47 protein-coding genes (1 of these 47 running past the window's edge) are annotated in these 57,671 nt (G+C 39.5%); 9 read left to right on the plus strand and 38 right to left on the minus strand.

The genetic code is table 11. The features are described from left to right. Positions 1-7,675 (minus strand): invasin domain 3-containing protein (locus ACYSN2_RS09735; protein ID WP_461750067.1); only part of this gene is annotated, 7,675 nt, incomplete at its 3' end. Positions 7,676-8,542: 867 nt separating this feature from the next. On the opposite strand from ACYSN2_RS09735, the gene ACYSN2_RS09740 reads away from it, so the two are divergent. Continuing rightward, a complete protein-coding gene (locus ACYSN2_RS09740) occupies positions 8,543-8,986 on the plus strand; it encodes an RDD family protein (protein ID WP_461750068.1) in 444 nt (147 codons plus the stop codon). Between the two features lie 5 nt (positions 8,987-8,991). Beyond that, positions 8,992-12,354: a transcription-repair coupling factor gene (gene mfd, locus ACYSN2_RS09745; protein ID WP_461750069.1), complete on the plus strand. Its 3,363-nt coding sequence runs from the start codon at positions 8,992-8,994 to the stop codon at positions 12,352-12,354. A 585-nt stretch (positions 12,355-12,939) separates the two neighbouring features. Here mfd and ACYSN2_RS09750 read toward each other — a convergent pair. From ACYSN2_RS09750 to ACYSN2_RS09775, 6 genes are all read right to left on the minus strand, one after another. After that, positions 12,940-13,935 (minus strand): 5-oxoprolinase subunit C family protein, encoded by a 996-nt coding sequence (locus ACYSN2_RS09750; RefSeq protein WP_461750070.1) that lies wholly within the window; start codon positions 13,933-13,935, stop codon positions 12,940-12,942. A gap of 3 nt (positions 13,936-13,938) precedes the next feature. Then, entirely contained in the window at positions 13,939-14,805 is an 867-nt protein-coding gene (locus tag ACYSN2_RS09755) for a 5-oxoprolinase subunit B family protein (RefSeq protein WP_461750071.1), read from the minus strand. A gap of 83 nt (positions 14,806-14,888) precedes the next feature. After that, positions 14,889-16,238 (minus strand): acetyl-CoA carboxylase biotin carboxylase subunit, encoded by a 1,350-nt coding sequence (locus ACYSN2_RS09760; protein WP_461750072.1) that lies wholly within the window; start codon positions 16,236-16,238, stop codon positions 14,889-14,891. Between the two features lie 9 nt (positions 16,239-16,247). Then, positions 16,248-16,478 (minus strand): acetyl-CoA carboxylase, encoded by a 231-nt coding sequence (locus ACYSN2_RS09765; RefSeq protein ID WP_461750073.1) that lies wholly within the window; start codon positions 16,476-16,478, stop codon positions 16,248-16,250. Between the two features lie 189 nt (positions 16,479-16,667). After that, positions 16,668-16,898, minus strand: a complete 231-nt coding sequence (locus ACYSN2_RS09770) for an acetyl-CoA carboxylase (RefSeq protein ID WP_461750074.1) — start codon at positions 16,896-16,898, stop codon at positions 16,668-16,670. A 181-nt stretch (positions 16,899-17,079) separates the two neighbouring features. Then, a complete protein-coding gene (locus ACYSN2_RS09775; RefSeq protein ID WP_461750075.1) occupies positions 17,080-17,847 on the minus strand; it encodes a 5-oxoprolinase subunit PxpA in 768 nt (255 codons plus the stop codon). Positions 17,848-18,216: 369 nt separating this feature from the next. Here ACYSN2_RS09775 and ACYSN2_RS09780 point away from each other — a divergent pair, with 369 nt between their 5' ends. From ACYSN2_RS09780 to ACYSN2_RS09790, 3 genes are all read left to right on the plus strand, one after another. Then, positions 18,217-19,146 carry a LysR family transcriptional regulator gene (locus tag ACYSN2_RS09780; RefSeq protein WP_461750076.1) on the plus strand — a complete coding sequence of 310 codons (930 nt, stop codon included), beginning with the start codon at positions 18,217-18,219 and terminating at the stop codon, positions 19,144-19,146. Positions 19,147-19,353: 207 nt separating this feature from the next. After that, positions 19,354-20,724, plus strand: a complete 1,371-nt coding sequence (glmU, locus tag ACYSN2_RS09785; RefSeq protein ID WP_461750077.1) for a bifunctional UDP-N-acetylglucosamine diphosphorylase/glucosamine-1-phosphate N-acetyltransferase GlmU — start codon at positions 19,354-19,356, stop codon at positions 20,722-20,724. 266 nt (positions 20,725-20,990) lie between these two features. Beyond that, on the plus strand, positions 20,991-21,305 hold the full coding sequence (locus ACYSN2_RS09790; RefSeq protein WP_461750078.1) for a c-type cytochrome: 315 nt from the start codon (positions 20,991-20,993) through the stop codon (positions 21,303-21,305). Positions 21,306-21,476: 171 nt separating this feature from the next. On the opposite strand, the gene ACYSN2_RS09795 is transcribed toward ACYSN2_RS09790, so the two are convergent. The 4 genes from ACYSN2_RS09795 to ACYSN2_RS09810 all read right to left on the minus strand — a co-directional run bounded on the left by ACYSN2_RS09795 (position 21,477) and on the right by ACYSN2_RS09810 (position 25,466). After that, positions 21,477-22,118 (minus strand): LOG family protein, encoded by a 642-nt coding sequence (locus ACYSN2_RS09795; protein ID WP_461750079.1) that lies wholly within the window; start codon positions 22,116-22,118, stop codon positions 21,477-21,479. Positions 22,119-22,279: 161 nt separating this feature from the next. Next, positions 22,280-23,074 carry a class I SAM-dependent methyltransferase gene (locus ACYSN2_RS09800; RefSeq protein WP_461750080.1) on the minus strand — a complete coding sequence of 265 codons (795 nt, stop codon included), beginning with the start codon at positions 23,072-23,074 and terminating at the stop codon, positions 22,280-22,282. Then, the gene (locus ACYSN2_RS09805) at positions 23,075-23,641 is read right to left on the minus strand and encodes a DNA-3-methyladenine glycosylase I (protein ID WP_461750081.1); all 567 of its coding nucleotides are present in this window, start codon (positions 23,639-23,641) and stop codon (positions 23,075-23,077) included. 313 nt (positions 23,642-23,954) lie between these two features. Then, positions 23,955-25,466: a YifB family Mg chelatase-like AAA ATPase gene (locus ACYSN2_RS09810; protein ID WP_461750082.1), complete on the minus strand. Its 1,512-nt coding sequence runs from the start codon at positions 25,464-25,466 to the stop codon at positions 23,955-23,957. A gap of 337 nt (positions 25,467-25,803) precedes the next feature. Between ACYSN2_RS09810 and ACYSN2_RS09815 the strand changes: the two genes are divergently transcribed. Beyond that, positions 25,804-26,583 (plus strand): enoyl-ACP reductase FabI, encoded by a 780-nt coding sequence (locus tag ACYSN2_RS09815; RefSeq protein ID WP_461750083.1) that lies wholly within the window; start codon positions 25,804-25,806, stop codon positions 26,581-26,583. A gap of 803 nt (positions 26,584-27,386) precedes the next feature. On the opposite strand, the gene ACYSN2_RS09820 is transcribed toward ACYSN2_RS09815, so the two are convergent. From ACYSN2_RS09820 to uvrC, 24 genes are all read right to left on the minus strand, one after another. Beyond that, entirely contained in the window at positions 27,387-29,582 is a 2,196-nt protein-coding gene (locus tag ACYSN2_RS09820) for a primosomal protein N' (protein ID WP_461750084.1), read from the minus strand. A 519-nt stretch (positions 29,583-30,101) separates the two neighbouring features. Then, positions 30,102-31,232 (minus strand): protease SohB, encoded by a 1,131-nt coding sequence (gene sohB / locus ACYSN2_RS09825; protein ID WP_461750085.1) that lies wholly within the window; start codon positions 31,230-31,232, stop codon positions 30,102-30,104. A gap of 120 nt (positions 31,233-31,352) precedes the next feature. Then, entirely contained in the window at positions 31,353-32,240 is an 888-nt protein-coding gene (locus ACYSN2_RS09830) for a peptidylprolyl isomerase (RefSeq protein ID WP_461750086.1), read from the minus strand. A 23-nt stretch (positions 32,241-32,263) separates the two neighbouring features. Further along, positions 32,264-32,530, minus strand: a complete 267-nt coding sequence (locus tag ACYSN2_RS09835) for a BolA family protein (protein WP_461750087.1) — start codon at positions 32,528-32,530, stop codon at positions 32,264-32,266. Between the two features lie 173 nt (positions 32,531-32,703). After that, positions 32,704-33,324, minus strand: coding sequence for an inner membrane-spanning protein YciB (locus ACYSN2_RS09840; protein ID WP_461750088.1), 621 nt, complete (start codon positions 33,322-33,324; stop codon positions 32,704-32,706). Between the two features lie 4 nt (positions 33,325-33,328). Next, positions 33,329-34,261, minus strand: a complete 933-nt coding sequence (gene fabD / locus ACYSN2_RS09845) for an ACP S-malonyltransferase (protein ID WP_461750118.1) — start codon at positions 34,259-34,261, stop codon at positions 33,329-33,331. Between the two features lie 273 nt (positions 34,262-34,534). Next, the gene (locus ACYSN2_RS09850) at positions 34,535-35,491 is read right to left on the minus strand and encodes a beta-ketoacyl-ACP synthase III (RefSeq protein WP_461750089.1); all 957 of its coding nucleotides are present in this window, start codon (positions 35,489-35,491) and stop codon (positions 34,535-34,537) included. Between the two features lie 6 nt (positions 35,492-35,497). Then, positions 35,498-36,544 (minus strand): phosphate acyltransferase PlsX, encoded by a 1,047-nt coding sequence (gene plsX / locus ACYSN2_RS09855; RefSeq protein WP_461750090.1) that lies wholly within the window; start codon positions 36,542-36,544, stop codon positions 35,498-35,500. 116 nt (positions 36,545-36,660) lie between these two features. After that, the gene (rpmF, locus tag ACYSN2_RS09860; protein WP_461750091.1) at positions 36,661-36,855 is read right to left on the minus strand and encodes a 50S ribosomal protein L32; all 195 of its coding nucleotides are present in this window, start codon (positions 36,853-36,855) and stop codon (positions 36,661-36,663) included. Between the two features lie 66 nt (positions 36,856-36,921). Further along, a complete protein-coding gene (locus ACYSN2_RS09865; RefSeq protein WP_461750092.1) occupies positions 36,922-37,431 on the minus strand; it encodes a YceD family protein in 510 nt (169 codons plus the stop codon). Between the two features lie 72 nt (positions 37,432-37,503). Beyond that, on the minus strand, positions 37,504-37,983 hold the full coding sequence (gene moaC, locus ACYSN2_RS09870; RefSeq protein WP_461750093.1) for a cyclic pyranopterin monophosphate synthase MoaC: 480 nt from the start codon (positions 37,981-37,983) through the stop codon (positions 37,504-37,506). Between the two features lie 76 nt (positions 37,984-38,059). Next, a complete protein-coding gene (locus ACYSN2_RS09875) occupies positions 38,060-38,506 on the minus strand; it encodes a YcgN family cysteine cluster protein (protein WP_461750094.1) in 447 nt (148 codons plus the stop codon). Between the two features lie 45 nt (positions 38,507-38,551). Continuing rightward, positions 38,552-39,688, minus strand: coding sequence for a YihY/virulence factor BrkB family protein (locus ACYSN2_RS09880; RefSeq protein WP_461750095.1), 1,137 nt, complete (start codon positions 39,686-39,688; stop codon positions 38,552-38,554). Between the two features lie 39 nt (positions 39,689-39,727). Further along, positions 39,728-40,138: an HIT domain-containing protein gene (locus tag ACYSN2_RS09885; protein ID WP_461750096.1), complete on the minus strand. Its 411-nt coding sequence runs from the start codon at positions 40,136-40,138 to the stop codon at positions 39,728-39,730. Between the two features lie 191 nt (positions 40,139-40,329). Continuing rightward, on the minus strand, positions 40,330-40,611 hold the full coding sequence (locus tag ACYSN2_RS09890) for a cell division protein ZapA (protein WP_461750097.1): 282 nt from the start codon (positions 40,609-40,611) through the stop codon (positions 40,330-40,332). Positions 40,612-40,620: 9 nt separating this feature from the next. Next, entirely contained in the window at positions 40,621-40,872 is a 252-nt protein-coding gene (locus tag ACYSN2_RS09895) for a hypothetical protein (protein WP_461750098.1), read from the minus strand. 96 nt (positions 40,873-40,968) lie between these two features. Next, the gene (locus ACYSN2_RS09900) at positions 40,969-42,180 is read right to left on the minus strand and encodes a UbiH/UbiF/VisC/COQ6 family ubiquinone biosynthesis hydroxylase (RefSeq protein ID WP_461750099.1); all 1,212 of its coding nucleotides are present in this window, start codon (positions 42,178-42,180) and stop codon (positions 40,969-40,971) included. Positions 42,181-42,455: 275 nt separating this feature from the next. Beyond that, on the minus strand, positions 42,456-43,676 hold the full coding sequence (locus ACYSN2_RS09905) for an FAD-dependent monooxygenase (protein ID WP_461750100.1): 1,221 nt from the start codon (positions 43,674-43,676) through the stop codon (positions 42,456-42,458). Positions 43,677-43,799: 123 nt separating this feature from the next. Continuing rightward, positions 43,800-44,567 (minus strand): type I methionyl aminopeptidase, encoded by a 768-nt coding sequence (gene map, locus ACYSN2_RS09910; RefSeq protein WP_461750101.1) that lies wholly within the window; start codon positions 44,565-44,567, stop codon positions 43,800-43,802. A 351-nt stretch (positions 44,568-44,918) separates the two neighbouring features. Then, positions 44,919-45,485 (minus strand): dCTP deaminase, encoded by a 567-nt coding sequence (gene dcd, locus ACYSN2_RS09915; RefSeq protein ID WP_461750102.1) that lies wholly within the window; start codon positions 45,483-45,485, stop codon positions 44,919-44,921. A 221-nt stretch (positions 45,486-45,706) separates the two neighbouring features. Beyond that, positions 45,707-46,813, minus strand: coding sequence for an iron-sulfur cluster carrier protein ApbC (gene apbC / locus ACYSN2_RS09920; RefSeq protein WP_461750103.1), 1,107 nt, complete (start codon positions 46,811-46,813; stop codon positions 45,707-45,709). A 655-nt stretch (positions 46,814-47,468) separates the two neighbouring features. Next, positions 47,469-47,942, minus strand: coding sequence for a tRNA (adenosine(37)-N6)-threonylcarbamoyltransferase complex ATPase subunit type 1 TsaE (tsaE, locus tag ACYSN2_RS09925; RefSeq protein ID WP_461750104.1), 474 nt, complete (start codon positions 47,940-47,942; stop codon positions 47,469-47,471). A gap of 123 nt (positions 47,943-48,065) precedes the next feature. After that, a complete protein-coding gene (locus ACYSN2_RS09930; RefSeq protein ID WP_461750105.1) occupies positions 48,066-49,439 on the minus strand; it encodes an MATE family efflux transporter in 1,374 nt (457 codons plus the stop codon). A 515-nt stretch (positions 49,440-49,954) separates the two neighbouring features. Next, positions 49,955-51,913: an excinuclease ABC subunit UvrC gene (gene uvrC, locus ACYSN2_RS09935; RefSeq protein ID WP_461750106.1), complete on the minus strand. Its 1,959-nt coding sequence runs from the start codon at positions 51,911-51,913 to the stop codon at positions 49,955-49,957. A 180-nt stretch (positions 51,914-52,093) separates the two neighbouring features. Here uvrC and ACYSN2_RS09940 point away from each other — a divergent pair, with 180 nt between their 5' ends. Further along, positions 52,094-52,516 (plus strand): ACT domain-containing protein, encoded by a 423-nt coding sequence (locus ACYSN2_RS09940; protein WP_461750107.1) that lies wholly within the window; start codon positions 52,094-52,096, stop codon positions 52,514-52,516. Positions 52,517-52,732: 216 nt separating this feature from the next. On the opposite strand, the gene ACYSN2_RS09945 is transcribed toward ACYSN2_RS09940, so the two are convergent. The 3 genes from ACYSN2_RS09945 to ACYSN2_RS09955 all read right to left on the minus strand — a co-directional run bounded on the left by ACYSN2_RS09945 (position 52,733) and on the right by ACYSN2_RS09955 (position 55,901). After that, the gene (locus tag ACYSN2_RS09945) at positions 52,733-54,511 is read right to left on the minus strand and encodes an N-acetylglutaminylglutamine amidotransferase (protein ID WP_461750108.1); all 1,779 of its coding nucleotides are present in this window, start codon (positions 54,509-54,511) and stop codon (positions 52,733-52,735) included. Between the two features lie 154 nt (positions 54,512-54,665). After that, entirely contained in the window at positions 54,666-54,983 is a 318-nt protein-coding gene (locus ACYSN2_RS09950; protein WP_461750109.1) for a HesB/IscA family protein, read from the minus strand. 141 nt (positions 54,984-55,124) lie between these two features. Then, positions 55,125-55,901: a methyltransferase domain-containing protein gene (locus ACYSN2_RS09955; protein WP_461750110.1), complete on the minus strand. Its 777-nt coding sequence runs from the start codon at positions 55,899-55,901 to the stop codon at positions 55,125-55,127. A 347-nt stretch (positions 55,902-56,248) separates the two neighbouring features. Between ACYSN2_RS09955 and tenA the strand changes: the two genes are divergently transcribed. After that, on the plus strand, positions 56,249-56,932 hold the full coding sequence (gene tenA / locus ACYSN2_RS09960; RefSeq protein ID WP_461750111.1) for a thiaminase II: 684 nt from the start codon (positions 56,249-56,251) through the stop codon (positions 56,930-56,932). A gap of 254 nt (positions 56,933-57,186) precedes the next feature. Continuing rightward, positions 57,187-57,671, plus strand: the 5' portion of a protein-coding gene (coaD, locus tag ACYSN2_RS09965; protein WP_461750112.1) for a pantetheine-phosphate adenylyltransferase. Its footprint extends 31 nt past the window's final position; 485 of the gene's 516 nt are visible here — the first part of the coding sequence; it begins with the start codon at positions 57,187-57,189; the stop codon falls past the right edge of the window.

Raw genomic sequence — 57,671 nt, forward strand, 5'->3', positions numbered from 1 at the left:
ATTCTACTGTTAGCGTAGAGGTAATCTCTCCTGCACTCACTTCGATAGAATCAGGCATTGAACGGATAATTGATGTAGAAGCGTCTGCTTTACCTGCTGTATAAGTCACGGTTGCAGAACTACTTGCTGGACGATTATCGATTTCAAAAGTAAAGGTATCTGATCCTGCCAATGTCGATGTGACATAAGTAAAGAATTGACCATCCGTCGCAGGAATCATTGTAACGTTTTCAACATCCCCTACAAAGCTGCCGCCACCTTCAAGCTTAAGAACAACTTGATACGGCATTCCTGTCTCTGGATTATTGATATCAGATACACTATTTCCTTCCCCATCTCGGAGTTGAACAGTTACTTTAGAACGATCTACGCCGTCTGCAGTAATGGTTACTGGACTAGCTGAAATCACCGAATACTTCGTATCCGCTCCACCTGCCACATAAGAAATAGGGGCATAAATATCTGCTGGCACACGGTTACCATCTAACGTGAAGCTCACATTACTTTGACCTGCTTCTGTTGAGATAATGAATCCTTCATAACGACCATTACCCTGATAGCTAAGTTGAGGTCTGCCTACCCCTGAAGCTGTATCATTAGGAATACCCGGTCTATAATTTGTGAGAATAACTTCACCACTATCTCGTTCCACATTATTACCGTAACGGTCTTTTAATTGGATACTTACAATAGATTGATCTCGACCATTTGCTTCAATTTGAGCTGGAATTGCCGTAATTTCAGATTTAGTAAGGTCGGCATCCCCTGCTGTATACGTAATTGCATGCGTATTATTTGCAGCATTTCCATCAATCTTAAACCCAACTATTTCTGGACCAGAAATAATCGAAACTATCGTTCCGCTATAGAGCCCATTCCCTAAAGAATGCAATACATAGCCATTACTACTATCTTTTAAGGTTCCTTTCTCTAAAGGTAACAATTCAACAATTGCTGTATCCGTTAAGAGTGGGTTTTTATTTTCATCTCTTAACTGAATCGTGACAACCGCTTCTTCAATACCATCAGCTTTAATCGTTGCAGGTTCAACCTTAATCAATGATTCAACAAGGCTATAATTTCCAGCAATATAAGTTAAAAGTTTCGTATCAGATCCATCACCTAAATCCTGAATGCGATATCCGATCGTATCCACACCTGATTTAAGAGACGTAACATATCCCACATAACGACCACTTCCTTCATGTGTTAATGCTGTTGTTGGCAATGTCCCAACAGTGCCCTCTCCACCAACGAGGGTAATTATTCTTGCACCATCATCGACATCATGACCTGAACTGTCTTTTAATTGAACAGTGACGGTACTTCTATCAACGCCATCTGCCACAATCGTGTCTGGTTTAAGCGTTAACGTAGATGATACTAGACTTACCGAACCTTGCTCATACTTCACATGAACAGCTCCCGTAGTACTAAGAATACCCTCTAATTTAAAGTTAACATCATCAAAGCCCACAGCATCTGACTGAATAGCAAGCTCATAACGACCATTACCAACAGATTCAAAGTTTCCTGTAGAACCTACTACTAATCGACCTGTTGTAAGGGTTGTTTCATCTAATGTTACTGAGTACGCCTCATCTCTCTCAAGGTTATTACCAAATTGATCTCGTAATTGAACTCTTAAGATTGAACTCTCTTCTCCATTCGCCTCTATAACAGGTGGATGAGCCGTGATAATTGAATTTTCAGCTGTCGCTTCTCCGGCAATATAAGTGATTTCAACAGAAGTATTATTTGCAATTGGATCATTATTTAAACTCGCAGAAATCGTATCTTTCCCAATCTGACGAGAGATAATTTCAATTTCGTAACGACCTTCCCCTTTATACAGCGCAGGATTAGTTATTCTCTGTCCAAGATTAACTCCCGCTAGACGGATCTCTCCTTCTACTTCTTGATCTAAATTATTACCGAAAATATCTCTAAACTGAATCGTAATTACTGCTTTATCAACTTCATCTGCAGTAATAATGGGTTTATCAACAGTGATGATAGAACTTTCTAAGTTATAATTGCCGGCGGTATAACTAACCGAAGCACTTTGTGTACTCGGTGTTGTAGAAGTTCCTAATGTAAATCTTACCGCTTCATCAGAACCTGCGACTGTAGATTTAATAAATCCTCTATAAGTGCCGCTATTTTCCTGATACGTCAGCGTATTATCTTCGTTATTCAAATAACCTTTTTCAAGATCAATTATTGTTACAATTCCTAAATTTTGCTGAATTGGGTTATTGAATTTATCTCGTAATTGAACAACCACATTCGCTCTTGCAGTATCATTCGCTGCAATTGTATTTGGATTGATCGTAATACTCGATGTTGTCATATCAATATCGCCAGCGATATACGTCACAACATCAGTGTTAGATGCATTAATAAGAGAACCACCCTCAATAGCACTATAGCTAAACTTCAGTGTTTCTGATCCTGCAGTTTCAGAGTAAATGTCTAATGAATAAAGCCCTTCAGAGATATAGATAAACTGATCAGAACCCATCACTGTTTTACCAATCTCTAATTCACGAATAAAGACATTATATTCATGCTCGCTCGGTTTATTACCCTGAGCATCCATTAATTGAACATAAACTGTCGCTATTTCTCCTTCATTCGTGGAAATTTCTTTTGGCTCTACCCAAATTTCAGAACGTGTCGCACTGATTCCGCCAATTTTATAATTAATAGTAACGGTATTATCAGGACCGCCGTCTCCAATACTGACAATATTAAAGCCAAAAGTATCTTCTCCTTGAATCGTTGAGAAAACATTCGCAACATAACGACCTGAACCCGCTGGGCTCATCGCTCCTGTTGTATTATTTGGCTCAAGCGTCCCTTTCTTATCCGCTGAAAACGTTAACTGTACGTCATAAATTCGATCAGGAGCTACAACGTCATTCTCAAACTGATCTCGTAACTGTACTGTAATTTCAGATTTAGATTGACCATCTGCGTCAATCTCTAAAGGTATTGCACTAATCGTACTCGTGAGTGACGATACTGCGCCCGCAACATATTCTAAATATGCAGGTAGTGCAGCAGAAGGTCTACCATTTAATGTAAATGAAATATTATCTGCTTTATTTGCAACTTTTGAAGTCATTGTTGCTTGATATGTCGATGTTCCGGCAATATGACGCAATTCTGATGGAATCCCTACTGGTCCATTTCCTTCATTAAAATAGAGCTCAATATTACCTGTAAGTGCTTCCGCATCTTCCGCTGAAATATCATTCTCATTCGCATCTTTCAAATAAATCGTGACAGTTGCACTGTCTTGAAGATCTGCAACAATTGGTGAGCGATCTACTCGAATTAAAGATTTACCAGAATCAACCGCTCCAGCTAAGTAAGTCAAGCTAGCTGGATTATCTTTTGCACCCTCGCCAAATCCCTCTAATTCAAAATGAATATTATCGTCAACACCAGCCTTAATAGAGGTTAAATCTACTGTATAACGCCCACCTTCACCAGAGTAACTAGCCGGGATTTTATCCGTTCCTTGTGCTTGTAACGCTAATGTAACGCCTAAAATATTTACTGTACCAGGATTACTCTCTAATTCATTCCCATTGGCATCTTTTAACTGAACAATAATGACTGAACTAGCTCTACCATCGGCATCAATTCGATTAGGCTTAGCTACAATCGTAGACGTTCCGAGATCGAGCTCTCCTACAAGATAATTTACATAATCTGTACTATTCGAAGCAACTCCATTAACTTTGAAACTAAAGTCTTCACGTCCTTTTGTTGTAGAAGTAACAGAAATTGTAAATGTTCCATCTTGATTATTTTGTGCCTTACCATCTTCTACAGCAAGATTTCCAAGATTACCCTCATTAAGCATTGAATACACAACCACTTCATATTCATTGCCATCAACGTCAGATCCTGAAGTAAGTTGGTTATTATTTCTATCAAATAGTGTTACTGTGATTACCGCCGAATCCACTCCATCAGCTTTAATTTCTTTAGGTGAAATAGTAATTTGAGAGCTATTGGTGTCCGCAGCGCCTGCGCCATAAGCAACTACTACAGTACCATTGGTATTACCCGCATCAGGCTTGCTACCTTCTATTTCAAAAGTAAAGGTATCTTTTCCTGAAGCCTTAGAAACAACTGTTGCAGTAAAAACTCCATTAGCAAGATAAGTTGTTTCCGATATATCTTCTCCTACTTTATTAATGGCATCTGCATAAACAACTTTAATATTATAGGGTTCTTGAGTGCTCGGGTTGATATTAGATGTAATAATATTACCTTGCATATCATAGAGCTGAACTTGGAATGTCGATTTGTCAATACCATCCGCTAAGATAGATACTGGATTAGCAGTAATACTACTTTTTACGACAGAAGGGGCTCCCGCCATGTATGTGACATCTACGCTCTTCGGACTAACCTCCCCTCTAATCTTAAAGGTGAATTTATCTAATCCCGCCTTAACAGAACTTACCGTTGCAACAAATGAACCATCATTATTAGAATGCGTCGTAGTACTTAATACACTTTCATCTATTTTATTGTTTTCATCTACATAGACAATCTGAATATCATAAGCATTCCCATCGCTATCCGTACTAGAGGTAATCGGATTCCTATTCTCATCAAAGAGACGAACTGTTAATGTGGCTTTTTCCTCACCATTTGCTTCTATAGAGGGCTTATCCACTTCGATCGTACTATGTTCGGTTGAAGGCTCTCCAAATATATAGCTAACTGTTGCTGTATTTTGACCGATATTTCCATCAATTCGGTAACCTATTTCTTCATTTTCAGCGATGTCGCTAGATCTTACTTTTACTGAATAAGAGCCATCCCCATTATCTACAACACCCGCTGCCTCATCCACAATTTCCCCAATATGATTATTATCAATAAAGAAAATCGTAATTCTATCGGCATCTCCCCCTACAGTGACTTGATCTCCATTATCTTTATAAAGTTGCACTGTAACCGTCGAGGTTGTTTCTCCATCAGCTATAATGATTGATGGCTCAGCTGTAATTTTAGAATGTTCTGTAGAAATTTTAATAGGAGTATTCGTAATCGTACAGGTAATATCATCCCCATTCACTGGCGTGATTTCAAATGCTTGACCGATACCCGTTGGTAGAACTGTCCCACTACTTGTAGTATTATTAATACAACTGATTGCAGAATCATAGCGTTTGAGACGATCATTATCTCCATTTGCCATAATCTCCGTTAATGTAAATGTTCTCTGTTCTGCTAACGTAACTTTCCCTGTAGTTGCTGTCGTTGAGCCACCTACCGTTTCAGCAGCATGAACAACTGATGCAGAGGCATTATCTTTGATTTGAACAATAAACTGATCATCAGCATGATCACGATCCGTAATAGATTTGATTAATTCTAAACGTGGTCCTAAAGAGTTTGTCAGTACACAAGAGATTTGAGAACCCCCCACAATATACCGAGCTGGAATCGTAATACGACCTTCATCTGTAAACTCAAGGTCGTTAATTGTTTGTTGACCTACCTGACATGAAGCTTCTATTAACGTCCAATTAGTTGCAGGCGAAGTTTGTGTAATAACAACTGCGTTATTTAATAGATTAAAAACATGATGTGAAGAGTCATAATATTCTGTATCTTCTGTTAGTACATCTATAGTCGAACTTGTTGTTGATGGATAAGTAGATAAAATATTACTAAAGTTATAAGAAAAACTTCCTGTTCCACCAAGCGTTTTCGTTGCAATGGAGACTTCTCCAGGAACAAAATAAACTCTATAGTCTTCAACTTCTCCATCAATAATTCTACCAGCTGTAGATGATTCTGTCGGAGTAAGACCTTGAACACTACTTACTCTAAATCTAGCATAAGATGCTGTTGTTGTAGCAACTCCTTGTGTAGCTTGATAGCGAATTATGACATACCCGCCATTACCGCCATCAGCTAACTGCCGATCAGTCAGTAATACTGTTCCATTTTCAAAATTATTAGTTCTCGCTCCCCCGGACATCGCTAACCAAGCACTTAAGTATGCTCTTTCGGCTTCTGCACCTTCTACATTAATACGAATATCGTACATTTCACCTGTTACAAACACAAAATCCTGCAATGATCTGAAATTCGTAGATCCAGCTATTGCAACCTCAACGCCATCATGTGTAGGAATATTATCTGCAGAATCCGATGGCATATTACCTTGCGCTGTTGAAACAGTCTTACCAAGATGTACACTATTTAATTGATGATTTGTAACGGTGTTTCCAGAAACACCTAATGAAACATGAGAAGGTCCAACGCTTCCATTATTATAAGAAGCAGGAGCATCCGCATAGTTACTTGCTGCGGAGAAAGCCATCTCAATTTTTGGCACGTCTTTGTCAGTAGCAATCGTAACTTTAGTAAAAGAAGACCACTGTGACATATTAGAACTTGCACCCGCAGCTCCATCTGTTGGTCTTGATGCACAAGAGCCATTAGGTGTTGGATCCATCATTTTTGTAGCGGGATTATAACAGTAATTCGTAACACTATTACCCCCTGCTGCACTACTAGATACCCAAGTTTGAGCAGCAAACTTATCCCCAATTTTAGGTGCATAAGATCTAATATAGTATGTAGCATTAGTTGAGTCTAAAAGGAACGAGAATCCACCAATACCATTTGTCAGAACCGTAGATTGATAAACAGGAATACCACCCTCTTCTTTCCATATTTCAATATGTTGTCCCACTAAAGGTGCTGCAGAACTTGGTGTTATATTTCCAAGCCCTTGAGCATCTTGATATAACGTTCCTTCAATAACAGGCGCTACCTGACAACTCGCCAGATCTCGCGTATCATTGCGCAAGTTTCCAACCTCTCTTGTTTGTTGTTTTAAGAGATTGATTTCATAAAGAGTATGAGTAGAACTATTCACACTTGCGTATAACTTTCCATCCAAGAAAGCCATACCCCAAATACTCCCTGTAAAATCCGCTGCTCCACGTGGAAAATCTAATACTTTTGTATATCTCCAATTTGCAGAATTTGAATCTGAAATATCATATCTTAGTAAAACCTTGTCCGTACCACGTCCAGCAAGAAGATAAGCATTCCCATTCGCATCAAGTGCCATATCTGAGGCCAACCTCAAGCTCACAGCATCTGCGGGTGTTGCTGCTGGAATAGCTGATGTATTTGCAACATAGGCCCCTGTTACGGGGTTATATCGCATCAAAATCTCCCTGCGATAGTCATTATCTCTCCCCTCATACGCAGAGAAAATAATTTCACCTGTAAGCTGATTTACTTCACCACCAGACCAACCACTCCCCGTAGGAGGATCAGGGTTCAACTTATAAACCTGTGTATCTCCTTCTTGCACGGCAACAGTTGGATCCGATCTATTCCATCTCCAAGAGAACATTGTCATCTTACCATCAGCAGATCCGGCGGGTCCCAAAGCAATAGTTCCTGCATAACCACCAGTAGTGCTTCCTGCTAAAGTATAAATAGCTTGCGTAGGAATATCTCCCCCGCCTTGCCACGTATGATCTGCCGTAAAGATAGGCCTAGTACCTGAACCAGACCCATATAAGGTATTACAACTAAAGTTAGGCGCAGTACCTGATCCAGTCCAAGTAATATGAGTTCCTGTTGGAACTATTGCACCATAACTTAGATTCACTACAAAAGTAATGAACGTTATAAGCAGGAATAATACATTTCGAAAAACATTTAATTTTCTTTGCATAATATACAAAATCTCTCTAGGGGATAGGTATTTAACTAATTTCTAATAAATCTTTTATTTAGTTTTTATTTGAAAGTATTTATAAGTAATAAAATGCAATTCTTTGTTATCTAAATGTAAACAATGAAACTTGATGTACATTTTTAATTTTAAAAATAAATATCTGCATTTTTTTGTTGTTATATATAAATATTTGTAAGGATTTCACATAAAAACAGCTTTAAAATCATGTTGTTACAAACTATATCACAAAATACAACAACAAATAACCCCTAAAATATAATCTATAAATATAATTATTTATTAATAAATAATATGTAAGAATGACTATTAAGAATAAGTTAACTAAGAGGAGAGAAAACTCGATAGTGTAAATTTACCTCAGACAGATTAAGGCTCATAAAGATAAACCTAATAAGCTAGTAATCATCAAGTGTACTGTGGATTTTGAATTTATACGCTTCATCTACAAAGCTACTTTTATTCATAAAATATTTGTAAATAATAAAGAGAATATGCGTATCTTAAACAATGTTCATTTTTGACATTAGACGTTATTTTAGAAAACTCACTTTTATGATCTAGTTGGCAATCAACCAAACACGAAAACCTAATAGATAATCAAAACTTGATAATGAAAAATATAATTAACAGTTCATTAACCAATAGCATAAAAACATTAATTTACTTAATAATCAATAAGTTATAATACACTTATTCTAAAACATTCCTTCATAGCTGAAAATTCGACGTCGTGATAAAATATTGAAAATTTTATCTGTATATTAATGGATTGATATTATGAATAGCAGCTATCCCCGCGCCCTCTTACATCAAAGAATGGGCGCACTTTTATATGATGTTCTCTGTATTTTTGCGTTAGAAATGGTCGTTGCCGGCATTTTTTTACTATTTAATGATGGCGAAGCGATTACTTCCGAAAATTCTCTCTATAAACTCCAGCAAACATTTCTTGCCCTTGTGCCATTTATCTACTTCCTCTTTTTCTGGCTGAGAGATGCGCACACAACCGGCATGCGAGCTTGGCGACTTCGTATTCAGCAACTCAATGGCAATCCGATGACCGCAAGACAAGCGATCTTACGTTTGATCTTTTCCATCATCAGCTGGATTCCTTTAGGATTGGGATATTGGTGGGTTTTCGTATCTCCAACGCGCCTTGCTTGGCATGATCGTCTTTCAGGTACCGAAATTATTCAACTTCCGAAAAAAGAGAAAAAATAATTATCATGAAAAAAATTGCCCTCAAAACTCTGCCGATTCCCGCACAAAAACGTGCGGTATCTTGGGATCTTGAGAATGCCGCAAATTTTGCGCTTCATCTTGTTAACTCGGCGAAAAGTAGCGATCGAACGCTAATCGTCATCGTCAATAACATGCGTAAAGCAGAAAATCTTGTGGAAAACTGCCGATTTTTCGGGGGCAATGCCACGATTTTTCCAGATACGGAAACGCTTCCTTATGATCCGTTTTCCCCGCAAATTGATATTATCTCGCAAAGGCTTTCGGTTCTTTATCATCTGAAAGAGGGCGAGAAATCCATTGTCATTGTGACAATTCCCACATTATTACAGCGTTTACCGCCAAGATCGTTCTTTGATGCCAATGTGCTTCTTTTTAAACGAGAACAAGTGATTGATCGGGAACTCTTTCGCAGTAATCTTGAAAGTGCCGGTTATCTTGCCGTTAATAATGTGCTTTCTCCCGGCGAATTCTCGGCAAGAGGTTCGGTATTTGATCTCTTTCCAATGGGCGAAAGTGAGCCGATTCGGATTGATTTTTTTGATAATGAAATTGATACCATTCGTACATTTGAACCGGAAAGCGGTGACACGATTCAGACATTTTCATCCTTATCATTACTGCCCACTCGCGAATTTAATACCAATGAGCAAGGCTTAAAAACCTTTAAAGAGAAATATCAAAGCACCTTTAGCAATGATGAAGCGCTTCTGAAAAAATCTCATATCTATCAAGAAACCATCAAAGGCAACTTGCCTTCCGGCATTGAGAGTTATTTACCGCTCTTTTTTGAAGAAACGGCAACGTTTTTTGATTATTTGCCGAAAGAAACATCACTGCTTCTCTATCCCGATATTTTTGAAGAAGGGTTACGCTTTCATGAATTGATTGAAACGCGTTTTGAACGCTATCGTCATGATAGTGAAAAGCCGATTCTTCCACCTTCAAGGCTCTATTTAACGCCGCAGGGGTTGGAAAGTTTAATCTCACAATATCCGAAAGTTGATCTACATTTCACTACAGAATTTCAGCCAACGATTACGCTTCAAGATCTCAAAGAGCAAGCGCTTCACGGCAAAGTTCCCTACATTTTATGCGCCGAAACGTCAGGGCGACGAGAAAATCTCTTAAATCGTTTAAGCGCCGAAGAGATTACGCCGAAAGTGTTTGATTCTATCATTACGGCATTTCAAGAACCGGCGCCGCTTCAGCTGGTAATTGGTGCTTTAACGCAAGGATTTATGAATCAAAATCCCGATTTCCGGATTATTACGGAAGCGGAATTTCTTGGCGTTAAACCTCGTGAATATAAGGCAAAGAGCAAAGTTGCCGATATTGAAGCGATGCTCACCAATCTCGATACTTTAGAAATTGGCGATCCCATCATTCATATTAATCACGGCGTTGGTCGTTATGCTGGCATGGATATTATTGATGATACGGAATTAGTGGTCATTCAATATAAAGATAATGCCAAGCTCTATGTGCCGGTAACCTCATTAGATCTGCTATCGAAATATTCCGGCAGTGAAAAATCAGCAGCGCCACTTCATAAACTTGGTTCTGATCAATGGGATAAAGCACGCCGAAAAGCAGCGGAAAAAGCCAATGATACAGCAGCAGAACTGCTCGATATTTACTCTCGCCGAGAAGCCCAAGATGGCAAGAAAATGGCGATTCCTCTGGAATATGATGAGTTTGCGGCAACCTTCCCTTACAAAACAACGCCTGATCAGCAAAAAGCTATTGACCATGTTCTGATTGATTTAGAAAATGGCAAAATGGATCGTATTGTTTGTGGGGATGTGGGTTTTGGAAAGACGGAAGTTGCGATGCGCGCGGCATTTATGGCGGCAATGAATGGTTATCAAGTGGCGATTTTAGCACCGACGACCTTGCTTGCAGAACAACATGCCACCGCTTTTGAAGATCGCTTTGCGGATTGGCCCATTAAAGTTGCGGCTCTTTCTCGTTTCCGTAAAACAAAAGAAACGCGCGAGATATTACAAAATTTAGCGAATGGCGAAGTGGATATCGTCATTGGAACTCACCGTTTATTATCTGAAGATACGCTGTTCAAGAATCTAGGATTAGTGATTATTGATGAAGAACATCGTTTTGGCGTAAAACAGAAAGAACGCTTACGGGAATTACGCGCCGAAGTAAACTTTATGGCAATGACGGCAACGCCGATACCTCGAACCTTAAATATGGGATTAACCGGATTAAAAGCGCTCTCCATTATCGCAACGCCACCGGAAAACCGTATTGCCGTCAAAACATTCGTCAATGAATGGAACGATGAGCTCATTACAGAAGCGTGCATGCGAGAATTCAAACGAGGCGGACAAGTTTATTTTCTGCACAATGAAGTGAAAACTATCGAGATGGTACAAGCTCGCCTATTAGAGCTCATGCCGGATATTTCTATCGGTATTGCACACGGGCAGATGAATGAAACAGAGCTTGAGAAAGTGATGCTCGATTTCTATCATCACCGCATTAATATTCTGCTCTGTACCACCATCGTGGAATCAGGGATTGATGTGCCAAATGCCAATACCGTGATTATTAATAAAGCGGATTATCTTGGGTTAGCGCAGCTTCATCAGATTCGAGGGCGAGTGGGAAGATCGCATCATAGGGCGTTCTGTTATCTCATCGTGCCAGAATATGCGGCAATGACTTCAGATGCCAAAAAACGTATTGAAGCCATTGCGACAACAGATACCTTAGGCGCAGGATTTATGCTCGCAAATCATGACTTAGAGATTCGTGGTGCCGGAGAATTACTCGGAGATGCGCAAAGTGGCGAGATTAATGCTATTGGTTTCTCGCTCTATATGGAGCTCTTAAGCGAAGCTGCCGAAATGGTGAAGCGTGGCGAAAAACTTGATGTTGCCGATCCGTTTAATAAAGGCATGGAGATTAATATCGGCGTGCCGGCACTGATTCAAGAAGATTACATCTTTGACGTTTCTGCTCGATTATCCTTCTACAAACGCATTGCGAGCTGTAAAAATCAGCAAGATCTCGATCAGATTCAGATTGAAATGATCGACCGCTTTGGGCTATTACCGGATTCTACAAAACGTCTGTTTAAACTCACAGAACTCAAGCTGAAAGCAAAACCGCTCAATCTCAAGAAAATCGAAGCGAACCAAAATGGCGTACGAATCCTCTTCGGCGATCAACCGAGAATCAATCCGCAAAAGCTGATTTCGCTCATTCAAGATCGTCCGCAGTTCTACCAACTTCAAGGACAAGAAGCCCTACGCTACGCCCTTCCCTTAGAAACAGCCGAAGTCAGAATCAATGCCATTAGTAAATTGTTAGATCAAATTTCGTAAATTCACCTCATCGATGCTTTACGAAGTCGTCTTAGCTGCTGTTAAGAAAGGCTGATAGAGGGCGGGAGAGAACATTTGCACTCATCTTAAAATCTCGTGCCCGCACTTAAAACTATCTCAATTTTCATGAATCTATTTCACTGATAGTTTGTTTCAGCATGAAAGCCGAATATCTCTGATGCGGATGATTGCTGATGCAAGATATTGAGAAGCATCCGAACATTCGAACATTCGAACTTATCAATATGATCTCATGAATTTGCATAGAGAAATCTCTTTTAATATCTAAAAGGCGCAATATTGCTGGCGTGGGATCTGGGAAATCATGCAAGTACTCGAGCTCATCAATATGATCTCATGAATTTTCATAGTGAAGTCTATTTTAATATCTAAAAAGCGCAATATTGCTGGCGCGGGATATAGAAAAGCATGCAAGCATTCGACCCAGCTGCGCATCTGCCTATCTTATGCAATTTACGCCAAGATCGATCAAAATTAATCAAAACAAATCCATACAAAAAGGCTGTTAGAATCCACTCTAACAGCCTTTTTACTGTTTATGATTGTCATCTTTTGCAGATGAATCTACTTCGTATTTTCAACTTCGAAGAAATCAAAGAGAGATTGCACACGATCTTGATACGCTTTTCTCGCTTCCAATGCTTCATCCATGGTGACGGCTTTAAACTTCATTGCGTGATTCGGTTGTAATTGCCCAATCAAATCCATATCTGCGCTGATGACCGTTGCGATCATGGCATATCCGCCACCAGATACAGAATCTCGGTGAAGAATAATCGGCTCTTTTCCGCCGGGGATTTGAATCGAACCTACAGGATATGGTGCATCGACGATATTCGATGGGTTTGATCCTGCACCAAATGGCGCTTTACGATCGATAAATCCTAATAACTTCTCCCCTTTACAACGATAACCAATACGATCTGATTCCGAGCTCACTTTCCATGTCATTTCATAGAAATCATTTTGCCCTTCTTCTGTTAAAAGATGATCATAAAGTCCCGGCGTTACACGAATCTCAACGTTTTTTGGTAACGGCTGTTGATAGGCTTCCGGCAACTCTGTTTTCTTCGGCATAATCGTTGGTAATTCGCCAATTTTAATCACATCGCCGGCAATCAACTTACGACCTTCATGACCGCCCACAGCACCTAAAAGATAGGTGGATTTACTGCCTAAAACATCTGGAACATCGATTCCGCCGGCAATTGCGATATACGCTCTTGCACCGCTTGTCATAAATCCAAAAGAGAGAATATCGCCGGCTTTTACTTCAAAGCGCTCATTGGCACGGCGTTCTTCACCGTTCACTTTCGGCACACAGTTGCCGCCGGTAATGGCAATCACGGCATCTTCATTAAACTTCACTTCTGGCGCTAAGAACGTACACTCAATGACGGCTGCATCTTTTGGATTTCCCACTAAAAGATTTGCCGCATAGTAAGAATATTGATCCATTGCGCCTGATGGTGGAATACCTAAATGATAATATCCATTTCGACCTTCATCTTGGATCGTTGATGCTAAACCTGGTTTTAAAATTTCAATAGTACGACTCATACGTTAGCCCTCCAATAATTGACGGTTGTAAGCAACAGGATCTTTTAAGAATTCTTCAGTATCGAAATCAACTTCTTTAATATTCAGTTTGATCGTTCCCGCTTCTGCTTCTGCCACATAGCGATCATATTCTTCTTGATTGATCGGAACAAAACGAACGATATCGCCCGGATGGAAAAACACCATCTCATTGTTCATATGTGCGCCTTTCTCTTCCGGATCAAAAATCGGAATCGGCGTAATGCCAAACATCTGATAACCGCCGGCGCCTTGTACTGCATAAATACAGCTAAAGCATCCGCCCATCGCCACGGTTTGTTTCGGCGTATCGGTTCTTGGGCTTAAATATTTTGGCACTTCAATCTGTTTATCACGTTCTACCATTTGGAATAAAAATGGCAATCCCGCAACAAATCCTACCATTGAGACAAACCATGGCGATCCAACATAGGCATCAAAGAAAGCTTGAACGCTCTCATAACCATTGAGTTTCGCTGCGTATTCCATATCATTTTTAGAATCGGGTTCTTGATGGCGATCTCTAAACTTTTGCGCAACTGCCGTTGTCCACGGATCATTGAAAAATACCGGAATATCAATCAAACGTGTTTTCAATTGCATCGGCACATCTGCACTTTCTGCTTCAATTTTCTTTAAGATGCCAAGCAGATCATCGACCGTAATAATATCGGGATCGAAGCGAACCTGATAAGAAGCGTTAGCTGGACAAATTTCCAATACGCCCGGAACCTGCATATCTTCTAATTTTTTAGTAATTGCCATGCCTTTAAAAAAGGCTTCAAGCGACATATCTTCACTGAGTTCTACAAAAATAAACTCATCGCCACTTGGCACATAACGAACTGTCATACATATCCTCCTCACTATGAATAGTGATTAATTATTATTGAGAGAAAATTATTGAAAGAAATATCTCTTATCTCTCTTATTGATTACCACTCTTGTTTATCCATCCACTCTTCTAACCAGTTGGTATGCGTATTGGCAGATTGCATATCCGCATCTTTTACCAGTTTAAGATGAAGCGGCAATGTGGTTTTTAAACCTGAAATGGTGGTTTCTTTAATCGCACGTCCCATTCTTTCAAGCGCTTCTTCACGGCTTTCATCCCACACAATTAATTTTGCGAGCATCGAATCATAAAATGGCGGTACGGAATATCCTTCATACAGCATAGAATCCACACGAACGCCCGGTCCATCGCCCCAACGAAGGCTCTCAATTTTTCCGATATTGGGCATAAAATTATTCGCAGGATCTTCGGCATTAATACGGCATTCCACAGCGGCGCCTCGAATTTTAATCTCATCTTGATCATAACGAAGCGCATTGCCGGCTGCGATATGAAGCATTTCACGAATTAAATCAACGCCGGTAATCATCTCGGTAATCGGATGCTCAACTTGGATTCGCGTATTCATTTCGATAAAGAAAAACTCGCCACTTTGATCATCATAAAGATACTCAACTGTTCCAGCGCCGCGGTAATTCACGCTTTTCGCTAAAGCCACCGCAGATGCGCAGAGCTCTTCACGAACTTCATCACTTAAAACTGGAGATGGTGCTTCTTCAAAGACTTTTTGACGGCGGCGTTGCAATGAACATTCTCTATCGTAAAGATGGATCACATCTGTGCCATCGCCCAAAACTTGAACTTCAATATGTCTTGCTCTTGGAATAAAGCGCTCAAGATACATGCCATCATCACCAAATGCGCCAAGACCTTCTCTTTGTGCCACTTCAAACTCTTTCACGAATTGCGCCTCCGTTTGCACAACGCGCATTCCTTTTCCACCACCGCCGGCAGCCGCTTTAATAATTAACGGGTAACCCACTTCCTTCGCAGCTTCAAAAGCTTCTGTGACGTCTCTTAAAATTCCTTCAGTTCCCGGTACAACAGGGACATTTGCCGCAACAGCGGTTGCTCTTGCTGCCGCTTTATCGCCCATCATGACAATGGTTTCGCCTTTTGGTCCGACAAAGACAAGTCCTGTTTCTTCTACGAGTTTCGCAAAAGCAGGATTTTCTGCTAAGAAACCATATCCAGGATGAATGGCATCTGCGCCAGAACTTTTCGCAGCTTCAATGATGGCCGCTTGATTCAAGTAACTTTTCGCAACTTGCGGTGGCCCAATTTCCACACATTCATCTGCTAATCTTGCCGCTAAACTATCTTTATCGGCGCTACTATGCGCAAGCACTACCGGAATACCGAGCTCTTTAGCCGCACGAATAATTCTGACGGCGATCTCACCACGGTTTGCAACTAATAACTTTTTCATAAGTGCTCCTTATTCTAAAATAATAATTGCTTGGCCTGCTTCCACAGCATCGCCATCTTCGATCAAAATCGCGCTGACAATCCCATCAGCTTCTGCTGTAAGCTCGCTATATTGCTTCATCACTTCGATCAATCCGAGCACATCGCCCTGTTTCACGGCTTGCCCAACTTCCACATAGCAATCCGCTTCTGGTGAAGGTCTACGATAAAAGATTCCCGGCATTGGACTTAAAATTTCCATATTCTTATTTCCTCTAGTTGTTTAAATGCTGTTCGTACGGATGTTTGTATTGCATGTATTTCAAGATCAGTACGTTCATTTATTATTATTTTTCAAGGCAAAATCTGTTCTATAAACTATATGCTATTTACCTTGTTGTATTTGTAGCGCGCTATTTAGCGATATCTTTCGTGCTTGATTTTGGTGCAACTAACGAATAATTAAAATCGCTTGCCCAGCTTCCACCGCATCACCATCTTCGATGAGGATCTCTTCCACAATCCCATCAATTTCTGCTGTGAGTTCGCTATATTGCTTCATCACTTCAATTAACCCAAGCACATCACCCTGTTTCACGGTTTGACCGATTTCCACATAGCAATCCGCTTCTGGTGAAGGTCTGCGATAAAAAATTCCCGGCATTGGGCTTAATGTTTCCATGTTCTTTCCCCTTATAAAATTCACACGCATTTTGACTCAATATCCTTATTAAATTTTTAATTCTCAATTCTCAAGAGATATTGGATATTGCGGATACTATGTTAATGGTGTTTTCTTGATATTAAAATGATGATGAAAGGCATTGATAAATGCATTAATCTAAGCATTGATAAGCATTGATCTAGTCAAATTGATTAGTAACTCTGATGCCGTTGTCGGCTAATCCTTGATGAATCGCTTCCAAAAGCTCTACTACTCCCGGCGTATCACTATGAATACAGATCGATTCAAATTCGATATCGCTCCAGTTATCCGTTACTGTTTTTACTCGACCTTCAAGGCATGCTGTGACAACTTTATCCGTGATTTTCTTGGGATCTAATCTGCCCATTCCTCTTGTGAAAACAAGGCTTCCGCTATCATCATAATCACGATCTGCATAAAATTCACGAATCACTGGTTGCCCTAAATCTTTTGCAATTTGATACGTTTTTGAGATATCCATACAGAAGATATACGCTTCTGGGAAAATCTTTTTCACACTTTTCACAAAAAACTCTGATAAATCGGCATCATCAGAAATCGTCATATAGAGTGCGCCGTGCGGTTTTACATGTTGAATCGGTAGATCATATCTTCTAGAAATTGCTTCTAAAGCACCCACTTGATACACAATATCGTTAATAATCTCATCTTTTGTCGCATTGATTTTGCGGCGACCAAATCCCACTAAATCACGATATCCAGGATGTGCACCAATTCCTACATTGCCTTTTTGCGCCATGCGAACAGTTTCATCCATAATAGAGGGATCGCCGGCGTGAAAGCCTGTGGCGATATTCGCAGATGAAATTAATTGTAAAATTTGATCATCTTGACCATCTCCAGCTCTCCAAATGCCAAAGCCTTCCCCGAGATCTGAGTTTAAATCGATCTTTGTTTTTCTCATTTTAAAATCCTCCCCAACAAATCACATAGTTTAGATACCATGAAACGTGACACTTTCTATTATCTACACGATATCTATATCCAATATGGTGATTTTTTGGCTTTTTATTATTTATTTAAAAGCGTTTTTAAAAACGTTTATTTAACTGCGAATTTTCTAAACAGATTTTCTAAAAATTCACGCCTTTATGTTTGCCATGATGTTTTTATAATTTTTAATATTTAGATCAATTTCTTTATTGAATTGTTTATCTAGAAATTGATTTAAAGCATTTTTTGCTTCTGATTTCACAATAGGCTATTTTCATTAAATTAAATAATTTTATTTTTTTATACATCTATATAAAAAAAATTAATACTGGAGAGAGAAATGGCTTTTACCTTACGCCAAGTAAACTACTTTGTAGCGACTGCAGAAACAGGACAGATTTCCCTTGCATCCCAAAGATTGAGCATTACCCAATCTGCCATTACCATTGCTATTAAACAGTTAGAGGAGATTATTCATTCAGAGTTATTTATCCGTTTGCCTTCAGGAATGATCTTGACTGAAACAGGGCATCTCTTTCTAAAGCATTGCTATGAAATTTTAGATCGCGTCGATGCGGCGATGAATGTGCGAAACCTCAATCATTACAGCGGTGAAATCACGATTGCCGGCACAGGAACTATTACGAGCTATTTTTTACCGATGCATCTCAATCGTATTCAAAAACTCTATCCCAATCTCACCTTAAGATTGCACGAGCTTTCTAGAGAAAAAATCGAGCAAGGATTAGAAGATGGATCTATTGATATTGCCGTATTACTGAGCTCTAACGTGAATAATCCAAAGCTTGTCGTGAAAGATCTCTTTGATACCACGCGCCGTTTATGGCTTCCGGAAGGACATCGTTTATTGCGTCAAGAATCCATTACATTTACCGAAATTATTGATGAGCCTTACGTCATGCTCACCTTTGATGAAGCGGAAAATTGGATGATGAATTTCTGGAAAACCCAAGGGAAAACACCTAACATCATTCTCCACACAAGCTCTGTAGAAGCCGTTAGAAGCATGGTTGCCAATGGTTCTGGCTTAACCATTTTATCCGATACTGTTTATCGTCCTTGGTCTTTAGAAGGCAAAAGAATTCATAACGTCACCTTAAAACCAGCGCCGCCACCAATGACAGTGGGCGTTGCGTGGTCTAAAAATCGAAAGCTCACGGATATTCAAGAACATCTTGTGAATTACTTTATCCGAACTAGTAGTCGTCAAAGTGCAGACAATATACATGATGAATGGATTAAAAAATAATTCATTAAGAATTTAATTTATTGAAAACAACCTAATATATTAATATTATTCATTATTTCAATGGATTTAATATGCTTTTTATCGAGCAACTCCTAAAACAGACGATCTATGCGTCAATATATTGCCATTCCAACTAGAGTACATATTAAAACATGGTAAAATATTTCCAGAATTTTATTATAAAAAGTATTATCTCAAGGATGTCATATGAAAAAACTCTCTATTGTTGTACTTGCTGCGGGTCTTGGTTCAAGAATGAAATCAGCTATGCCAAAACCGCTCCATAAAATTGGTGGAAAACCAATGCTTGAGCATGTTTTAGAGAGTGCTCGTGAACTCAATCCCGATCGTTTAGTCGTTGTGTATGGACATCGCGGTGAAGAGTTACAAGCGGCGTTTGCCCATCATGATGATATTACTTGGGCGAAACAAGAAACTTTTGAAGGAACGGGAGATGCTATGAAATATGCATTGCCGTATACCTTAGAAGATTCTACGGTTCTTGTGCTTTATGGAGATACGCCTTTAATTAATGCCGAGACTTTAGAAGAGCTTGTGAAGAATGCGGAAAGAACCCGTTTAAACTGGCTCATTTCCACCTTTGATAACCCTATAGGTTATGGCCGAATTATTCGTGATCACAATGATCATATGGTTGCTATTATTGAAGAAAAAGATGCAAGCACGGCTGAAAAGCAGATCAAAGAGATCAATACCGGCATTTTTGCCGTATGCCAAAAATTTCTAGCAGAAGCACTACCACAAATTGATAATCAAAATCAGCAAGAAGAATACTATTTAACAGATATCGCAAAGCTTGCGGTTCAAAATAATATTACGATCCATACGTTTAATGAATGCCCCGAACTCATTCAAGGTGTCAATGATCGTGTTCAACTTGCTGCGCTTGAAGGTTTCTATCAAACAAAGATGGCAGAAAAACTCATGCTCAATGGGGTAACCCTTGATGATCCAACATCCTTAACAATTCGTGGTACCGTTCAAAATGATCTAGATTGCCATATCGAATCCAATGTGATCTTAGAAGGTAAAGTAATCTTAGGAAAAAATGTCACAATTCGTACAGGTTCTGTATTGAAAGATGTAGTGATTGGCGACAATACCACAATTCATCCTTACTCTGTCATTGAGAAAGCATCTATTGGTCAGCATGCTGATATTGGTCCTTTTGCAAGAATCAGAGAAAATACGAAACTCGGCGATCATACTCGTATCGGTAACTTTGTAGAAACGAAGAATAGTACCTTAGGAAATGGCTCTAAAGCAGGTCACTTAACTTACCTTGGAGATGCTGTGATCGGTGAAGAGAGTAATATTGGCGCTGGCACCATTACCTGTAATTACGATGGCGCAAATAAGTTTAAAACTGTGATCGGAGATCATGCATTTATCGGTTCTAATAGTTCACTAGTTGCACCTGTCTCTATTGGAAATTATGCGGCAACGGCTGCGGGTTCAATTGTTCCCAAAGATGTGAAAGACCATACTTTAGTTCGAAATCGACTAGAAGCTGTCGTCATGGAAAATTGGGAAAAACCAAAAAAAGAATCTAAATAAACCCTCTAAATATCTTAGATGATTTCTAAATCCTAAACCTCATTCTTGATGCATATAAAGATCAGTAGAATGAGGTTGTAAAGTAAAAACAGTGGATAGTAACGGTCAAATCCTTGACTATTCACAACGCTTTCTCTAAAAGTTAGTGTTATAATTCTCTTTAATTTAGTAAAAGAGCTGTTAAAGTGCATTGATCAATCAGCTTTATCTCAAAACAGCTTAGATTATTAAAAGTAACTTAGTACTCTTTTAAAAAGGAATATCACATGAAAAAATTACTTCTAGTTGCTGCATCTTTTGCCGCTCTAGCCGCTCCTACTTTTGCACAAGTAGATCCTGATCTTGCATCAGCATCTGGTTGTTTCGCTTGCCATCGCCAAGATCAAAAACTCATTGGTCCTAGCTATGATGAAGTATATGAAAAATATCAAAATGATGACGGTGCTGAAGTTTACCTCGTTGAAAAAGTAAAAACAGGTGGATCAGGCGTTTGGGGACCAATCCCAATGGCTCCGAACTTTCATATTCCAGAAGATAAGATTCAATTGTTAGTTCAACAAATTCTTCATAAAGCACAATAATTCACGTTTCTGTTGTTTGACACAGCAGACCTGAAGTTTTAATTTAAAATTCAAAAAGCGTTAAGAATGAATATTCTTAACGCTTTTTTTGATGTCATTTTATGACCGAATTTTGCGACAAACTCATAATCATTTGAAAGCATATAAGTACATAAAATACATAAAGTATTTTTATACTAATTTTAAAGCATTCATCACTTCTTCAATACTATCAACTACCATAAAGCGCTGACTATCATTTTCAGCAATCATTTTATGATCTAATAGCTCTGTATCAAACCAATGTAATAAAGGTTTCCAAAAATCTTTTCCCACTAAAATTACCGGTTTTTCTACCATCTTTTTAGTTTGGATTAATGTCATTGCTTCCATCACTTCATCTAAGGTTCCAAATCCGCCGGGAACGCAGATAAATGCCGAGGAATAGTCCATAAAGATTGTCTTTCTCGTTAAGAAATGCTGAAAAAAGAGAGAGAGATCTTGATAAGAATTCGGCGTTTGTTCTTTAGGCAGTTTAATGTTTAAACCAATAGATTGCCCATTTTTCCCAGCCTGACAACCTTTATTAGCAGCTTCCATAATGCCAGGTCCACCACCAGTAATAATGGAGATTCCTTTTGCAGATAATTTTTCTGCAAGCTCAAATGCCATTTGATAAAAAGGATCCGTTTCCTGTAAACGCGCAGAACCGAAGATACTCACAGCTTTTCCAAGGTTTAAAAGTTTTTCACGAGATTCCAATAACTCGGCATTCACTAACTCAATATCAAATATTGTCGGATGTAACCGCGTTTCTTTCAAAACCTCTTTCATGCTCTTTCCCTAATCCTTTCATCGAAATTATTATTCTAATCTTTAATAAGAACGACACAGAATAACCGAAGCAAACCGCTTACTCAACTAGAGCTTTAATCTTTCTGGTGTCATTCATGATGGAGATATCACCGACTCTATTCTATGTTGAAATCGGCTATTTATAGTTGTGTTAAATAAACATCAAAGCGAGTATTGGGCGACTCCACCGAATGATTCGGCACTAAATCGGCCACATACGTTGCCCCTTTGGGGCGTTTTACCACAACTCGTTGCACCTTACTTTCAAGCGCCGTTAATAATAACTGCTCGCTATCCATATCGGAGCCTACTAGATTTCGAATAATTCGAAGCTCTTTTTTGACAAGCGCCGACTTTTTACGCTCCGGATACATTGGGTCCATATAGATCGCATCAGCAATAAGCGATTCATCTTCTGATGAATCTAATAAGGAATCTGATGAAGAATCTAACGAGGTTTGTTGCTTTTTCATCTTCTGTAAAAAAACAATAGAATCTTCTTTTTCGAGCTTAATTGTAGAACTGAAATCTGCCGAAGGTAAGGCTTCTAACGCATTTTGTAACAAGATTTGTAGCACAGGATTTCGTTCAAACATCGTGACATGAAAACCGGCAAAAAAGAGCAAACAAGAATCTCGGCCTAAACCCGCTGTCATATCTAATACACGTTTTGATTCCGTACTTTTCCATCCTAATGCCCGAAGGAGTGGTTCTTGCGCCTTATTAATATGTTGCATGCGGTAACGCATTTTTTTTGAGAAGAAATCAATATCCAAATGTCCCGCTTCCAAATCATTCCAATAGAAACTTTTTCCATCCCACACAAAACGATTCTCAGTTTCCACAAAACTGAGGTCTAATTTCTCAAGAATATTGCTTGGCAATTCCGAAACATTCTCTTGCCCTTTTTTCTTAATCTCAAATGGATATTTCACTTATTTTTCTCTACTTAAATAACATTCAGCTAAATGATCATTCACAAATCCCGCTGCTTGCAAAAAGGCATATGCCGTCGTACTTCCAAAGAATTTAAAGCCAAATTTTTTAAATTCTTTGGCAATATTATCAGAAATCTCGGTAGTTGCCGGCGATAATTCATCTTTCTTGTAGCGATTCACAATGGGTTTACCGCCCACTTTCTCTAAAAAGTAGGCTTGAAAGGTGCCTTTTTCCTCCAGAAACCGTAAATAACATGTCGCATTATGAATCATTGCCGAAACTTTTAGGCGATTGCGAATAATATTGGGATTCTCTAATAATCGTTCCACATCTTCTTCCGTCATCTTACTCATTTTGATGGCGTCAAATTGATGAAATGCCTCACGATAACCTTCTCTTTTCGATAAAACCGTCCACCAAGAAAGCCCTGCATGTTGTGTTTCCAGTAGAAACAACTCGAATAATTCCTGTTCACTCTTATGAGGATTCCCCCACTCTTCATCATGATACTGCTGATAAAGCGCTTGCTTTCCACACCAACGACAACGAGATTGATTGGGCATATTTAAGATTCCTAAGATTTTAGATGATGATTTTGGATAGTCTTGATAACTCTTTAAAGATTTCAACTATAAAATATACATGAGTATTGATCTTGTTTCCTGTTATCCCTTTGAATATCTAAGATTTTCAAATGCCAATAACCCCTAGCATTCCACAATAAAATGCTCCGATATTGTGCGCTATATTTAGTTGCTCTGTCGTTATCACAAAACTTATCCACAGAAATTGGGGATATCTCTTCAGGAAAAAATTTGGATATAAATTGGGAGTTTATTGAAAATGAGCTTTGATATGAACTTTAGAACTCTCATATCAACTTTGATGATTTGCTTGATAACCTCGATCTAAGGCTCGAAAGGCTAAACTTTCCGTTAAATGCCGGCAATTAATATTCTCCGAGTTTTCTAAATCGGCAATGGTTCTTGCGACTCGTAAAATTCGATGATAACTTCTCGGCGAAAAGTTCAGCCGTTTTTGCGCCATTTCCAAGAGCTTTGTTTCCGCTTCCCCTAAAATACAATCTTGTTCAATTTCCCGCACAGAGAGATCGGCATTATTTTTTTGCCGGCGATCCATCTGCATCTTTCTTGCGGATTCTACTCGCTCTCGAATTGCTTCGGAGCTCTCCCCTTTTTGGGTACTTTGTAACTCCTCGCTAGTAATTCTCGGCACTTCTACATGGAGATCAATGCGATCTAACATCGGTCCTGAAACTCGCCCTCGGTAACGAGCAATCCCATAATCACTGCAAGTACATTCATGTACAGGATCGCCGAAATACCCGCAAGGACAGGGATTCATTGCCGATAAAAGCTGAAACTTTGCCGGAAATTCTACTTGTTGCATCGCTCTTGAAACATGAATAATGCCGGACTCCAGCGGTTCTCGTAAGACTTCCAATACGCCGCGATTAAACTCCGGCAATTCATCTAAAAAGAGAACGCCATGATGCGCAAGGGAAATTTCTCCGGGTTTTGGATAGGTGCCACCGCCCACAAGCGCCACTGAAGATGCTGTATGATGCGGTGTTCGATAAGGTCTTATACCAAAGTTTTCTGCCCTAAATCCTTGCCGGCTAATAGATGCAATCATCGCACTTTCAATAGCTTCATCTCTTGTCATTGCCGGCATAATCGTAATAAACCGAGAAGCTAACATCGTTTTCCCCGTTCCCGGCGGTCCGATTAAAAGGACGTTATGCCCGCCGGCAGCGGCAATTTCTAACGCTCTTTTGGCAAAAAATTGTCCTTTCACTTCGGAGAAATCTCTTTTCTCTTCAAAAGGCACGACTTCTGCTTCTATCGGGTTAATGAGATTATTCTTATCATCAATAAAATCCACCACATCCCGCAGATTTTTAGCCGTAAAAAATTGCGGATAATGTAAAAATCCAATCTCTTCGCTTCCCACTTCCGGCACAACTAAAATTCCTTCTCGCTTCATTACCTGAATTGCTGTCGGTAACAGACCTGTAATCGGCCTTAGTTCCCCTGTTAATGCAAGTTCTCCGACAAATTCATATCGTTTGGGATCTTTCTCAATTTGCCCAGATGCTTCCAAAACACCAAGGGCAATAGGAAGATCATAACGACCGCCCTCTTTCGGCAAATCTGCCGGCGACAGGTTAATCGTGATTTTACGATTTGGAAACTCAAATCCGGAATTTACAATAGCCGCAATGACCCGATCTTTACTCTCTTTCACAGCAGTTTCCGGCATTCCTACAATCGTAAATGCCGGCAATCCATTACTAATATGCACTTCCACCCGAACTTCCGGCGCATAGAGCGCATTCAACGCGCGTGTATAAATTACAGAAACCATCTTTTCCCTCTTTATTATTTTAAGTTCTTTTTCGATGAATCCTTATCAATAAAGAATACGTAAGGCATTAAAGATAGGTGATATCTATTATTTTTGGCTTTCTCAAAGGGAGATTTAGACCATAAATCGCTTCTTATCTCTTCTAAATTTCATGATAAGATAAGGGATATTTTTTAAGTATGAATACGTATAAAAGTGAGTAGTGAAATGCATCATTTCAACTCCTTTTTAACAATCACAATTATTGATTTTAACAACGATGATGTTTCCGAGATCGATTCATGACCATGAATTTCATAGAGCTTTCTCTCAAACATTCTAAAAAAAGGATCTAACTATGGGATTTTTAACAGGTAAACGTGCTCTTATCGTCGGATTAGCTTCTAACCGCTCTATTGCATGGGGAATTGCTAAAGCGATGAAAGAACAAGGTGCTGAGCTTGCTTTCAGTTTCCACGGCGAACGCCTTGAAGAACGTGTCCGTAAAATGGCTGCAGAATTAGATTCTCCTCATGTATTTCCATGCGATGCAGGAAGTGATGAAGAGATTTCAGCATTAATGGATTCATTAAACACTGTTTGGAACGATGGTTTTGATATCGTCATTCACTCTGTAGGTTTTGCACCAAGAGAAGCGCTTGATGGGAACTATTTAGATACGGTAACACGTGAAAACTTCCAAATCGCACATGATATTTCTTCATATAGCTTTGCGGCATTTGGTAAAGCGGCTCGTCCTTTCCTTCGTAAAGGCGGTTCACTCTTAACGCTGACCTATCTTGCAAGTGAGCGCACAGTTCAAAACTATAACGTGATGGGTTTAGCAAAAGCATCGTTAGAAGCGAACGTTCGTTATATGGCTCTTGCACTTGGTGCTGATGACATCCGTGTCAATGGTATTTCAGCAGGTCCAATTCGTACGCTTGCAGCTTCTGGTATTGCAGATTTCAAAAGCATGCTTTCAGCATTTGAATCAGCGGCACCGATTGGTCGCTGTGTCACAATCGAAGAAGTAGGAAATACTGCGGCATTCTTATCTTCAGATTTAGCATCAGGTATTACCGGTGAAATCACATTCGTAGATGGTGGATTCAATACTGTCATCGCAGGAATGTAATTTAATTTCTAAAATTCTAAAAAATCATGTTCAAGCTTTAAAAAAGCGAACATGATTTTTTTTATCTCTATCACTGACGATATGGGGTACAAATTAGATTGAACCCTCTAAAACATCCTTTTACATCTATTGATATTTAGCCTTTAATAAAATCTATAAAAGGATTATTTCTAACAAAATTCTCAAATTTGTAAAAATTTTAAAAATCATTTTTCATTCATTTGAATTTTAGATAAAAAATGAGAATATTTTTGAGGAAAGAGTTTAAAAATTTTCCTGCATCTGAAAAACAAAGATTATTGAGTATTCAAAATTACAGCCAAAATTGCCGTAAAAGTGCTCTTAATGCCAAATTTCAGACAAAAAAAAGCCGAGATCTAAACGATTCGGCAAAATAACCACCAAAGGAGGATATGGAGGAGAACGTTTGATTGCTCAAACGTCACGCATATAATAGGCTTTATTAAAGGAAGTGTCAACTATTTATTACGGTTTGTGAAGAGTCTTTTTTGATCTTAAACAAGTTTTCTAAGATCTATGCTTACATAAGTAAAGATATTGATAAATTTCATATAATGAGCTTCTCTCTCCCTATTTAGAAAAGAAATTTAGACGCTAATTTTACAAAACACAACAGCAAATTCCTCCCTCAATAAGTAATTATTTGAGTGCTATTGTGAATATATGATCAGAATCTACTATCCAACTATTTAAAAAAAAATCCGTATCATATTCCCTTCAGACTCTTTAAAATATAGAGCGATCACAACAATCGGGATCTATAGCTAAGCACCTATTTTTGATTACGAAAAATCTATCGGATCAACTTCCAATAACAACCGTACGCCATTTCGAATATTTGCGTCATACAGCAGACGTAATTGATGCGCAATTTGATGCAATGATTTCCTTGCTTCAGATTGTAAAATCACATGCACCCGATAAAATCCTTGCCGTCTTTTTAAGTTATTGGGCATCACCGGCGTAATTTCCACATCCGGCATTTCCGGCAATAACGCAATAATGCCGGATAAGTAGTGATTCGCTTCGGCTTCACTTCTTGCTTCTACTTGCACTAATATTTGATGGGAATATGGCGGAAGCGCTAAGATTTCTCGCATCTCTAACGATTTTTTAGCATAAGCGTGATAGCCAATCTTCGGCAACAATTGAAATAACTCACTCTCCGGAAACATCGTTTGTACTAAAACCGTACCTTTTTTCTCACCTCTTCCTGCTCTGCCCGAAACTTGCATAAGTAATTGCGCAAGCTTCTCATCCGCTCTGAAATCATTGGCAAAAAAAAGTCCATCACTATTGAGTAACACGACTAATGTGATATTGGGAAAATCATGCCCTTTTGCAAGCATTTGCGTGCCGATAATGATATCTGCTTCTTGATCATTAATTTTCTCTAAATGCGCTTCTAAATCCCGGCTATTGCGAACATTATCCCGATCAAAACGTAAAACATTGGCTTGTGGAAAAGCATCTGCCAACACCTTTTCTATTTTTTGTGTGCCGGCGCCAAGTTCTTTAAAACTACTGCCACCACAACTTTCACATTTTTCAGGATATGGATAACGAGTGGCACAATGATGACAATGTAGCTTGCCGGAAGTCCGGTGATAATTGAGATAACTACTACAATGATCACATTCCTGCATCTTGCCACAATCTAGGCATGTTAAAACCGGCGAAAATCCTCGGCGATTAAGAAACACAAGCACCTGCTCTTTTCTTGCAATCGTGGCTTCAATGGCATCAAGAACTTTTGTCGAAATGCCGTCATATACTTTCTCTTCATGGCAATTGATGATTTCCCAATCCGGCAATTCTCCGCTAACTCTTGCCGGCAATTGATAATGGGTAAATCGTCCTTCTTGAATATTTTTCACGCTCTCATAAGTGGGCGTGGCGCTTCCTAAAATCAGCGGAATCTTCTCTAAATTGGCACGTTGCAAAGCGCTATTATGTGCCGAATATCGTACGCCATCTCGCTGAATATAAGAGCCATCGTGCGCTTCATCAATGATAATTAAGCCCAATCGTGCAAATGGCGTAAAAAGTGCTGAACGTGTTCCGATCACTAAATCAACCTTCCCTAAAGAAGCATCTCGCCATGTTTGATATCGCTCAGAATCTGTAATTTGGGAATGAATCACGCCCACTCGCACTTGTAGAGATTGTTCAATACGTGAAACAAATTGGGGCGTTAATCCAATCTCCGGCACAAGCATTAACACTTGCTCGCCTTTCGCTAAAAAATTCCGAGCAATTTCCGTATACACAGCCGTTTTCCCCGAACCTGTTACGCCTTCAATAAAGGAAATACCTTGCCGTTTTTCAATAATGCCATTCACAACAGTTTGTTGTTCCGGCGTTAATAGAAGGGGAATATCGTCTGTCGGAAGTTTAGGCTCTGATAGCTGATCATCTAGCTCTTCAATGATTGTTAACAGCTGATGATCAAGGAGTTCTTTACGATGATTCTTAAAATTCTTAAAGTTTTCTAATATCAATTGCTCTGAATATTTCTGAGATTCTTCAAAGAATTCTAAAATTTTCACTTTCGCTTTAGAAGCACGATTCTTCACATCGCTTCGCCAATCTATTCCTTCTTCCGTAATCTGATAAAACTGCGTCACTTCATACAGAACTTTCCCTTGCCGTAACAATGCCGGCAAAAATAGCTGAATTACTTCCCCAATGGGCGCATGGTAATACGCTGAAATCCATTTAGCTAATGCCAGTAATTCTGCCGTTAAAAGCGGAGAAGCATCTAAAATTTCACGCACTGCTTTAAGCTTTTCTCGGGGAAATTCGCTTTCCTTTTTAACTGCGGTGATAACGCCGATCATTTTTCGGCGTGCAAAATCAACTTCCACTCGCATTCCCGGCAATGCGAGATGTTTATCAGGCGCAATATACTCAAAAGTTTTATGAAGTGGGCATGGCAATGCGACTTCAATAATCGCTTCTAAGTCTGTTTCCGGCATTGTAATTTCCTCGCTGAATAACTGAAATCTTTAACGTAAATAGCTATTTCGTTCAAGATCTCCATTGTCTGACATCGATTAGTTTACCATCAAGCTTTTACGGAAGCTGTAACAACTCTTTTTATAGTCATTTCGCTTTAAATACTAAAAGAGCCAATATTGCCAATATTACGGATACGAGATATTTAAATGAGCTCAAACATTCGCACTAGCTACATCTCAGCCCATGTTTATAGAGAGCTATTTCAGCTTGTAAGTCTAAAAAGAATCAACCTCGCTGGCGCGAGATATTCAAAAGCATACAAGCATTCGAACCAGCCATGATTCAGCCTCTGTTTTACGATGATTTTAAACCAGTTCCCGATTCATGCTTCTCACACTTCTCAAGCTTTTCATAAACTTTCTATGAAATGTGTCCATAAAACATTTCCACAAAATAAAAAACCGAATTATGAATCATAATTCGGCTCTTATCTTCATCTATCTAATATCTTGTCATGAGACGTTTTGTAGAAAGTCTTAGAAAGGAATACGCTTCATAATACGTGTTAAGAATCTAGAAATCCCTTGGCGAACCGTCGTTTTTTCGACATATTTCACGCTATATACGTTCTTATCTTTAATCGCATCTAAGATATAGGTGTCGCTCGTACTGAGTTCATCCACTAAGCCTAATTCTAACGCTTTTACCGCAAGCCAATATTCACCGGTCGCAATGGTTTTAATATCTAAACTTGGGCGATATTGATGGACAAAATCTTTAAAGACTAAATGAATTTCATTAAGCTCATCTTTAAACTTCTCTTTCGCTTCTTCCGTATTTTCGCCAAACATCGTGACGGTGCGTTTATATTCGCCGGCAGTAAACTGCTCATAATCGATATTATATTTCTCTAATACTTTATGGAAGTTTGGTAATTCTGCCACAACGCCGATAGAACCCACAATGGCAAACGGTGCCGCCACAATATGGTTTGCCACACACGCCATGAGATAACCACCACTTGCCGCAACCTCATCCACAGCAACGGTTAAGTTTAAGCCTTTCTCACGAATACGAACGAGCTGAGATGCCGCAAGTCCGTAGCTATTCACAGCGCCGCCCGGGCTTGTCAGTTTCAATAAGACTTCATCGCCTTTCTCAGCAATATGCAATAACGCTGAAACTTCTTCACGTAAATTTTTCACTTCTTCGGCATGGACATCGCCATCAAACTCTAAAACATATAATGTTTTTTCTTTACGCTCAAACTTTGGCGCTTCTGCCTTTTTCCAGAACTGCCAGAATTTTTTACTGCTTGTCGTTTCTTTCTCCGAGTTTACTGCTTGAGATTTTTCTGTTTCCATCTCATCTGCAGAATCTGCTGTTAATGTTGCATCACTCTCCGAACTGTTTTCGGCATCAGCCTTAGTTGCTGTTTGATCTTTCTTTTTCTCGGCAGGTTTTTTATCTTCATCCTCATCTTTAAACTCTAAAAATCCCTCTTTAATCTGCTCAAAGTGGTCGCCAATATCTTTAAATTCCAATTTCCCACTATTAGGAGAATTATTAGAACGAAGCGATACTAAAAATAAAATTGCTGCGACAAAACCGATTAAAATCGTCGCTGTTTTTGCTAAAAAAAGTATAAAATCAATAAAATAAACCATTCACTCAGATCCTATGAATAAAAAAACCTGATTCTTCAATCTGAGAATCAGGTTGAAACAATCATTTAATAACGCTTAAAACGATCCTTCAATCGTGATTAAATGATCTGTTGTCTAAAGTTAGTTGCTACCCGTTTCTGGAAGCTCTACTTTAATATTTTTCTGTAGCTCTTCCACTTTTTCTAAATAGAGTGGTTGCGCTAATTGTAATTTTGTATCGTTATCAAGTTCCGCAAAAGGCTTGACTGGAATATCACGCACATCATCTAACACAATAATATGATACCCAAATTGTGATTGAACTGGCGCACTACTCATTTCGCCTTTTTCCATCGCTACAAGCGCTGTTGAGAAGCCTGGATCCATCATCGATGCTCTAAACCAGCCACCAATGCTACCATCTCTGACTGCAGTACCGGCATCAAGTGAGTTATCTTTTGCCGCTTGCGCAAAGGTAATATCCCCATTATTGATGGCATCTAATAATGCTTGTGCTTCTTCAAGAGTTTCTACCAAAATATGAGAAGCTTGGTACTCATTGCGCTCAATCGCCGCAGTGGCAAGTTGATATTGCGCTTCTAAATCAGCTTCGGAAATCTCATTCTTCTCAACCATATCTTGCATTAACATATCTGCCAAGAAGAGATCTCCGATTAATTTAATACGCATTTGATAATCCGCATCTTGATCTAATCCACGAGATTTTGCTTCTAAAGCTTGCGCTTCTTGACTTGCTAATAAGAGTACCAATTGTTCTGCCAATTCTCTCGTTTCAACTTCATCCACATCTCCAAGCGGAATGCCTTGCATCAAGAGTAGGTAGTTATCAAATTCGCTTTTTGATATTTCACGATCATTGATTTTAGCAACGGGATCTTGAAACTGATACACCGAAACATCCGTTGCCGGAGTCAATGTTGCTTGGGGTGCTGTTTGCGCAATTGCAGCAGTCCCTAACAAACCTAAAAATGCTGTGGATAATAAAGTTTTTCTGAATAAATTTTTCATTGTTACTCTTCCCTTTTCAGTGGTTATTGAGTCATGACTTGAATACTTAATGCGTGAATATCTTTTTCCATCATCTCGTTTACAGCTTGATACACCAAACGGTGTTGCTTCACCATGGAAACACCTTCAAATGCCGGAGCAGAAATTTTTACTGTAAAATGTCCAGCTCCACCACGAGCGCCGGCATGTCCAGCGTGTAAATGGCTATCATCAATAATCTCTAAATAAGATGGCGACAAAGCATCTTCCAATAATGCTTTGATTTTAATAATTCTATCCTGATTACTCATCTACCTATTACTCTTTTAAATATAAATTTTCATATAACAACTTCATATACATAAAGTTCTTATAAAACTACAGGAAGTTGTCAGCATACCATTTAATGTTTCAATGTTTAAAAATAAAAACCACATCATGAAAAATCGATATGAAGCATGTTTCATACCGATTTTAATGATATCTATAAATCTTCCGATCGATTCATCTCGTTATCTCGCTCACTCCGTGCATCACGCTCTTTCTTATAGCTTTGACTCTTCTTAGAAAGGTAGAGTAATGCGCCAATCATTAAGACAAACGTTAAGACAGGATTGACCGCCATCTTAAAGGTCATCCAAATATCATCTGAAGGTACAAATAAGACAATGACTGCGTTTAAAGCCGCCATAAAGAACATATAGATTGCCCACCAAATATTGGTACGTAACCACTCTTTCTCCGGCACTTCAATATCCATGTGCTTACCAAATAACATTTTCGCCGGCGATTTCTTCATATAAAACATTCCAAGTAGCGTTAAACCAATCAGAATATTAACAACCGTTGTTCTCCACTTAATAAAATCTCCATCCCCAAAAAATATTGTAAGAGATCCAAAAGCAATAGAAGCCGCCAAGATGAGCCATTGATTTTTCTTCGTTTCTTGACGATAGAAAAGCCCTAAAATAACCAATACAACTGCGGAACTCGCAACTAATGCTTTTGTCGAAAGAACAAGATCGAATCCAAAAAAAAGATATGTTCCCACAAAAAAGAGGGAACTGATGGCAACCAAGATTTGTGGCATGGATTTTTGTTGCATAGACTTAAATTTCCTTCACAACACTTTCCAATGTTGCGCCATCGAGCACATTGAAAGTTGTTAATGATTTATCAATGCGACGAATCAATCCAGTTAATACTTTTCCAGGACCACATTCTACAACGGTTGTCACACCATTTTTCGCTAAATATTCAATGGTTTCTGTCCAGCGCACAGGTTCATAAAGTTGGCTGACGACTACTTCTTTAATTTCAGCAGTATCCGTATGCGCAGCCACATCCACATTGTGAATCACAATTTGATTCGGCGTGGATAACAGAACATTTTCAAATGCAGTTGCCAATTTTTCAGCTGCTGGCTTCATTAAAATACAATGAGATGGCACTGAAACAGGAAGCAATAATGCTCTTCTAGCACCGCGCTTTTTTGCAAGTTCACAAGCCACTTCAACCGCAGCTTTTTCACCAGCAATCACCACTTGTCCTTGCGAGTTAAAATTCACAGCAGCCACAATACCTGCCGACTCTGAATCTTTACAAAGCTCAATAACTGCCACATCATCTAATCCTAAAATCGCTGCCATTGCGCCCGTTCCTGCGGGAACTGCTTCTTGCATAAATTTGCCGCGCTCATGAACAAGTTTCACAGCATCTTTAAAAGATAAAACCCCTGCAGCCACTAATGCTGAATATTCCCCTAAACTATGTCCTGCTAAATATGCCGGCACCGCGCCATTTTCAGAGAGCCATACACGCCAAAGCGCAATACTCACTGTCAAAATTGCCGGCTGGGTAATTTCTGTTTTACCTAACGTTTCAATATCGCCTGATTGAATAATTTCAGAAAGCGAAAACCCTAATGCTTCATCTGCTTCCGCCAATGTTTCAATCACGATTTTATGATCTAAAAGATCTTGAATCATGCCAAGACTTTGAGAACCTTGACCTGGGAATACAAATGCTAAAGTACGATTCATTTCACTCATTTTGATAATCTCATCTCTTAATAATGTCTACATCTATAATGCGATACGAATATGCTACACGAATATGCCATACGAATAACTCTATGAAATACCGACAATCTATATCCATAATCCCAAGTTAGATTTCAAAACCACGGAAGGTTTCGATCGCTGTTATTCATACAAACAGATTCGTAAAGTATTACAAACCATTATGCAAATAGCTTCTAAAAATCATTTCAGAAGCTATTTATCCATTTTATTCTTTTTAAAAATCTGCAGAAATTACATTCTGACTAATGCTGAACCCCAAGTAAATCCACCACCAAATGCTTCCATCAGGACTAAATCACCCTTTTTAATGCGCCCATCTTTTCGAGCCACATCAAGAGCTAATGGAATACTTGCTGCAGAAGTATTGGCATGTTTATCGACTGTCACAATCATTTTTTCGCGAGGCATTCCTGCTTTTTTCGCAGTTGCCGTCATGATACGCATATTCGCTTGATGCGGGATCAACCAATCGATATCTTCGCCTGTTAAGTTTGCTGCTGTTAAAGTCTCTTCTACAATTTCATGAAGCTTAGTCACTGCATGACGGAATACTTCATTCCCTTTCATCTGCACGTAAGGATACACATCTGGTCCTGAAATAACGCTCTTTTTCACAGAGAGAAGATCTTTATAAGATCCATCTGAATGCAGATGTGTCGAGATGATTCCTTCTTCTTCCGTTGCTTCTAAGATCACTGCCGCAGCACCATCTCCGAAAAGCACACAAGTTGTACGATCATCCCAATCGAGCACTCTAGAATAAATCTCTGAACCTACGACAATCGCTTTTTTAGCAGATCCTGCTTTAATAAAGTTATCTGCAATACCAAGCGCATAAATAAAACCTGAACACGCTGCACTAATATCAAACGATGCCGCATGATTATTACCGATCATCTCTTGCAACAGAGTTGCTGTTGATGGATAGGTATGATCCGGAGTTGTGGTGGCAAGAATAATAAGATCAATATCTTGTGCATCTACATTTGCATCTTCTAATGCTGCCATAACAGCTTTATAAGCTAATCCAGAGGTTGTAGCATCATCATCAGCAATATGTCTTTGACAAATTCCGGTACGCTCTACAATCCACTCATGAGTCGTATCTACTTTTTCAGATAACATCTCATTTGTAACAACATTTTCTGGCAAATATTGCCCAGTTCCAATTATTCTTGAATTCATCACACCAACCTATTCGTTTGCCTGCTCTTTCTCCGCAGTTTCAAATTGTTTTCTCATTTTTTCAATGATTTGTTGCTCTACAAGCTTAACAGAAATCTCAATCGCATTCTGAAAAGAGACTCGATCTGCATTACCATGTGATTTCACAACAATACCACGAAGTCCTAAGAGACTTGCACCATTATGCTTACGTGGATCCATGCCTCGTTTTAAATCATTTAATACCGGCATAGAAACAACCGCGGCACACTTCGTATATATATTTTTTTTGAACGAATTTGAGAGCTGTTTCACAATCATCTTAATCGTTCCTTCTAACGTTTTAAGGGCAATATTTCCCGTAAAACCATCAGAAACTATCACGTCTACATCATCAAAGAAGATTCCATCAGGTTCCGTAAAACCGATATAGTTCAAATTAGAAGCTTCCATTAAAGGTACTGTGCCACGAATCAGCTCATTGCCTTTCATCGCTTCCGTCCCAATATTAAGTAATGATACCTTCGGTGCCGGATCTTGACTCACTGCTGATGATAGCAAAGAACCCATGACTGCAAACTGATAAAGATGCTCAGGTGTGACATCCACATTCGCGCCTAAATCGAGCATATGTACATATCCACGTTCACGAAGTGACGGGATTGAGGTACAAATTGCAGGTCTCATGATGCCAGGGAGTGTTTTTAAGACAAACTTTGCCGTTGCTAATAATGCACCGGTATTACCCGCTGACATTGCCGCATCTGCTCGCCCTTCTTTCACACAGTTAATCGCCACTCGCATAGACGAATCTTTCTTATTACGTAAAGCACTTTGTGGCGCATCATCCATTTCCACCACTTCTGTTGCCGGCACTAATACAATTCTGCCCGAAGCAAACAGAGGCTCTTTTTCTAAAAGAGGACGTAATACTTCCTCTTGTCCAACTGCTAAAATTGAAAGATTCTGATGACCTTTCAATGCATTCACAACTGCTGGTAAAAATTCTGAAACGCCATTATCACCGCTCATCATATCCACTGCGAGCTTGATTTGCGTTTGATTTTTTTCAATCACTTTGGTGATTCCTAATATTCTTTTTTACGAAGTAATAATAAAAAACCTACGCAATCCCTTCAATTAAGATGAGGCGTAGGTTCTTCGATAAATGTCTACCGATCCTAAATTAAGGATTATTCTTGGTCAACAACTTGTTCATTTTTAGTGATCACTTTACGACCACGATAGTAACCATCAGCAGTTACGTGGTGACGTAAATGTGTTTCGCCTGATGTTTTATCAATACTTACAGGACGTGCAGTTAAGAAATCATGCGCACGACGCATTCCTCTTTTTGAACGTGTTACCTTCGATTTTTGTACAGCCATTTTAACAACTCCTAAATTACACTATTTCTTAGTGATAGAAACTTTCAAGTGATAGAAAATACTATCTTAATCCAATAGATCTGTCAGAACAGCAAAAGGATTTTTCTTTTCCCCTTCTTCCGGCAGCTCTTGATTCTTTAAAAACTCTCGCCCTTCGCATGGCTCATTATCATCATGATAAGGAATGATTGGTAAAGCCATTAGTAGTTCATCTTCTAAATGATAGAGAAAACCTACAGGATCGACCTCATCGACTACGATGACATCTGCATCATCACCAATCAGCTCTGCTTCATATTCACTTTTTACGGGAACCCAACGAAAATCAACACTAATGTCAACTGCAAAAGGCTCAAGACAGCGCTGACATTCAACACTCACATTTACAGAAGCAGTGCCTGTAATGCTTTTATGCTGATTATCATCAAGACCTGCCTTAAATGATAAAACAATATCACTATTAACTTTCTCAACTGCTTCTTCTAAGCGAGGAAATAGTTTTGCCGGCAACTCATCTTTTTCAATTAAGTACCGCTGATCAATAGCTTGCCATATGGATAATGTAGAGTAATTCAAAGAACACCATCAATTCTAATAAAAGAGGGATATATTAATCTATTGCGCATTTTTTTGCAATAAATCCGTTCACTAACGAACAAAATCACCACTCTTACCCCCGTGTTTTTCTTCGAGCGTAATATTGCTGATTTCCATTCGTTTATCAATTGCTTTTAACATATCATATATCGTCAGTAACGCAAGAGACGTTGCGGTTAAAGCTTCCATTTCAACGCCGGTCACACCTTTTGTTGAAACTTCGACTGTCGCAACAACCGCATTTTTTTCTGGTAGCAATTCAAAATCCACATTCACCTTAGTTAAAGGGAGTGGATGACAAAGAGGAATGAGATCAGCTGTTTTCTTAGCACCCTGAATTGCCGCAATTCTTGCAACGCCTAATACATTCCCTTTTGAGACTTTTTCTTCGATGAGTGCTTTAAAAGCAGCCTCATTCATCGTAATCATTCCTGTCGTGATCGCCGTTCTTTTTGTGACAGCCTTATCACTTACATCTACCATATGCGCTTCACCTTGCGCATTCAAATGCGTTAATTGATTCTCGCTCACAGTCGCTCCTTCTGATATTTTATCTTATCGCCAATCGTTAACCCATCATTCCCCTAATTCCCCTAGCTCCCCTAACCTACAACTCCGTCAGATCTTCTATGACATAATCTTCCAAATCTTTGTGTCGGCTCATGGAACTTTCAGAAATCAGCTGAATATTTTTAAGTAACCCTACTTTTCTAACCAATGATTTATCTTCAGAAATGAGATAATGCCATTCTGGCAACGCTTTCTCTTCAAAACGAAGTCGATACGCACAACTTTGCGGTAACCAAGGGAAAGTTTCAATATCATCAATCGATAGCTCAATACATTCTGGCACATATTGGTGTCTTGTTGGGTAATGCTTACATTGACAGCTTTTGAGATCTAATAAATTACATGCAACATTTGTATAGAGAATCTCCCCCGTATCTTCATCTTCTAATTTATTAATACAGCAGAGCCCACAACCATCACAAAGCGCTTCCCATTCTGTTTTAGTGAGCACCTCTAAAGGCAACTCCCAAAATTTTTCTCGCATAAATCTATTCTCAATTACTTAATTTACAGATGTTTAATTTAACACTTATTTCGAAGGCGCTTTTGACGCTTCTTTCGGATTTTGAGTAGAAACTTCAATACTACCTTTTAGATCCACAGGCGCATTTTCTGGCGTTTCTTCTACCGCAATCATCGATTCAATCGTATTTTCTCTTCCTGGAACAATCCCTGAATCAATAGATTCGCTCTTCACTCGTTTTACATACCATTCTTGTCGATCTATATCTTTTGCTTCAAGACAAAGAGTGACTTCTACTTGTGTTGGTTTTTCACTTAATTCATCATCATGGGCAATCTTATCTCTAAACTGTAAATAGTACGCAATTTGACTACCGATCAAAATGATAATCCATGAGAGATATACCCACATAATAAAGAGCACAACACTCGCAAATCCTGAATAGATTTCTGACTGTTTGCCCGATAGCACGACAAACTGCGTAAAGAGCTTCCCGACAAAATACCATGCATTCGAAGCAAAAAATGCCCCGATTAATGCCGGAATCACATTCACTTTACGGTATGTAATAAAAAGATAGGCAAGCCAAATGACAAATGTCACAACACTAATCGTGAAAGCTTGTCCTAAAAGAAAATTCACCACAGGATTGGTCACATAACCACTTACCCTAACCACAATCGAACTCGAAAGAAATGAAAATGCAATAAATGCAAAAATTGGACCCACAAGAATCACAATCATATAAGAGAGCATTCTCTCTCTAAAAGGTCGCCCTCTTTCTACTCGCCAAATTCTATTAAAAGCGGACTCTACCGTTGTCATTAGATTGACGGCGGTATAGAGCAAAACAACAAATCCTACTCCCCCTAAAATAATACCTCGCGTATTTTCAACAAAACCGATTAAGGTATGCGCAAAATCATTCGCACTCTCTTCTCCTAAAAATGCTAAACCTGTTCTCAGTAGCGGTTCTAGCTCATTATGAACCCCAAATGCTGCTAAAATAGAGAAGGTAATCGCCATTAAAGGCACGAGAGAAAGCATAGTCGTATAAGTCAGAGCTTGTGCTCGTTCTTTAAAATTCGCTCTCTGATATTGAATCACAATGCGATAAAGACATTGTAAAATACGTCTAAAAAAGAAGAAAGAACCTGACTCAGACCAGAGCCAGGTTTCTAATGTTTGAATGATTGCTTTCATAATTTATTAAATACCTTTTGATTCCGGTATTTTCACTGATTAAGCATACTTATTAAAAGCTTCTCTAATCAATGTAATACGGCGTTCCAAAGCATCTGCTCCATACTGCGTACTTAATTCAAAATATCCCCAAACAGGATTTGGCCATGCAAGATCCGTTTCGTAACGGGCAATCACATGCACATGAAGCTGTTTGACGATATTACCCAATGCGCCAATATTTAATTTATCCGCTTCAAAAGATTCCTGCATCACCTTTGAAGCAATACGAAGTTCTTTTAGCAATTGCTCCTGATCTTCTATCGATAAATCAATAATTTCCACAATATTATCACGCTTTGGAATTAATAGAATCCAAGGAAATCTTGCCTCATTTTGAATTCGTACTTCACAAAGGGGCAAATCTGTTACAAAACGACTGTTTTTAGCGAGTTCTTCATTCAAAATCATATCTAATATCCTCTTTTTTATATTCTTATTTATATGTTATTGCTGATCGTATTTTGCTCTGTTTTTCTATTCGTATAAGCCCTCGATCAATCATTGAATAAACTTAAAAGCTTTTAAGCAAAAAATCTAACTGATCCTAGAACTTTAGTGCTTCACTGAATGACTCACTTTGCGGCTAACCTTTTCGATTTTTAATACTCATCCACTTTCTGAGTTAAAGCGACAATCTTCTCTCTAAGCTTAAATTCAGTGAGCTCAATGCCTTTTTCTGCACGCACCAATTCACTTGCGAGAATAATCCCTGCCATAATTGCGGCTTTTTCTAAAGAGAGACGGCCTCTTTCACGAAGTTTTGCAATTTCTTTATCTAAACGAAGCGCAGATTCTTTAAGAACGTCTTCTTCCGATTTTGGCGTGCTAATCGGATATTCTTCATTGGCAATTTTAATAGGAACAACTACTGTTTCAGACATTTTCAACTCCTACAGATTTTGTTTCATTGATTCTACGCGAGAAATCAACTTACTTAATTTATCAGACAACAGCGCATTATCTGCTGTTAAACGCCCATTTTCTAACTCAATATTTTGCTTATACGATCCAAAATCTAGTTGCAATGTTTCATATCGCGCTTCAGATTCTCTTAAAGCATTTTTGAGTTGATTTTTCTCTTCGCCTAAAGCAATGATCTTTCTTTCTAACGCATCAAATGCGGTTTGTAATGTTTCCGACACGATTTATTGACCTTTTATTCTGAGTGACTTGTCATAACGCTCAATAACAATTGAGTACTCTGTGAGTAACTTATGAATCGTTAAATGAGCGTCCAATTAGGGTTTTACAAAACTTGGAATATCACCATAATATCCCATTGCGATTCTTGCGAGCTTTCTTTTTGCAAAGGGAACTTTGTCCATTGTCGACAACCCCAAATTTCTCACGCCTTTCACAAACTTAGATTGACTGGTTGAACTGCGCTTAAAGAGATCCATGGATCCCATAATCAGCATATTGTGTGCTTTTCGGCGTTTTTCATAACGCTTTAACATCGTTAAATCCCCTAATGAGATCCCCGCCTTTTTCGCATTGATAAGCTCTTCCACAAGCGTTGCAGAATCTAAATACCCAATATTCACACCCAGTCCCGCAAGCGGATGAATGGAATGCGCAGCATCACCGGCAAGGGCAAAGTTTTCCCGCACATATGTTTGCGCATGATTCAGTCGAAGGGGATAAGCACCTAAATCACCGGCAATTTCAATTCGACCAAATTTCCACTGAAATCCTTCTGATAATCGATCTGAAAATTCTTTCGGATCTAGTGCTAATAATTCATCAGCTTCTTCATAAGTAGTGTGCCAAGCCAGCGAACAACGTCCATCATTGAGCGGCAGTAACGCCAAAGGACCATTGTCTAAAAATCGTTGCCAACAGGTATTATCATGGCTCTTTTCAGGTCTGACTTGCCCAACAATGGTTTTCTGACCATAACTCCAACCGGTTGTCGGAATATTTGCCCAATCACGAACCATCGACCTTCCGCCATCAGCGCCCACAATCAGCTCTGTCACATATTGATCACCGTTACTAAGTTGAACTTCCACTTCATCGCCGACTCTCTCGAAAGATTCGAGCTTCGTATTATCTAAAATCGTGATATTTTCAAGCTTCAACGCACGATCAATCAATACGCCTTGCGTTGCTTCATTATCCATAATCCAGCCGAGCGCATCTGATCCTGTGCCAGCAGCATCAAAGGTTAATTCCCCTTTTCCGCCCTCATCCCACACATGCATATGTAAAAATGGCGTGATTTTGCCGGTATGCATTAAACCATCCCAAGCATCCACATATTCCAACCACTTTTTACTCGATGGCGTAAACGCCGATACGCGAAGTCCATAATCATCTTTCGGATAGAGTTTTTCTAAAGGATGAAATTCAATGACTAATACTTTCAATCCCGCTTTCGCAAGACCAATGGCAATACTCGAACCCACTAAGCCCGCACCATTAATAATGACATCAACACGTTTTTTCATACCTTTATCCTTTTTACCGGGCATTTTATCTTTCTATCTCTCTGATATTTGATAAATGGTTACCGCCATTTTGAGTGAATCATGGATTCATTGAACATCTAATCTTTAATCTAAACTTCGCTACTAAAATCTAACAATTATCGTGAAATCGGCTTCCGTAAATTTAATTGTCAAACAGAGGCTGATTCAGCCTGAGTGAGAATGCTCGCATTCTTCTAAAAACTCCGTGCCAGCAGTATCCATTTCTTTTAAAATCTCAAACCGAAATAACGACTTTAATAACCCATTCCAAATTTCGCGATACGTTTTTTGAGCGGTTTAATAAAGTTCACACTTTTAAGCGCTAAGTTTCGTAATTGAGAAGCTCCGGGAAGCTCTATCCCAAAACCTCTGACTAAAAAGTCTGTTGCGCCTGCTACTTTCACCACATCATGGCGTCTTTCACGTGCATATCGCTCTAAATCAAAAATTGTCGGGATATTGCCGTTTTTAAAATAAGGGAGAAGTAACTCACAATCTCTAAACCCTAAGTTCAAGCCCTGCCCAGCAATGGGATGTAGAGAATGCGCACTGTTTCCGATCAATGTTAAACAAGGCTTACTCACTTCTTTCGGCACCATCAAAGATAAATCCCAAACATGACGTTTTGTGACCGACTGAATCTCGCCTAAATCTAAACCAATGCGGTAAATCACTTCATTACTAAATACGGCATCAGAAGCATTTTTCCACTTCTCTTTTTCTGTGCGATCTGCAATTAATACCACCGCCATTTCATGGCTTCCTACCGGCAATAATGCCAATGGACCATCACTTGTAAAACGCTCATAAGCCGTATTGTGATGAGGATATTCAAAAGTTGCGCGAGCGATTACGGCAACTTGATTGTAATCTGAATGGTACGATTCAATGCCGGATAACATGCGTAATTGCGAATGTAATCCTTCCGCCGCCACAATCCAATCGAAGGTTTCCGTTCTCTTTTCACCTTGATGAAGTAATGTACAACTTGCCGAAGTTGCCGTAGAAGCCGAATCGCCGGCATTTGTAACATTTTGAAGCTGATAATTTGAAAGCTGCGTTTGATCTAAATAAGTAATATTGTCGCAAGTATCTACGGCTTTGAGCATTCCCAAAACTAATCGACCTAACGGAATAAGCGCCCCAAAATCTTGTAGATCATGATCGAATGCTTCTAATTCCACCTTTGTCGCATAGCCTTTTTCAGAAATCTCCACACGCTCAATCGGCGTTGCGAAGGTTTTGAGTTCAGCCCATAGATCAATGGATTTCAAAAAAGAGACCGAGCGATGTGATAACGCAATCATGCGCGTATCTTGCTCTAAAAGTTCTTTACTAGGTCTCTCTTTCTGATCAATCACCGTAATATTTAAAGGAGAATTTTTCAGACCAAGCGCAAAAGAGAGCCCGATTGGACCTGCTCCTGAAATTAGGATTCGTTTCTGATGCGTCTGTTGATCTTTCGTTGTTACCATCTTATTCCCCTTCTTTCAAAATCTTACCTGCCTAATCATAAACTCAAAGCCAAGTATCATTTTGATATACCGCAAGTTTTTACGCTTTTCTACCAAACTCAATGTTTCAATTGACCAATCTGATTACTCAGCTGTTGGCAAACTCAAGATTTCATAACCATCTTCTGTCACTAATATTGCATGTTCCCACTGCGCTGTGAGTGAACGGTCACGAGTTACCGCCGTCCAGCCATCGCCCAATACTTTCACAGCAGATTTCCCAACGTTAATCATCGGTTCAATGGTGAAAATCATGCCTGGTTCCATAATTTCCGTAACCATCGGCGAATCGTAATGCAATACTTGCGGCGATTCATGAAGACTTAAACCCACGCCGTGACCGCAGAAATCTTGTACTACCGAGTAATTATGCGCATGCGCATGCTTTTCAATGGCACGGCCAATATTTCTAAATGGTGCACCTGGTTTTACTTCTTCAATGCCGAGCATCATGCATTCATACGTCACATCTACAAGGCGTTGTGCCAAAATTGATACATCGCCCACGCAGAACATTTGGCTTGAATCGCCGAAGTAGCCATCTTTTGATAAGCAGATATCAATATTCACAATATCGCCATCTTTCAATTTACGATCGCCGGGAATACCGTGACAAACCACATGATTGAGAGAAATACAGCTTGCGCCCGGAAACGGTGGCTGACCATAATTCAAACTGCCGGAAGTTAATCCTTCTTCCGTCATCCAACCTAAGATTAAATCATCAAGTTCCTGCGTTGTTACGCCAGCTTTTACATGAGGTTTAATGCGCTTTAAAAGGTTCGCCACAGCTTGGTTAGCGATTCGAATTCCTGCAATTTGTTCAGGGGTTTTAATAGTAATATCTGACATATCTGATCCTTATTAATGACTGGATAACAATCTGTTAACGATGATTCTACCAATTTCCGATGGTTTGATCTGATTCAATGAGTAAGTTCAATGCTTGAGCTCAATGATTGATTTCAAACATCTATCCTTCTTCTGATTCGATGAAATATACTCGTTCCCATTTGTGATCGTCTATTTTTTATAAATCCTATGACTTCCTGTCTTTAGAATTCGCCTTAGATTCTCTTTAGATTCACTTGAAATTCGTTTTAGAGTTTCAGGATTCCCTGCAAAAGGGTTTCATAGAATTTAAGATCCTAAAAATTAAAGCGCAATTCTGCGCTTTAACATTTTAATCTTTAGAAAATTATCTTAGGTTCGTGGCAAAGTAACGCCTGTTTGACCTTGATATTTTCCGCCACGATCTTTATACGATGTTTCGCATTCTTGATCGGATTCAAAGAACAGCATTTGCGCAACGCCTTCTCCGGCATAAATTTTTGCCGGCAAGTTTGTAGTATTAGAGAATTCTAACGTCACGTGCCCTTCCCATTCAGGTTCAAGTGGTGTGACATTCACAATAATGCCGCAACGCGCATAAGTAGATTTTCCGAGGCAAATCGTTAATACGCTGCGTGGAATTCTAAAATATTCAACCGTGCGCGCTAACGCAAAGGAGTTTGGCGGAATAATGCAAACATCCGAAACAACATCCACAAAGCTTTTCTCATCGAAGTTTTTAGGATCGACGATACTTGAATTGATATTTGTGAAAATCTTAAACTCATTGCTACAACGTACATCATAACCATAGCTCGATGTTCCGTAGCTAATAATGCGACCTTTCTCATTTTCTCGTACTTGGCCCGGCTCAAATGGTTCGATCATGCCGTTTTTGGCTGCCTGTTCGCGAATCCAATGGTCTGCTTTAATTGACATACGTTTCTTTCCTTGTCCATTAGCATTTATTAAAACTGATGTTTAAATACTATTTAATCAATATTGCTTGTTGATAGCGCTGAACCAGAACCTTTCGAAGATTCCCTAAATTCCAAGGATCAACGCCGATAAATTTAAGTGCTTATTCAGAAACAAGTTTCACAGAATAAGCACTTTTACATCTTTAATGCCGGCAATTCACTGGCACTTAATTAAATGAATTACTTGAGCTCTTTTCCTTGAGATTGTTGTACAACAACCTTTGGAAAACCTGCCATGCGATCACGTTCACGAAGCGATAGAATCGCTGCCGTTTTAATGGCAATCTCTTGATAAAGTTTCGCAAGATCATCACCGGTCGTTGCCGTTGGTTGCCCGTTATCAAGCTCTTCACGAATCTTACGGTTTAATGGCATACGACCAAGAAGTGTAATATCTTCTTTCTCTGCAAGCTCTTTTCCGCCATCTGTTCCGAAAATCGCTTCTTCATGACCGCAATTAGAACAGATGTGATAACTCATATTTTCCACAATGCCGAGAATCGGAATGCCGACTTTCTCAAACATCGTAATCCCTTTACGCGCATCTAACAGCGCAATATCTTGTGGCGTTGTCACAATCACACTGCCGGCAACCGGTACTTGTTGTGCAAGCGTGAGCTGAATATCGCCTGTTCCCGGTGGCATATCCACAATGAGATAATCAAGATCTTTCCAATTGGTTTCTTTGAGCATCTGTGCAAGTGCTGAAACTGCCATTGGCGCACGCCAAATTGCGGCATCACGATCGGCAATTAAGTAACCGATAGAGTTTGTTTGTAAGCCTTGAGCTTCCACAGGTTCCATTGATTTCCCATCAATAGATTTTGGTTTTTCATGGCTATTGAGCATCGTTGGTAAACTTGGTCCGTAAATATCGGCATCCAAAATCCCTACTTTCGCCCCTTCATTCATTAAAGAAAGAGCTAAGTTTACGGAAGTTGTAGATTTACCAACACCGCCTTTCCCAGAAGCTACGGCAATAATGTTTTTCACATTTGGCAATGCATGCAATTGACCTTGCACTTTATGCGCAACCACTTTCGTGCTGACATTCACTAGAGCATTTTGCCCTGTTTTCTCGGCAATCAAAGCTTCTAAGCTCTCTTTGATATGAACGCTATGCGCTTTTGCATAGAATCCTAATACGATATCAACCTGAATCTGCGGCGATGAACCTTCGCGGACTTCTACTGATTTTACACATCCTGCAGAAATAAGATCCACTCCTAAAAAATGGTCCTTCTGCTGTTTAATAATATCTTCGATCATCTCTTTTGTGACTTTCATAAGGTTATATCCTCGCTAGAACAGATTTGAATGGTATCTATTCTAGCATTGCTAGCGAAATAAATTAACCTTGTAAACAGAAAGCTTGAAAACTTCTTTCATCTCGCTAAAAACTCGCATTGTTACGGCATTATTCGAGCACTTTTGTCTTTACAAAAACCTTATCAAAGTCAATTTTCTATCAAGTTGTTTAAAGCCCTGTTTGGGATTCGAAATATCTCAAGCTGATTTGTAGCGGGAGCGAATGCTTGCATGTCTTTATAAATCATGCGCCCGCAATGGGATTTCATTCACGTTGCTCTCAACAGAATCACTCTCTGTTCTCGGAAAAATTATTTCTATGAACAACTGATCGATGATCCATTACTGAATATATCGGGCTGATTCATGGCGGGAAGAATACTTGCACATCTTTCAAAATCACGCGCCCGCAGTTAGGAAACCTCTTTTTTCAAAATGAATGAATTAAAATATTCTCATTCTTCAGCGATGAAAAATCCTGTTGATTCCTTTTCCTAAATCAAGGAAGTCCATTTCACTAACCTTTCAAGCTCAAAGATCGTCTAACTGCGGGCGAGCAATTGTGAAAAGCATGCACGAATTTCCTCCCGCCGTGAGTGACCTTTAATAAGAACATTTACAACAATAAGGCGGATCAACAATCACTCATTACATCTTTCAGAAGTGCTTCTGCTTTCTCATTAAACGCCGTCACATTCAGCGTTAAGGTTTCTCCTTCACGATTGAGCTTTAAGCCTAAATCTGCTTTCGGTAGAACGCCTGCACCTTTTTCTGGCCATTCGATAAGCCAAATGCCATCTTCTTCTAGCAATCCTAAATCAAAGAGCTCAATCGGCGATGCTAAACGATACAAATCGGCGTGCAAAATCGTGAGATCTTCCAATTCATAAGGTTCAATCAACGTATATGTTGGGCTTTTAATGGCGCCTTTGACGCCGAAAGCTTGGATAAAATAGCGAGAAAATGTCGTTTTTCCGGCACCCAAGTTTCCTTCTAAATAGATTTTACAATCGGTTAGATTCTGCTTTTGAATCCACTTTGCCAACGTTCTTGCAAATAGTGCTGTTTCTTCTTCGTTATTTAAAATTTGCTGGGCTTCTTGACTCATCTTTGACTCTCTTCTTTACTTCAATGTTTACTTCGAGTGATTTTATGGCTTAAACGCTTCTGAGATCGTCGATCGATTCTCCGATTGATTCTGATATCACGAATACATCATTATTTGTAAATTCTATACCGCTTCGCTCACTTTGGGTAATCTTCGAGATAAAATCGCTAATCGAATATTTAGGAAGATGGCCGCAAAGGTTAAACCTACGATTAAACCGATCCAAACGCCGGCAGCTTCCATGCCTTTCACAACCCCTAAATAGTAGCAGAGTGGAAAAGCGATGAGCCAATAGGAAGCGATTCCTAAGCACATCGGCACGGTTGTATCTTTCATCCCGCGCAAGATACCATTGGCCGAAATCTGCAAGCCGTCCGGCAATTGGAATAAAATTGAATAGATAATTAAGCCGGCGCTCATATGAATGATTTCCGGATTTTCATTGAAGAGTTGCGGAATATGAAAACGCGCGAAAAAGAGCAGTAAACTGGTAATGACCATTAATCCTAACGCCACCATTCTTCCCATATAGCTGATACGAAGCACGCTCGCATAATCCTTCCTGCCCATGCCTTGCCCCGTCATTGCCGTGAGCGCCATCGCCACACTTAACGGAATCATAAATGTCATGGAAGTAATTGCGAGCGAAATCTGATGGCTTGCCACAACCACTGCGCCAAACTGCCCTAAAATTAAGCCGGCAGCGGAAAAAATCGCCACTTCCGCAAATAATGTTGCGCCACTTGGTAAACCGACTTTGATCATCTCCGTCAATCGATGGTCCGGCTTTGTCACAGGACAAATGAGCTTCAAGCTTCGAAGTCTTGGATCAACATAGGTAAATAATCCTAATAAAATCAGCATGACCCAAAACGTTAATCCCGTTCCAAGCCCAGAACCCACAATGCCGTAGCTCGGCAAACCAATCGGTTCATAACCGTTTACCAAGACGTAGTTTAAAATTGCATTCACAACAAATCCAACGCCGCACACAATCGTAATCGGCACAGGTCTTGCAACGCCTTCACAAACCGCTCGCAAGCTATTAAAGAGCAAAATTGCCGGCACGCCAACGCTTAATGCTCGTAAATAGGAGACCGATCCCGGAATCAATGATTCTTCTACTCGTAAAAATCGTAAGAGATATTCGGCAGAAAAATTCATAATCAGCATCACAAGAAGCATTAACTCAAAGGAGATCAATACGCCGTTATGCCAAATTTTCGCAACATCTTGACTGCGACCGCTTCCAAATTCATGGGCACTAAAAATGGCAACGCTCATTAAAACGCCGGTACTGCAGAGTAAAAGTGGATTCCAAATCATCACGCCAAGCCCAACAGATGCTTGCACGTCATCGTTAAAGTGTCCCGTAATCGCAATATCCACAACGCCCATTCCCACTAAAAACCACTGTGTAATGAGGATTGGAAGCGATAATGCGAAGAGCATATTGAGCTCATCTTTTTGAAAACGAAAACGATTCAAGATTTGCACTCTCGAAACTCCTTGTAATTGAACGATAGATAAATATTGCCGGCATTTTACCTTAAAGTCCTATGATCTTGTTATTTAATCATCGGCTTGAGATGTTTTTTAAACTTGATGGGAATATGGAGATTCTTGTTCTTCTAAAGGCTGCTTCATGGCTGGGTCGAATGCTTGCACTCTTTTAAAAATCGCGTGCCAGCAATATCGATTCGCCTTAGATTTTAAATCCCTATTTTGCTGAAATGATTTTTTAAAGCTCACTCACGGCGGGAGGGAATGTTTTCGTGTTTTTACGAACTCTCGCCCGCAATTGGTAAAGCCCATTCTTCCCAGCATTCAAAAGACTTCAATATAACGATTCCTTTCTAAAGCTCGAATTCCGTATTTCGCGGGCGCGGGATTGTGATAAGAATGCAGAAATTCTCTCCCGCCACGAATCAGCTCTTAATTCTGCCGAAGCTTTTTTCTTTAAAAAAACTATGCGCACAATCTCCGTAAATATCAAAAGCGCATCTGAAAATCTAACCGATCTCTCGAAGCCCTTGATACACAACTTCGGCAAGTTTTTGGCTAATGCCGGGAACTTTGGCAATATCTTCTACTGAAGCGTTTTTCAGAGATTCTAATCCTCCGAAATGGGTTAACAGCGCCGTTCTTCGAGTTTCACCAATGCCGGGAATATCTTCTAATACGGAGCGACGGCGCATTTTATCTCGTCTTGTACGATGACCTTCAATGGCAAATCGGTGCGCTTCATCTCGAATTTGCGCAAGCAAATGAAATGCCGGCGAGCTTGAATCTATCGGCAAAGCTTCTTTATCCCGAAGCCAAATAATATCTTTGCCACGAACCTTTCCTTCGCCTTCTGAAATACTCATCAAAAAGAGATCTTGCAAATCTAACGAATCCAACACTTCAATCGCCACTTGTAACTGCCCTTTTCCGCCATCAATGAGCAGAATATCCGGCAATTCCCGAGCATCTTTCGGCATTTCGGCATTTTCTAAATCGGCTAAATCTGCTGAATCCGCTGCCGCATCAATCGATGAATGAGTTTCTCCCGCTTCCCCTTTTGATTTCAATCTAAACCGACGAGTGAGCGCTTGGCGCATCGCTTCATAATCATCGCCGGCAGTGACATTTTCAATATTAAACCGGCGATAATGCTTCTTCGTAAATCCTTCCGGCGTATATACCACATTCGATGCAACGGTTCGTTCGCCAAAGCTATGGGAAATATCAAAACACTCAATACGGCCAATGGCTTTCTCCAAACCTAAAAGCTCATGAAGCGCAAACAGTCGATCTTCAATTTGCGTTCGGCTCGCAAGCTTAATGCCGACAGAGTGCGCCGCATTTTGCTCTACCATTCCTAGTAACTGCCGTTTTCTGCCACGAATATTTTTCGGATATTGAATTTGAACGTGATAACCAACGGCTTCCGCCAAACCGAGCGAAAGCCATGTGTGTTCCTCTTCCGGCAATTCCACATTCAAAATGATATTTTTCGGCGCTTGACGATGTTCGCCTTCATAATATTGCGTGACAAACGCACTCATAATCTCTTCTTCTGTCGTGTCTTTCGGCACTTTTGGGAAATACGCACGCGTTCCTAAAACCCTGCCATCTCGAACCGTCATCACTTCCACATTCACAATCTCCGCTGAGCTAAAGAGCGCATGAATATCGAAGGAATCTCGATTCTCTTCCATGCGATTTGAGCCTTGAATCTCCCGAATATATTGAATCTGATCCCGTATTTCGCCGGCTTTTTCAAATTGGAGATCTTGACTAAACAGCGTCATTTTCTGAATGAGAATATCCACTAGCTTTTGCGAATCGCCTTTCAGAAAAAGCATCGCTTCTTCAACAGTTTCAAGATAATCTTGGCGCGTGATTTTATCAACGCAAGGACCGCTACAACGATGAATTTGATATTGCAAACAAGGTCTTGTGCGATGGCTAAAAAACGTATCGTCACATTCTCGAATTCGAAACACTTTCTTCATGAGATTCAGCGTTTCTTTCACAGCGCCCGAGGATGGAAATGGACCAAACATCTTTCCTCGGCGTTTTCTCGCCCCTCGATAGAAACTAAAGCGTGGAAAGGGATGATCAGATACATAGATATAGGGATAACTTTTATCATCAATGAGGCGAACGTTATAACGAGGGCGATATTCTTTAATAAGATTACTCTCAAGCACTAACGCATCTCGCTCTGTTGCCGTAATCGTCGTTTCAATCGAAGCGATATTGGCAACTAATGCTTGCGTTTTCGGCGGTAGTTGCTTGGTTTTAAAATAACTTGTGAGGCGATTTTTAAGATTTTTCGCTTTTCCCACATAAATCACTTCGCCCTGAGAATCTTTCATCATATAGATTCCCGGCATGATGGGCGCATTTTTCAGAAAATGATCCGCATCAAAAACACGTCCCACATGAACGCTCTCGCAATTTTTATTGTGTGAATCCGTCATTCTATTATCGTATTGAAAAATACGCCTCTATCTTCGATAAAACATTGTCAAAAATCACAAAATCTATTTTTTGTGGAATTTATATGTCTATAATTTGGCACAACGCTATGATTTTCGCTTCATTCAATGATATATTAGCCATCAAAAGTTTACACAACATTATTATAAGGATAAGTATCTATGACTAAATCTTCTGATCTTCAAGAAGTTTTACAAAATATTGATCCTGTACTTTCGGCGCATACATATGTTTACGTAGCTGTCGCAAACCAATCGCTGTTGAAAGTATTAGGTTATGATCCTGTCGCTTTTTATAAAGAAAAAGCAGGCATCACTCTTATTCTTCGTAAAGAAGAAGCAGATAATAACTTCCTTGAATATGATCAAGAATATAGCATGATTAATCTCAATGCACCGCACCTAGTCGATTGTACTGGGTTAGTCGCCATCATCTCAAGTGCACTTGCGAAAGCCGGCATTCCCCTTCGTCCTATACAATCTGCTTATAGTCGTTCTATTTTCGTACATAAAGAAGATGCTCACACAGCCATTGAAATTCTTTCATCATTACAGAAAAAAATTCAAAGTCTATCTGCACATTAAACATCATCCGCATAATTCATTGCGCTAATCGTTTTAAAAATTATTAATAGCTCTAACAACAGCTCTCACGAAAAAATACTAAAGCCCTTTCATAGCACCTTATTGAATCATCCATGAATGATCCATTTTCGAATCATCCATCCATCATTTTATAACGCTAGCCATAAAAGAGCTGTTGTTCATCTTCGATCTTCCCTTGCTTTCCTTACTTCCAATCTACAAATCCACTGACTCTAACCAGAGTTCAAGCAATGTTGCGTGCCACAATTTTGAGCCTTGAATATTGGTAAAGCTACTCGCCGCTTCCGGATGATCGAGCAAATCTTGAATATATGCTTCATTGAAAATCCCACGAGATTTCGCTTTTTGGCTCGTTAACGTATCACGCATCATCTCCAAAAATTCCCCACGCACATATTTCAATGCCGGCATTGGGAAATAGGCTTTCGGGCGATCAATAATGGAATCCGGCACTCTACCACGCGCAATATCTTTTAAGATACCTTTCCCATCATGCATCAGCTTATATTCCGGTGGCATTGCCATGGCAAGCTCCACTAATCGCTGATCCATAAATGGCATTCTCGCTTCTAAGCCGTGCGCCATTGTCATGTTATCCACACGTTTTACAGGATCATCTACGACAAGTCTTGTGGCATCTAAACGAAGCACGCGATCTAAAAAGGTCGTTGCGCCACTTTTCGTTAAATGATCTCGGATAAAATCGCCGGCAATATCACTTGTATGATATTGCGTTTGGAAGGCTTGAAGCCACTCTTCATGGCTTCTATCAAAATAGAATTGTGAGAAGCGTTTTAATGGATCAAGCTCGGTGCTCTCCACCATTTTTGGATACCAAAAATAGCCGGCAAATACTTCATCGGCGCCTTGTCCGCTTTGAACCACAGAAGTCACCGATTTCACTTTTTCAGATAAAAGATAGAAACCAATGGCATCTTGCCCGAAAAGTGGCTCGCTCATATTACGAATTGCTTCCGGTAAACGGCTGAGCGCTTCGCTATTGGGCACTTCAAACTTAAAATGATCCGTTTGATACTTATCTACAAACTGATCAGAATAGAAAAACTCTGAACCTTTCTCTTCCGGCTGATCTTCAAATCCTACCGAGAAAGTTTGCACATCTTTGAAACCCTCTTCCACCGCTAGCGCCGTAATCAACGTGGAATCTAATCCGCCGGAAAGAAGTACGCCGACTTTCTCATTGGCAAAGCCCATCTCTTTTTTAATGGCGGATTTCAGTGAGCTTTCAATGATCTCTTTCCACGTTTCATAATCGTAATCTGGATAATCTCTCGTTGCCGAAAGCTCCCAATATGGCATTTCTGTGGCAATACCATTTGTTTTCACAACCATATAACTGCCCGGTTCTACTTTACGAATTCCTTTTAGAATCGTGAGCGGTGCCGGTACAACGGCGTGAAGCGAATACATAAAATGAAGCGCTTCAGGATCAATAGAAGTATCAACATCCTTACTTTGCAGAATACTCTGCGTATTCGAGCCAAAATAAAAGGCATCCTGATTTTTACCAAAACTGTAATAGAGCGGCTTTTTACCAAAGCGATCTCGCACTAAAAGAAGCTCTTCTGTTTCATCATTCCACAGGGCAATAGCATAAGAACCATCGAGTTTTTCCACGAATTGATTACCCCAACAATGATACGCTTTCGTTAATACTTCGCCTTGGCTTTCTGTATAGAACTGGTAACCATGTTCACGAAGCTCTTCTCGAAGCTGATCTTGGTTATACACCGTGCCATTTGTCGCAACCACAATGCCGAACGTTTCATCACGAAATGGCTCATCACCATTGCTTACCGCTTGCAGTTTTGTATGAACTAAACCCACCATTTTATGGCGGAAAAAAGAGGTGCCATCAGGACCACGTTTCACAATAGGTTCAGACATTTTCTGAAGTAATGATTCATCAACTGCAGTTTGATTCAATTTCAAAACACCGGCAATTCCACTCATAATATTCTCCTTGTGAACCTATTATTCCTGACTTAAAACGACAATAAGTGCTGCAAACCTGCAACACTTATTTTTACTGTACAACTTTTTTCATTCTGATTCATGAATGATATGTTTGTGATCTCTGCTTTCAAGCATCTATTCTAAGATATTCTTAGAACATGAAGCTTTCGCCACAACCACATTCCGCTTTCGCTTCTGGATTTTGGAATTTGAACATGCGATTAATCCCATCTTGAATATAATCCAACGTCAAACTCTCTAAATATGGCAGGATATCTGCTTCAGCCACGATTTTTACCGGCGTTTCTTCTAACACAACCACGCTATCATCTACGGTTTCGCAAAAGTCGATATAGTATTTATACCCAGAACAACCTGACTTTTGTAATGCGATTTTAATCGCTTCTGCTGAACTATCTGCCAAGTTTTTCACTAACTGTTTTTGTGCCGCTTCTGTCACTGTAAACATTCTGTTTCTCCCTTCTCTTGCATTCTATCGCTTGACTGTTTCGTGATGAATACTGCAATAAACCGATAGAATTTCAATATAGAACTAAATTGGTGCTATTTTACCTGAATTCTTCAAGATTGACGAGTTTGTTCTAGATTTCTAAGAATCACTTTTTGGCTTCGTACTCAAATTCGTAATATCCACAAACACTTCATTATTCATACCTTGCAAGTTCTTAATCTCAGAAAGTGAACCTTCGGCGTAAATAATATCAAAACCAATATCATAGAGATTATCGCTATTCTTCAGCTTCTCTGCATATGCTCGCCACTCTTCTAACCATTGGTAAGTACGCAGACCTTTAAACGATGAAAATGGCTTGCCGGCAACAATCCGAGCATCTTTCAATAAGGTATCGAGCTTTTCGTAGGTAAGATTAATTTTTTCAATAAAGAGCACGGAATTCTTGAAACCAAGTGCATGAAGATAATCACCAATATCTTCGATATCAGGGTATTCATTCATAACAGGACCACCAGGGTAACTCACATCTGGAAAACTACCGGTGCCAATAGTTGTGAAGAAGAGCTTACCGTGCGCATTTAATCGCACTTGATAATCTCGCACTCGCTCTTCAAATTCCCAAACATCTTGCAGATAAAGATTACTGATAATGAGATCAAAACGTGCCGTTGCATCCGTCAATGATTCAATATTCTCGGCAATGATTGCTTCCGGAAAACGGGCTTGGAGCAACTCAGATAAATAGTGATCAAATGCGCCATCCACTAAAATATGCTTCGGCGTTAAGGTTTCATCTAAATAATCCACCATTCTACGCGCAATTTCATGATGCAAAAACGCATGCTCAGGATATAACTCCGGATGATATTGTAACGTTTTACGATTTAAAGTTTTATCTCTATCTATTGCCATAATTTCCATCAATGTTCTCAATCTTTACGTAAAGGTCTTCAAGGTGCGCCGTAAAGTAACCGCTTGATCTTGAATGACATAACGAAATACGATCTATTTCCAGCATTAATTCTAACACTTTTAAGCCCTTACCTGCTATTTGACTGCTTAAAACTCCCGTGATATTGATGTTCCTTTCGCCTTAAGAGAATGCGAGATGACCGCTCGGCATTCCCATTCTTTTGGCATTTTGAGATTTTATCCTTGATCGTTGAAATGGATCTGAAGCTTTCAACACATTCGCTGTAAAGCTACATCGCATTTCCTTTCACGATCATCATTTATATCTTTCAGGAGAAACATTGATTATGACTCAAACATTTTGTGATCGCCTCTTTAAACGTGTTGAGCCAGTTTGGAATGCTTATTTAGAACATCCTTTTGTAAAAGGGATCGGTACCGGCGAATTAGATCATGATAAATTCCGCCATTATATGCGCCAAGATTATGTTTACTTGATCGAATACTCTCGCCTTTTCGCCATTGGCGCTGCTAAATCTGATGATTTAGAAACGATGACGCTGTTTGCGAACCTTCTCTCCGGCACGATGAATTTTGAAATGGATCTTCACCGTGCGTATGCCGAAAAATTCGGGATTTCTGCAGAAGATTTAGAAAACACCGCGCCATCCGCAACCATGACAGCTTACACAAGCTACATGCTTCAAGAAGCCTATAAAGGTGGCGTTGAAAACACAGCAGTTGCCGTTCTCGCCTGTGCATGGAGCTACAACTTCATCGGGAAAATTCTCGCAAAATGGGAAGGCGCACTCGAACACGAATTCTACGGCCCGTGGGTTCAAACCTATTCCGGCGATGAATTTTCAAAGCTTGCAGAAACCTGTATTAACCTCGTAAACCGCCTCGCAGAAGGAATGCCGGAGCGCAAACTTAAAGAGATGGAAGAGATCTTCGTGAAAACAAGCTACTTCGAATACATGTTCTGGGATATGGCAGAAAAAGAATCCATGTGGGATTGTGTGGTGGTTTAAGTCATCAGCCTTCAACTAACCTTACAAATAGAATTCAATAAAAATAAAATGCCGTAAACAGACTCATTACGGCATTTTATTTTTCAGAAACAATCTAAATACCTGTTCATCAAACTAAAGTCATCTTCTTTATCAATTTTCATACTCATTTAATTCAAGAAATTCGTATTCAGAAACTCGATTTTAAAATCAGATCAAGTAAAATCAGAGCCTAAATATTAATAATTAAAAAATATCATCCAAAAGGCAGAGTTATGAGTGAATCAACCGCAGTTTATCCCGGTACATTTGATCCGATTACCAATGGTCATTCAGATATTATCATTCGTGCAGCTCGAATTTTTCCAAAGCTCATTGTGGCGGTTGCGAAAATTTCAGGTCCAAAGAAAAAGCCATTATTCACTTATGAAGAACGCTTGGATATGGCGCAGAGAATCTTTGAAGGCCATGAGAATATTGAAGTTGTGGGTTTTAATGATCTTCTTGCCAACTATATGGATACCATTGGAAGCCATGTGCTTGTGCGAGGATTACGCGCTGTTTCTGACTTTGAATATGAGTTTCAGATGGCAAGTTTAAATCGTCACCTGAATTCTAAAGTAGAGACCATCTTCCTCACGCCAAGTGAAAAATACTCGTTTGTATCTTCTACCATGGTACGAGAAGCTTCGATGCTCGGCGGAGATGTGAGCGCCATTGTACATCCTTATGTATTAGATGCGTTAAAGCGAAAGTATGA

The organism is Ignatzschineria sp. LJL83 (assembly GCF_054871845.1).

Coding starts and splice junctions, on each gene's coding strand:
- ACYSN2_RS09840 (WP_461750088.1), bottom strand. CDS start 33,324: ATGCAACAAAAATCCATGCCACAAATCTTGGTTGCCATCAGTTCCCTC.
- rpmF (WP_461750091.1), bottom strand. CDS start 36,855: ATGGCTGTACAAAAATCGAAGGTAACACGTTCAAAAAGAGGAATGCGT.
- ACYSN2_RS09950 (WP_461750109.1), bottom strand. CDS start 54,983: ATGTTTACAGTGACAGAAGCGGCACAAAAACAGTTAGTGAAAAACTTG.
- ACYSN2_RS09835 (WP_461750087.1), bottom strand. CDS start 32,530: ATGAGTAATCAGGATAGAATTATTAAAATCAAAGCATTATTGGAAGAT.
- ACYSN2_RS09905 (WP_461750100.1), bottom strand. CDS start 43,676: ATGGTAACAACGAAAGATCAACAGACGCATCAGAAACGAATCCTAATT.
- fabD (WP_461750118.1), bottom strand. CDS start 34,261: ATGAATCGTACTTTAGCATTTGTATTCCCAGGTCAAGGTTCTCAAAGT.
- glmU (WP_461750077.1), top strand. CDS start 19,354: ATGAAAAAACTCTCTATTGTTGTACTTGCTGCGGGTCTTGGTTCAAGA.
- uvrC (WP_461750106.1), bottom strand. CDS start 51,913: ATGACGGATTCACACAATAAAAATTGCGAGAGCGTTCATGTGGGACGT.
- ACYSN2_RS09805 (WP_461750081.1), bottom strand. CDS start 23,641: ATGCCCAATCAATCTCGTTGTCGTTGGTGTGGAAAGCAAGCGCTTTAT.
- ACYSN2_RS09815 (WP_461750083.1), top strand. CDS start 25,804: ATGGGATTTTTAACAGGTAAACGTGCTCTTATCGTCGGATTAGCTTCT.
- ACYSN2_RS09760 (WP_461750072.1), bottom strand. CDS start 16,238: ATGAAAAAGTTATTAGTTGCAAACCGTGGTGAGATCGCCGTCAGAATT.
- ACYSN2_RS09765 (WP_461750073.1), bottom strand. CDS start 16,478: ATGGAAATTTTAAGTCCAATGCCGGGAATCTTTTATCGTAGACCTTCA.
- ACYSN2_RS09880 (WP_461750095.1), bottom strand. CDS start 39,688: ATGAAAGCAATCATTCAAACATTAGAAACCTGGCTCTGGTCTGAGTCA.
- ACYSN2_RS09830 (WP_461750086.1), bottom strand. CDS start 32,240: ATGAAAAATTTATTCAGAAAAACTTTATTATCCACAGCATTTTTAGGT.
- mfd (WP_461750069.1), top strand. CDS start 8,992: ATGAAAAAAATTGCCCTCAAAACTCTGCCGATTCCCGCACAAAAACGT.
- map (WP_461750101.1), bottom strand. CDS start 44,567: ATGTCAGATATTACTATTAAAACCCCTGAACAAATTGCAGGAATTCGA.
- ACYSN2_RS09775 (WP_461750075.1), bottom strand. CDS start 17,847: ATGAGAAAAACAAAGATCGATTTAAACTCAGATCTCGGGGAAGGCTTT.
- ACYSN2_RS09790 (WP_461750078.1), top strand. CDS start 20,991: ATGAAAAAATTACTTCTAGTTGCTGCATCTTTTGCCGCTCTAGCCGCT.
- dcd (WP_461750102.1), bottom strand. CDS start 45,485: ATGTCAATTAAAGCAGACCATTGGATTCGCGAACAGGCAGCCAAAAAC.
- tsaE (WP_461750104.1), bottom strand. CDS start 47,942: ATGAGTCAAGAAGCCCAGCAAATTTTAAATAACGAAGAAGAAACAGCA.
- ACYSN2_RS09770 (WP_461750074.1), bottom strand. CDS start 16,898: ATGGAAACATTAAGCCCAATGCCGGGAATTTTTTATCGCAGACCTTCA.
- ACYSN2_RS09820 (WP_461750084.1), bottom strand. CDS start 29,582: ATGCCGGAAACAGACTTAGAAGCGATTATTGAAGTCGCATTGCCATGC.
- sohB (WP_461750085.1), bottom strand. CDS start 31,232: ATGGTTTATTTTATTGATTTTATACTTTTTTTAGCAAAAACAGCGACG.
- ACYSN2_RS09890 (WP_461750097.1), bottom strand. CDS start 40,611: ATGTCTGAAACAGTAGTTGTTCCTATTAAAATTGCCAATGAAGAATAT.
- ACYSN2_RS09940 (WP_461750107.1), top strand. CDS start 52,094: ATGACTAAATCTTCTGATCTTCAAGAAGTTTTACAAAATATTGATCCT.
- ACYSN2_RS09810 (WP_461750082.1), bottom strand. CDS start 25,466: ATGGTTTCTGTAATTTATACACGCGCGTTGAATGCGCTCTATGCGCCG.
- ACYSN2_RS09750 (WP_461750070.1), bottom strand. CDS start 13,935: ATGAGTCGTACTATTGAAATTTTAAAACCAGGTTTAGCATCAACGATC.
- ACYSN2_RS09795 (WP_461750079.1), bottom strand. CDS start 22,118: ATGAAAGAGGTTTTGAAAGAAACGCGGTTACATCCGACAATATTTGAT.
- ACYSN2_RS09885 (WP_461750096.1), bottom strand. CDS start 40,138: ATGATTTTGAATGAAGAACTCGCTAAAAACAGTCGTTTTGTAACAGAT.
- ACYSN2_RS09900 (WP_461750099.1), bottom strand. CDS start 42,180: ATGAAAAAACGTGTTGATGTCATTATTAATGGTGCGGGCTTAGTGGGT.
- ACYSN2_RS09740 (WP_461750068.1), top strand. CDS start 8,543: ATGAATAGCAGCTATCCCCGCGCCCTCTTACATCAAAGAATGGGCGCA.
- ACYSN2_RS09875 (WP_461750094.1), bottom strand. CDS start 38,506: ATGCGAGAAAAATTTTGGGAGTTGCCTTTAGAGGTGCTCACTAAAACA.
- ACYSN2_RS09945 (WP_461750108.1), bottom strand. CDS start 54,511: ATGAGTGGAATTGCCGGTGTTTTGAAATTGAATCAAACTGCAGTTGAT.
- ACYSN2_RS09955 (WP_461750110.1), bottom strand. CDS start 55,901: ATGGCAATAGATAGAGATAAAACTTTAAATCGTAAAACGTTACAATAT.
- tenA (WP_461750111.1), top strand. CDS start 56,249: ATGACTCAAACATTTTGTGATCGCCTCTTTAAACGTGTTGAGCCAGTT.
- ACYSN2_RS09780 (WP_461750076.1), top strand. CDS start 18,217: ATGGCTTTTACCTTACGCCAAGTAAACTACTTTGTAGCGACTGCAGAA.
- ACYSN2_RS09755 (WP_461750071.1), bottom strand. CDS start 14,805: ATGACAGTTCGTTATGTGCCAAGTGGCGATGAGTTTATTTTTGTAGAA.
- apbC (WP_461750103.1), bottom strand. CDS start 46,813: ATGAAAGTCACAAAAGAGATGATCGAAGATATTATTAAACAGCAGAAG.